Genomic DNA, 57,671 nt, shown 5'->3' on the forward strand with positions numbered 1-57,671 from the left:
AACTGGACCAGTCCAACGAACGCTTCGACGTGGGCCTGTCGGACAAGACCGACGTGCTGCAATCCCAGGCCAGCTACGACACCGCGCGGGCCAACCGGATCGTCGCGCAACGCCAGGTGGACGACGCGTTCGAAGCACTGATCGCGCTAACCAACCGTCAATACAATTCGATCCAGGGCATTGTGCATACACTGCCGGTGCTGCCGCCGCTGCCGAACGACGCCAAGGCCTGGGTCGAAACCGCCGGCCGCCAGAACCTGAACCTGCTCGCCAGCAACTACGCCGTCACCGCCGCCGAGGAAACCCTCAAGCAGCGCAAGGCCGGGCATGCGCCGACCCTGGACGCCGTGGCGCAGTATGAAAAGGGCGATAACGACGCGCTCGGCTTCAGTAACCCGAATGCCTTCGGCACGCCTTATGGCGGCGATGTCTCGCAACGCACCATTGGCCTGCGCCTGAATATCCCGCTGTACAGCGGTGGCCTGACCAGCTCGCAAGTGCGCGAATCGTACTCGCGCCTGGGCCAGACCGAGCAGCAACGCGAAGGCCTGCGCCGCCAGGTGGTGGAAAACACACGCAACCTGCACCGCGCGGTCAACACCGACGTGGAGCAGGTGCAGGCACGCCGCCAGTCGATCATCTCCAACCAGAGCGCGGTGGAAGCCACGGAAATCGGTTATCAGGTGGGTACGCGCAATATCGTCGACGTGCTTGACGCCCAGCGCCAGCTCTATGCGTCGGTGCGCAATTACAACAACAGCCGCTACGACTACATCCTCGACAACCTGCGCTTGAAGCAGGCAGCCGGCACGTTGAACCCTGGGGACCTGCAAGACCTGACGCGCTATCTCAAGGCCGACTACAACCCGGACCGCGACTTCCTGCCGCCGGACCTGGCCAAGGCCGCCGCCGAGCAGCTCAAGGCCCGCCCGGGTTATTGATCGCACCACAGAACCAATGTGGGAAGGGGCTTGCTCCCTCCCACATTTGGATCGGCATTGCGTCAGTGAGTCATCAGGCGATCAAGACCATCCAACAATCGCTTCAAAGCGCCCTGGTTGGCCTGCATCACCTTAAGCCCCGCCTGCGCCATCCGCTGGGCATCCTGCGGTAGCTCGAACAGCTGCCGCACGGCCTCGGCCAAACCTTCGGCATCATCCACCTCACGCAACGCCCCGGCGTCGCGCAGCATTGCGCTGATTTCGAGGAAGTTGAACCGGTGCGGCCCCATGATCACGGGCTTGCCCAACGCCGCCGGTTCCAGCGGGTTGTGCCCGCCGGTCGCGACCAGGCTGCCACCCACCAACGCGCTGTCGGCCAAGGCATACAAAAACAGCAACTCGCCCATGGTGTCGCCGAGCAACACGGCGGTGTGCGCGGTGACCGGCTCGCCGCTGGAGCGACGCACCGTGGCGAACCCTTGTCGCTCGCACAGCTCAAACATCGGGCCGAAGCGTTCCTGATGGCGCGGCACCAGAATCAGCAGCGCATTGGGATAGCTGGCGAGCAGTTGGCGATGGGCCGCCAGCACCACCTCATCTTCGCCTTCGTGGGTACTCGCGGCGATCCACACCGGGCGCTCGCCGGCGCCCCACTGTTCGCGCAACGCGGCCGCGCGCGCCAGCAGTTGCGGGTCGATGGTCAGGTCGAACTTGATCGAGCCGGTCACTTGCACCGTGTCCGCACGCGCACCCAGGCTGCGGAAACGCTCGGCCTCAGTCTCGGTCTGCACGGCGATCAGACTCATTTCTGCCAGCATCGGCGCCGTCAGTCTGGCAAAACGTGCGTAGCCCTTGGCCGAACGCGCCGACAAGCGTGCATTGGCCAGCGCCACCGGAATCCCGCGCTGGGCGCAGGCGTGGATGTGGTTGGGCCACAGCTCGGTCTCCATGATCACGGCCAGTTTGGGCTGGACACGGTCGAGAAAACGCTTGGCCGCGCAGGGCAAGTCATAGGGCAAGTAGCAATGCTGGACGCGCGGTTCATCGGCGAACAATGCCTGGATACGCTCGGAGCCGGTGGGCGTCATGCAGGTGACCGTCATCGGCAACTGCGGATAACGCTCCAGCAGGCCACGGATCATCGGCGCGGCGGCGATGCTTTCGCCCACCGACACCGCATGCACCCAGATCCCGCCCGGTTGCATCCGCGGCAAGCCGTAGGAAAAGCGCTCGCCCACGCGCTTGGCGTAGGCCGGCGCCTTGCGCGCGCGCAGCCATAGACGTAAAGCCACCAACGGCAGCGCCAGGTAAAACAGACAGCTGTAGAGAGTTCTATTCATGGCGGCGGAGTTTATCGGCTTTTTCAATCGATCGCCTGCAAGCACTCGGCAAAACGTTCGGCGAGAAAGCGCGCGGCAGGGCCCAGGGGTTCATCGCGGCGCCACACCAGCTCGACCACAAGCGCCGGCGGGGTCCATTCGCTGTCGAGTTCGACCATTTGGTTCTGGTACGCGGGGTATTGCACCACATGCCGGGGCAACCAGGCCCAACCCAGGCCACGGATAAGCCATTCGGCCAGCACGTAGAAGCTGTCGGCGCGCCACACCTGCGGGCTGGCGGCCTCGCTGCCGGGGTAGACGCTGGTCTGGGTCGACATCAGCAACTGGCGATACTGCGCCAACCCCTGGCAGTCCACGGTTTGCTGCGCCGCCAGCGGATGGCGGCGCCCGCACACCGTGACCATTTCCACACTGCCGACGACCCGCCGCTCCAGCGCTTCGGGGATTTGATCGTGATAGAACAACATGCCCAGGTCGGCCCTGCGCTCCACCAGTTTGCGTGCGACATCGCCCTGGGCAGCGCTGGAAAGCTGCACCTCAAGGTTGGGAAACTGGCCGGCCAGGGCGTCGAGACTGTCGAGGACCGGCTGGTACAGCATCGCTTCATCCTGGGCCAGGCGCAGGCAGGCTTCTTCGCCGCGCACCAACGACAGTGCGCGGCCATTGAGGCGTTCGCACTGGCGCAACACTTCCCGAGCCTCTTCGAGCAGCACCGTGCCGGCTTCGGTCAAGCGCGGCTGGCGGCCGCTGCTTCGTTCGAACAGGCTGACGCCCAGGTCCGCTTCCAGCAAGGCGATCCCGTTGCTGACCGCCGACTGAGCCTTGCGCTGCTGACGCGCTACCGCCGAAAAAGAACGCTGCTCGGCGACGCTGACGAACAGGCGCATCTGTTCCAGGTTCCACTGCACATTCATGGCACAACCCATCTTTAATTCGGATAGGTAATGACTTTACCCCATCTGACGAGCCTCTAAAATGCCGACCTTATCCAGCGCGCTACACACCGAGGACCGCACCATGACCCCTGCCTACTACTACCTGGCCATCGCCATCTGCTCGGAAGTCATCGCCACCGTTTCCATGAAAGCCATCAAGGGCTGGAGCACACCGATCCCACTGCTGCTGGTGATCGTCGGCTACGGCGTGGCGTTCTGGATGCTGACCCTGGTGGTGCGTACAGTGCCGGTCGGCGTGGCGTATGCCGTGTGGGCAGGGATGGGCATCGTGATGGTCAGCGTCGCGGCGCTGTTCATCTATGGGCAGAAGCTCGATCTGCCGGCAATGCTGGGGATGGGCTTGATTGTGTTGGGCGTGGTGGTGATTCAACTGTTCTCGAAAACGGCGGGGCACTGACCTCACGCGTCAATATTGATCCCGCGCAAAGATCCATTCGTTGAGTCTGTATACTTGGCACCTTGATTTGAACACTGAGGTTGCCCATGCCATCCGTTATTTCCACCGACGTTCTGATTGTCGGCGCCGGAGTTGCCGGCCTCTGGCTGAATGCGCGCCTGCGCCGCCAGGGGTTTTCCACGGTGGTGGTGGAAAACGCCACCCTGGGAGGCGGGCAAAGCGTGAAGTCCCAAGGCATCATTCATGGCGGAGCGAAATACGCGCTGCACGGTGCACTCACCGGCGCCTCCGAAGCGATTGCCGATATGCCGCGGCGCTGGCGTGAGGCCCTGGCCGGTCACGGCGAACTGGACCTGACTGGCGTGCGCCTGCTCTCCGAAGCCCATTACCTGTGGTCCCCCGGCACGCTCGCCGGCAACCTCACCAGCTTCTTCGCCAGCAAGGCCGTGCGCGGCCGCGTCGATCAGGTCAAGGGCGACGCCCTGCCGCCAGCCCTGCAGGACCGCCGCTTCAAGGGCAAGGTCTATCGCCTGTCGGAATTGGTGGTCGACGTGCCGAGCCTGATCGGACGCCTGGCGCAGTTGGCCGGCGATGGTTTGCTCGCCGGACAACACATCGAACCGCTGCGGGAAAACGACGCACTGGTCGGCCTGAAAGTCGACGGCCGCGAGATCCGCGCCCAGCGCATCGTCTTGAGCGCCGGCGGCGGCACTGCCGATCTGCTCGCCGCCCTGGGCCTGAGCGAGCCGGCCATGCAAAAGCGTGCGCTGCACATGATCATCGCCAAAGGCCCAGGCCTGAAACCGCTGTACGCCCACTGCCTGGGCGGCGGCACCAAACCGCGCCTCACCGTGACCACGCACCCGGCCGCCGATGGCAACTGGGTGTGGTACATGGGCGGCGACATCGCCGAAGCCGACGGCGTAGCACGCACGCCACAGGAACAGATCGCCACCGCGCAGCACGAGTTGGCGCTTCTGCTGCCGTGGATCGACATGAGCCACACCGAATGGGCCACCCTGCGCGTCGAACGTGCCGAGCCGCTGCAATCGGGCCTGTCTCGCCCCGACAACGCCTTCCTCGCCGAACAGGGCCGCCTGCTCGTGGGCTGGCCGACCAAGCTGGCCCTGGCGCCGGACTTCGCCGACCGGGTGCTCCACGCCCTCGAACGCGATGGCATCCAACCCGGGCCTGCCACCCCGCTGCCCGAGCTGCCCAAACCCGCCATCGGCCAACCGGCCTGGGAGCAACTGTTGCCATGAGCCTGCCCACCCTGCACGACCTGCACCGCCCGCTGGGCAGTACCGGCCTGCTGGTGTCGCCGCTGGGCCTGGGCACCGTCAAGCTCGGTCGCGACCAAGGGGTGAAATACCCCAGCGGCTTCCAGATTCCCGATGACGACGAAGCGCGCCTGCTGCTGCGCCAGGCCCGTCAATTGGGCATCAACCTGATCGATACCGCGCCGGCCTATGGCCGCAGCGAAGAACGCCTGGGGCCGCTGTTGCGGGGCCAGCGCAACGAGTGGGTGATTGTCAGCAAGGTCGGCGAAGAATTCGACAACGGCGTGTCCCGTCACGATTTCAGCGCGGCCCATACCCGGATGTCGATCGAACGCAGCCTGAAACGACTGGAAACCGACTTTATCGACCTGGTGCTGGTGCATTCCGACGGCAACGACCTGCACATTCTCAACGACTGCGAGGTGTACCAGACCCTCGCGGACTTGAAACGAGAGGGCAAAATCCGCGGTTTCGGCTTCTCCGGCAAAACCGTCGAAGGCGGCGTGAAGGCTCTGGAACAGGGCGATTGCGCAATGGTCACCTACAATCTGAACGAACAGGCCGAGAAAGCCGTCATTGATTATGCGGCCGCCCATGGCAAAGGCATCCTGGTGAAAAAAGCCCTCGCCAGCGGCCACGTCTGCCTGGAACCGGGAATGGACCCCATACGTGCCAGTTTCATGTTGTTGTTTGCGCAAACGGGTGTCGCCAGTGCTATTGTCGGGACCATTAATCCGCTGCACCTGGCTCACAACGTGGCGACCGCTGCCCAGGTCATTCGTCAACTCTGATGCCGCCGACGCGGCCGCCCCGACGTAAGAAGGAGCCGACATGTCGCGAACGCTCATAAGAAAAAACCCCAGCAACTTCAAGACTCTGCCACTGCATGTCGAAGCCACCCCCGAAGGCCTGAGCTACCAGAGCGTCGGCATGCCGCTCAACTTTGCCCAGACCCTGCAACGGCGCAAGCCGGTAGAAGTGACAGACCCGGAGCGTTTCGCCCTCGAGCTGGCCAACCTCGGCGTGTCGGTGCGTTTGACCCTGCATTGGCAAAACAAGGATTACTGGGTGCTGGTGCGCCAACGCCGCCAGGACCGTGGCGACGTGGTGCTCAAGCTGATTTCCGGCTATGTCCCCGCCCATGAGCTGAACCTGCCGCTGCACACCGCCATCCAGGAAATCGCCGAAGAGTGCCTGCTGGAGACGCCCGAAGGCTGGCTCAGCGGGCGCTTCAACGACACCTGGCTGCCGGCGCCCTACTCTGCCGCGCTGCACTACCGCGAAGCCTTGCCGTTTCGCTTGAGCCCCTTGTCCGGCGCGGCCCGCCCGGTGCGCTGCGCGACCACGCAACTGATCGAGCGCCCACGGGCCTACGTCCACTTGCCTACGGCCTCGCTGCAATTGATTTATGACTTGCGCCTGGAGGTGCCCAAGGAAGCCAAATCCTTGAGCTTGTTCCATGTGGATGAGCGACTCGAAGGCGATCAACTGGTCGCGCGCCTGGACCGCCAGCGCCCGGACCTGTACCTGATGCCCTTGAAGGACGGGCAGCCGCTCGCCGAGCTGTATACCGTCAAGAAAGATCAGCTGTACCCGGCGAGCACGCGGGGTTTGTACCTCGCGGAGAGCTTCGCCCAGCAGGACGGCTGGGTGGTGCGCGACGAGCGGATTCGTTGGAAGGATTGGCTCAGGCAGCAAGGCCTGGCCGTCCCGGAGAAAGAGTCGAAGCTCAAGCGCCTGACCGGCAAGGCGCGGCAGATGTTGCGCAAGATCGTGCCAAAGAAGGCCAGACCGTAGGCGCGAGCAGGCCCGCGCCTACGGCCGCGGGCCTTATTCGTGATTGCGGATTTTTTCCACGATCGCGGTCGTCGAGCTGTTCTCAACCAACCCCAGCACTTTGACCTTGCCGCCGTAGGCGCTGACGATGTCGGCGCCGACCACCTGGTCGACGGAATAGTCGCCGCCCTTGACCAGCACATCGGGCTTGACCTGGGCCAGCAGGTTTTCCGGGGTGGCTTCGGGGAAGCTGATCACCCAGTCCACCGCACCCAGGCCGGCCAGGACCGCCATGCGTCGGTCGACACTGTTGATCGGGCGGCCCGGACCTTTCAGGCGGCTGACCGACGCATCGTCATTGACCGCGACGATCAGGCGATCGCCTTGGGCGCGCGCCTGTTCCAGGTAGGTCACATGACCGGCATGCAGGATGTCGAAACAGCCATTGGTGAACACAATGCTTTCGTTGTGGGCGCGCGCGTCGTCAATCGCCAGCAGCAATTGCTCGAGACTCAACACCCCACGCTCGGAGCCTTCGGAACGCTGGATCGCACGGCGCAGTTCGGGCGCGCTGATCGCGGCGGTGCCGAGCTTGCCGACCACGATGCCCGCCGCCAGGTTGGCCAGGGCCACGGCGTGGGGCAATTCCTCGCCGGCCGCGATGGAGGCGGCCAGGGTGGAAATCACGGTGTCGCCGGCGCCGGTGACGTCGAACACTTCACGCGCACGCGCCGGCAGGTGCATCGCCGCATAGCCCGGGCGCAGCAAGGTCATGCCGTGCTCGCCACGGGTCACCAGCAAGGCGCCCAGGTCCAGTTCGGCCATCAGCGTCGCGCCCTTGCTCACCAGTTCGTGCTCATCGGCGCAACCGCCGACGATGGCTTCGAACTCGCTGAGGTTCGGCGTGATCAGGCTGGCGCCGCGATAAATCGAGAAGTCCTTGCCCTTGGGATCGGCCAGCACCGGAATATTGCGGGCCTTGGCGGCCTGGATCAGCATCTGGTGGTTCTTCAGCGCGCCTTTGCCGTAGTCGGACAACACCAGCACCTTGATGCCTTCGAGCAACTCATCGACCTGCGCGCTGAGGGCCAGGGCGTCGGTGGCGAAGGGTTCTTCGAAATCGATGCGCAGCAATTGCTGGTGACGGCTCATGACCCGCAGCTTGACGATGGTCGGCTGATGGGCGATGCGCTGGAACAGCGCGCGCACGCCGGCACCGCGCAGGCTGTTGGCCAGGCTGTCGGCGGCTTCGTCGTCGCCGGTCACGCCCACCAGGGAGGCAGGGGCGCCGAGGGCGGCAATATTGAGGGCAACGTTGGCAGCGCCACCTGGACGGTCTTCGATTTGCTCGACCTTGACTACCGGTACCGGAGCCTCAGGGGAAATCCGTGAGGTTCCGCCATGCCAGTAACGGTCGAGCATGACATCGCCGACCACCAAGACAGGGGCTTGATCGAATCGCGGCATGGACAACTTCATGGAGCAACCCACATACAAAATGAACAGGGGCGCGATATTAGCACAGGGTTACAGAAGGCTTGTGGGGGTGTGACAGAAGATGTTGCAGGAACGTTGGTGAGGCGGATTGCCCGCCCCACCAAGGGTATCAGGTGATATCCGCCGACACCGGGGCATCCAGGCCCATGGCATGCAGGCGGGCGTAGTAGCCGTTCTGTGCAAGCAATTGACCGTGGGTGCCGCGCTCGACAATACGCCCGTCGTCCATCACTAGGATCAGGTCGGCCTTCTCGATGGTGGACAGGCGGTGCGCGATCACCAGGGTCGTGCGGCCTTGCATGACCTTGTCCAGCGCCGCCTGAATGTGGCGCTCGGACTCGGTGTCGAGGGCCGAGGTGGCCTCGTCGAGAATCAGCAGCGGCGCATTCTTGAGCAGGGCGCGGGCAATTGCCAGGCGCTGGCGTTGACCGCCGGACAGCAGCACGCCGTTTTCGCCGACCTGGGTGTCGAAGCCTTTAGGCAACTGGTCGATGAAGTCTTTGGCGTTGGCATCCATCGCGGCGGCTTCGACGTCGGCCCGTGGTGCGCCGGCCAGGTCGCCGTAGGCGATGTTGTTGGTCACCGTGTCGCTGAACAGGGTCACGTGCTGGGTCACCTGGGCGATGTGCTTGCGCAGGTTGAGCAGTTTGTAGTCTTCGATCTCGACGCCATCGAGCAGGATTTCACCGCTTGCATGGTGGTAGAAACGCGGGATCAGGCTGGCCAGGGTCGACTTGCCGCTGCCCGAGCGCCCCACCAGGGCGATCATCTGTCCAGGCTCGGCGGTAAAGCTGATGTCCTTGAGCACAGGGCGTTCGGTGCCGGGATAGGTGAAGTTGAGGTGACGCACTTCCAGATGGCCGCTGACCTTGTCGCGCTCGATCGTGCCGTTGTCGACTTCAGCCTCTTCGTCCAGCTGTTCGAAAATGCTCTCGGCGCCCGCCACACCCTTCTGGATGGTCGAGCTGACTTCCGACAACTGACGGATCGGCTTGGGCAGCAGACCGGCCAAAGTGATGTAGGCCACCATGTCGCCGGCAGATGCGTCGCCGCGCAGGTAAAGCACCAGGAACATCAGCACGGCCATGGCGGTGTAGATCACCAGTTGCAGCGCCGGGGTGTAGATCGCCCCGGTGCGGGTCATGCGCAGTTGCTTGTTGGTGTTGCTCTGGCTGGCCTTGAGGAAGCGTTTTTCCTCGTAGACCTCGCCGCCGAAGCTGCGCACGACGCGGTAACCCTGGATGGTCTCAGACGCCACGTGGGTCACGTCGCCCATGGCCACCTGGATCTTCTTGCTCTGTTTGCGAAATTTCTTGCTGGCCGTGCTGACCATCACCGCAATCAACGGCAGGATGGCGATCATCACCAGCGTCAGGCGCCAGTTCATGAACAGCAGCGAAGCGAACAGGAAGATCACGGTCATGCCTTCGCGAATCACCACCTTGATCGCATCGGTCGCCGCCCCCGTGACCATGGTCACGTTGAAGGTGATGCGGGAAATCAGGTGCCCGGAGTTGTGATTGTCGAAGTAGCGGTTGGGCAGTGTCAGCAGGTTGTTGAACAGTTGCACCCGCAGGTCGTGGACCAGGCCCAGGGAAACCTTGGCCAGCAGGTAGTTACCGAGGAACGAACCCAGGCCCTGCCAGGCGGCGATCAGGATGATCAGCAGCGGCACGGCCTGCAGCAGCTGCAGGTCGCGCAGGAACGGCACGCTGGGGAACAACACGGCTTGCGGGTTCGAAAGGCCATCGACAAAGTACTTGAGGATGTACCCCAGCATCGGCTGGGTCGACGCGAAAATCAGAAATCCGACAATACTCAGCGCGAACAAACCCGCATAGGGCCTGACGTAACTGAGCAGGCGGAAGTATATTTTCAAGCTCGAAGGGCTTGCGCTCGGACTGGAGTCGGTCATATCACGCGGCGTTTTAAAAAAGGAGGCTGACTTTAGCACAGCTTCTCTGTTGTACTTGCACCCCACATGACCCGCGGGCCGGCGAAATCCAACCGGCGACATTATATAGCCACTACTTTAAGATGGTCGGCTTTCTATTTCTGAAATGGCTTTTACCGTATGCAGTGCAAGCGTCTTACCTATGGCTCAAATCGCGTCTTCGACTTCCTGGTCCTATGGATTTTGCCCATTGGCTTGTTGCTTCTGCTGAGTTCGCTGTTCTTCGTCACCAATCGCAACGTGCTGCACAGGTTCTACTACGTCCTGTTCAGCGCGCCGACCTTGTTGCTGTTGTGCCTGCGCCCCAGGGAATTCATGGAATTGCTGCGTGAGCCGCTGGCCATCGCATTCCTGGTCTTCTCCGCCTGGGCCCTGACCAGCCTGTTCTGGAGCCCGGAGTTTCATCCCGACACCGACCTGTTCAAGCGACCGCTGCACACGTTCATGTTGTTTGCCGGCTGCGGGCTGTTGCTGCATTACCGCAACGACCTGTTCAAGCCCGTGTTCTTCAGTGCGGCAGTGATCGCACTGGTGGCGACCCTGTGTAACTTGGTGGCCTTCGCCAAGGGGTTTGAGCCGGGCCTTGAAATACGCATGATCGGCGGCCGCGGCGCCCTCGACAACCCGCTGCTCAGTTCCCACGTGTTCGGTTTTTTCAGCGTCTACTGGTTGTATGTCTGCATGACCAGCCAGCGCTTTCAGGTGCTGTGGTTCAGCGTACCGGCCCTGGCCATCATGATCGCCGCGGTCCTGGCCACCGGTTCCCGCACACCGTTGGTGGCCCTGACCCTGGCCATCCTGTGGATGAGTTTTGTCAGCCGCAACCGCCGCTCGGCCATGATGATCGCGGGCTTGGTCCTGAGCGCCGCGGCGCTCTTGCTGTTCTACCCTGAACTGATCACCAACCGCGGCAGTTCATTCCGCTTCGAACTGTGGAGCATGACGCTGCAGCTTATCGCCGAACACCCGTGGATAGGCCACAGCTACGATTCCGAGCTGTACCTGACCCTGGCTCAGGCCAACGGCTTCCAACTGCGCGAACCCCACAGTTTTGCCCTGGGCGTGCTGTATTACGTCGGCATCATCGGCTTTATCCCGTGGGCCTTCATGCTCGGCTGGGGCTTGTATAAAAGCCTCAAAGAACGGGCGCAACCGCTGTTCATCCTCGCCTCCTCCCTGCTGGCCTACGGCATCGGCGCCGGCCTGACCGAGGGCGGCGGCATCCTGTCGCGGCCCAAGGAACACTGGTTCCTGCTGTGGATTCCTTTGGCGATCATCGCCGGCCTGAGCATCGCCCAGCGCCGCCACAGCCTGCTGCGCATGCCGGTGCAAACCCTCAAGACCGAGGCCTTCGATCAACTGTGCCACAACGCCCATGTGATTGAAGCCGACGGCCTGGGGCCGAAAGTCCTGCGCCTGGAAGACGGCAGTTTCCTCAAGGTCTTCCGCGCACGCCGCTGGTACACCTCGGGCAGCTTCAACCCTTATTCCGAGCGGTTTGCCAGCAACGCCGAACAATTGCGCAGCCTGGGCATTCCCACCCCGCAGATCCTCGGCGTGTACAGCCTGCGCGACGCTAGCAGTGCCGTCACCTACTCGCCACTGCCCGGCCTGACCCTGCGCCAGGCCCTGCAAAGCCTGGACAGCAGCCTGCGCGAATCGCTGATCGAGCGCTTCGGTCGATTCATGGCCCAATTGCATGAGCGTGGTGTGTACTTCCGCTCGCTGCACCTGGGCAACGTGCTGCTGATGGATGACGGCGAGTTCGCGCTGATCGATATCGCCGACCTGCGCATCTTCCCGTCGGCCCTGCGCAATGCCTTGCGCCAACGCAACCTGCGCCATATGCAACGTTACCCGCAGGACCGCAACTGGCTGTTCGAAGCGCACTTCGAGCAACTGGCCAAGGGTTACGCCAGCATCGCCAGCCCAAAAGCCACGGCAAAAATCCGCGAGCAGGTCCAGGGCCTGGCTAGCCCGGCCGCCTGATAAAAAAGGCGACTATCACCGCTGATAGTCGCCTTTTTCACTGCCACCGCCGCCTCAGCTTCTGAGGGGCGCCAGGTACAACCGCACCAGCCCGCGCAGGGTCTTGCGCCCCCAGAACTTCAACGGGATCTGCTTGAGGATCTCCCGCGCCAGCGGCCGGTCACGGTCGGCGGTCTTGAGGAACATCGAGTTGAGGAAGTTGTAGCGCACCGCGTCATACGATGGGTGTTCGCTGAACAATCCATAAGTCTTGAGGATGTTCTGAATCATGTAGCGATGGTTCTTGTACGTGTTGGTGGCGTGCTGGCGATAGCGCGCCATGACCATGTTCAACACGTCGATGGTGTAGCCGGCGTGGGTGATCTTCAATTCGATCAGCAAGTCTTCCAGCGGAATCAGCGGATCGAAGCCCCCCACCTGCTCCAGCGCTTCGCGGCGGATCAACAGGGTCGGTGCTGGCGGGAACGGCTTGCGGTCCAGGAACAGGTCATCGAAGTCCAGGCTGCGAAACGGCAGGTCCCGGTGCTGCTTCTTGTCGGGATAGGGCTGGCCATCGCCATCGATCAACTCGATGTTGCCCGCGCAGATGCCGACCTTGGGCTTGCCCTCCATATAGGCGACCTGGGCCGCAATGCGCTCGGGCAACATGATGTCGTCGGAACCGAACGGCGCGATCAGCGTGCCTTTGGCCCGGGCGATCGCGCCGTTGAGCGTATTGGTCAGCCCCTGGTTCTGCTGGACCTGGAAATCAAAGCCGTGCTCGGCCTGCAAGCGCCGGATGCGCTCGACACTGTCGTCCTTGGAGCCATCGTCGACCACCAACAGTTCGATGTTCGCGTAGGTCTGCCCCAGCACGCTGAGGATGCTCTGCTCGATGTACGGGCCATGGTTGTAGGACGCGATGATCACCGAGACCAGGGGTTGTGGCTGATTCATGCTCTACCTACTTCACGCAAACCGGTTTCAATCAGGGTCAGGTACTTGTGCTTGAACTCGTCCAGGGTGTGGTTGGCTACCAGGTAACGGAACACCTCCTCGCCCTTGGCACGCAATTGCTCATCGCTCAGCGCCAGGTAGGTATCCAGCGCCGCGGCCAGTTGCTCGACGTTGCCCGGATCGTGAGACAGCCCGCCCGCGCCCTGCACCAGCGGCAGCATCGCCGGGCCGTTGGAGGCGATCACCGGCAAATGCCCGCTCATGCCTTCCAGCAGCGCCAGGCCCAGGCCTTCAAACAGCGACGGCATGGTCCAGATATCGAAACCGCGCACGTACTTCATGCCGTCTTCACGGAACCCCAACAGGTGCGCGCGACCGGTCAGGCCGAGGCGCTCGATGTCGGCACGCAGGTCGGCTTCGGCGCGGCCGGAACCGATGATCCCCACCTGTGCCTGCGGGTATTTGTCCTTGAGCGTGGCGAACGCCTGCAGCAGATGCGTGTGGCCCTTGATCGGCACCAGGCGGCCCAGGGCGCCGATCATCCGCGCGTCCAGCGGCAGGCCCAGGGCCTTGCGTGCTTCATCGCGCGGCAACTGCAAGGCTTCTGCCTGCGGGATGTCGATGGCGTTGGTGACATAGGTGGTGTTTTCACGGGTGAACCCGCAATTGAGCGCCACCAGGTACTCCTGTACCGCCTCCGACACGCCGACGAAGCGCCACGCCGGGCTCACCCAGCGCTGGGTCTGACGCCGGCGGTAGCCACGGGCGTACTCGCCGAAACCATGGGAGATGCCGATGCACAGCGGGATCTTCAACCAGCGGTTGAGGGACAGCATCATGTTCACCGACTTGAAGCGGTTGCAGATGACCACATCGAACTTCTGCTCGCGGCAATACTTGTAGATCTGCCACATGGCGCCAAAGCGGATGCCCTTGAGGGACTTTTCCGGCAGTTCGAAATAGTGGGAGTGCTCGGCCACGCTCAGCGGCTGGCCCGGTAACGGGCGGCCACTGAGATACCCCGATGTCACCTCGAAGCGTTCAACCGGCAACGATTTGACGATCTGCTCACCCAGGTCGGCGAAGTCATTGGTCTTGACGTTGTAGTCCGGCTGTAACTGCAAAACCTTGAAACGAGGCTTCATAACTCTCCATGCAGCGATCTGGCTGCGGGCGCGCAGCCCGGCAAAAAATGGTGCGGCAAACGGATGCGGTCTGCCGTAAATAAGGTCTCAGTCCTGTTTCAGGACCCACAGCAATTCATGCCGACGCACAGCCTTGCGGAAGAATTCGTTCTCTCCGTATGGCGATGGGCTACGCCCGGCCAGCACCTGTTGCAACCAGCGACGCACACGGCGCTTGAACGGCGCGCGCGGTTGCAGGTCGTGCATCATGCCCAGGGCCATGGCCTTGTCCTGCTGCTGGCTCAAGGCGAGCGTGAAACTGCAGGGGACCAGTTCGTCCGCGGTGTCGAAACGCGGCGGCAGGGCCACGCCGGCGCCCGAGTCGCCCATGGGCCAGCGGTCGTTATCATGCAAGTGATTGGCGTAGCCGAGCAATGTGTCGGGCTGCCACGCCAGGCCCTCCAGGGCTTCCAGTATCGCCGCGTGAGCGCAGATATGGTCGGCGTGCGGGTCGAGCAACGGCGTCGGCAGCACGATCACCTGCGGTCGCGCCTTGAGCAGCAGCGCGCGCAGGTCGGCGATCAGGTTGTGCCAGGTCGGCGCGCCGTCCACGTCGCCGGGCAGCGCAAAGGCATTGAACTGACGAAACAGCCGCGTATCGCTCAATTGCGCCTCGCGGGAGGCTTGAGCCTGGTCCGGCGCGGCCTGCATGGCCGCCAACTGCATGCAGAAGTAGCCCAATTGCACGCACTGTGCTTCGGGAACGCCGGCCCAGCGCGGCACGGCAATGCTGTCCCAGGCCCGCAGGCGCCCTTTGAGTTGCGCCGCTTGCGCCTTGGGTAGGCCCATCCGCTGATAATGTTCGGCTTCAATTTCACCGGCGGTCAACGTGACGATCCAACTTTCGGCCGCCTGGCTGTACAGGCTGAAGGCCGCCAGTTCGGCGTCGTCGGCATGGGGCGCAATCACCATCACACGTTGCTGGCGATAATCCGGCTGGCGGAAACGCCACAGCGTCGGCTGGCCGTTGATCCGGCAAAAACGCCCGCGCACCCGCAGTTTGCCGGCGGCCAATGCGTCGGCGGCGCCGGTCAGGTTGAGGTAACGGCGCCCGCCGACGCCACGCTCGAACACTTGCCGGTCCGGCGTTTGCAGGCCCAGCAGTTCCACCGCCGGGTCAATGAAACGCCCGAGCCACGAGCTGTGCAGCTCGATGCCGACGATCAGGGTGTCGTCCGCCGCCAGCGGCGCGTCCAGCAACAGCCGCCCCGCGTCCAGGCGCAGGCCTGGCACTTCACTGCCGTGAGGGAATGCGTAGGCATAATCCTCGCTGGGCGAATAGAACAGATGATCGGCAAACCAGGCTTCATGGGCCGCCCACAGCACCACCGCCAGAATCAACGGCAGCCACCAGGCCACGAGCACACCGGCCGCGATCAGCACCAGCAAGCCAATCAGCAGCGCGATGCGCTTGGTGCGCCGATGACGCTTGAGCAGTTGCTGCTTGCGGCTCATAGGCTGAACACCGGCACCGGGTTGCACCAGCGCTCCTTGTATTCACGGTCGGCGCGCCCGAAGGAAAAGCGCAGCGGTTTATCCACGGCCCGCGCCTGTTCCCAGGCGCTTTGCGTATTGAGGAAACTCAACACGCTGCCGGGGCTGAACTCACGGGTCTGGGGGTCGACACCGCCGTTGACGTATTCGATGCTGACCCACTCGGGCGCCTCGACGCGATACACCAGTTGCACGGCAATCGGCGCATCGTTGAGAAACAGTACCGAGCCCACCAGGAACTCCTTGAGCAAGCCCAGCACCTGCGCCAGATGCTCGGCGCCGGTGGCCGGGAAGCCCCAGCGGCGCTGGAACAGGTCGCAGTAGATGGCCGCCAGCTCGCTGCTGGAAAACTCACTCACCGCCCGCACCACGCCGCCGGCTTCTTCGAGCAACCGCAATTCGCGGCGCTGGTTGTAGCGAAACTTCTTCGACAGGTCTTCCGGGGTGCGCGCCATGGCCAACTGCTCGGCCTGGGGCTTGAGGGTGCTGACGCGCCCCTCGTTCAACGCCGACAGGTAGCGCCCACGGTGGCGCACCGGCAACTGCGCGTCGGCGGCGATCGGCAGGATGATTTCGGCATTGCCCAGATCGAACACGCCTTTCTTGCCGCGCCGCTTGAGCACGTCCTTGGACAAGGCCAGGTCGCGCCCCCAAGTGGCAATCGCGCCCTTGAGCTCGCCGTCCTGCTCCCAGCCCAGGTAGCGCACCGGAATCTGCGCCAGCTCCGCCAACCGTTCGACGATCAGCGGATGCGTCGCCACGCTGCCGCCAAACCGCTGCCAGGCCTGGGCGTAGACCTCGGCCTCGACAGGTACCCAGCCGCGTTCACGCCAACCCTGGAAGCGATTCAGCATTTAAACCACAGCGTCATAAGGGTCCACGCCGTCCTTGACCACCAGGATGTCTTCCATGATCAGGTACTGCAGGTCGGAACCGAAGAACATGTTCAGCGCATCGGTCGGCGAGCAGATCATCGCTTCGCCACGACGGTTGAGCGAAGTGTTCAGGGACACGCCGTTGCCGGTCAGCACTTCGAGTTCTTTCATCATGTCGTAGTAGCGCGGGTTGTATTCGCGCTTGAGCACCTGGGCGCGGGACGTGCCGTCCTCATGGACCACTTCCGGCACGCGGGTTTTCCACTCTTCCGACACTTCAAAGGTGAAGGTCATGAACGGCGCCGGGTGATCGACCTTGATCATCAGCGGGGCCACGGTGTCGAGCATCGACGGGCAGAAAGGCCTCCAGCGCTCGCGGAACTTGATCTGATGGTTGATGCGGTCCGCCACGCCGGTAGCGCTCGGGCAGCCAATGATCGAACGACCGCCCAAGGCACGCGGGCCAAACTCCATGCGCCCCTGGAACCAGGCCACCGGGTTGCCGTCGACCATGATCTTGGCGATGCGTTTAGGCATGCTGTCGATCTTGCGCCAGTCCGGCTTGCTCGGGTGCTTGGCGCAAGCGGCGATCACGTCTTCGTTGCTGTAGGACGGGCCGAGGTAGACGTGTTCCATCTTCTCCACCGGCACACCACGGGCGTTGGACACGTAAGCGGCGGCGCCCACGGCGGTGCCGGCATCGCCGGACGCCGGTTGCACGAACAGCTCTTTCACGTCGTCACGGGCAATGATCTTCTGGTTCAGTTTGACGTTCAGCGCACAGCCACCGGCGAAGGCCAGCTTGCCGGTTTCCTTGAGGATGTCGCCCAGGTAGTAGTCGATCATCTGCAGGGACAGCTTCTCGAACAGCGCCTGCATGCTGGCCGCGTAGTGGATGTACGGCTCGTCGGCGATGTCGCCTTCGCGCTTGGGCCCCAGCCACTCGATCAGTTTGGGCGAGAAGTAGAAACCCTTGCCCTTCTCTTTATAACGACGCAGGCCGATGACGTTGGCGTAGTCGGTGTTGATCACCAGCTCGCCGTTTTCAAAGGAGGCCAGGCGCGAGAAGTCGTACTTGCTGGCATCGCCATAAGGCGCCATGCCCATGACCTTGAACTCGCCGTCGAGCATCTCGAAACCGAGAAACTCGGTGACCGCGCCGTACAGGCCGCCGAGGGAGTCCGGATCGTAGAATTCCTTGATCTTGTGGATCTTGCCGTTTTCGCCGTAGCCGAAGAACGTGGTGGCGTACTCACCCTTGCCGTCGATCCCCAGGATCGCGGTTTTCTCCTTGAAGCCGGAGCAGTGGTAGGCACTGGAGGCGTGGGCCAAGTGGTGTTCAACCGGCTCGATCTTGATTTTCTTCGGATCGAAGCCCAGCTGTTCCAGGCACCAGACGATCTTGTTGCGGTAGCGCTTGTAGCGCCGGTTGCCCATCAGGATCGCATCGAGAGCGCGGTCCGGGGCGTACCAGTAACGCTTGGCATAGTGCCAGCGCGCTTCGCCGAACAGGCTGATCGGGGCGAACGGGATCGCGACCACATCAACGTCGGAAGGCTTGATGCCGGCCTGTTCCAGGCAGAATTTCGCCGATTCGTAGGGCATGCGGTGCTTTGCATGCTTGTCGCGCACGAAGCGTTCTTCTTCGGCGGCCGCGATCAGCTTGCCGTCGATATACAGGGCTGCGGAAGGATCATGGCTAAGGGCGCCGGACAGGCCAAGAATCGTCAATGCCACAGGGGTCTAGCCTCTTTTAGTCTGCATGCAGGCGCGTTACGCCTGAAAAAAGTGTGCCTCTCGCCTGGGCGAGAAACAGCTAAAGGGCGAGATTATAGCTCAAAAGCAGGAGGAAGCTGTTAGCGGCGAGCGTCGAGGAGGTTCAGCGGAAGATCTCGATGCTGCCGTCCTTGTTCTGGCGGTAGATCGTGTAGGGCAGGACCAGGGTGTCCAGCACGCCAGAGCCGATGAACTCGATGGCGATGATCGGGAAGGCATTGTTCTCGTGGTCCGACAGGGCTCGGTCATTCAGGCTTTTTTCAGGGGCGGGCTCAGCATTGAGCGTACAAAACCCGTACATCACCCCACTGTAGATGCGCGGGATATTTTCGCAGTAGCTGCGCGACTCCTTGAGGTTCTGGCTGGCGACAGCGTCCGGGCGAAAGACGGTGTTGATGGTCCCGCAACCGGAGATTGCCAGGAGAGCAGCAAGCAACACAGGGTACATACGGATCATGAACGACACCGTTCAGCATAGAGGGTCGACCACACTAACATCGCCAGCGAAGATAGCCTACACCGACACACCGATACGTTCTGTGAGAAAGTTCCGAGAAGACAATACAGACTTAGTTGCTTCGCGCCGCAAACACACCGGAGCAAAGAGCACTGACGGGCAAATCAATACGCTTGGTTAACGTTCAAACCAACCCTTCCTTTAAACCGTACCTGCAACTATCAACATGATCAACGGCATAAAACTCATTACCCAAAAAACGCAATAGCGACGAGACGGCATGAATGCTGCGCATACCCATGCAGCAGCATTCTTTTCGACCTTATACGCCCACGGGCGCCTTAATAGTGCAGCGACCGCGGAGGCTCCGCACCATCAAAGTCAATTTGATGCCCCGCTCCAACGTTGATGCTTCCTAACCCTGGTTCACCATTACCCGGCTGCCCCCTGCCCGTACCCGGCTGATAGAAACCACCGTTACCGTCGGATTGAATCTCATGATCAATCGGCTGATTTTGCGCATCCAAATACTCAGCATCTTCCCCGGCCGCCTGATCCAGCGGATTGTTTTGCCCCTTCTCATTAAAGTTATTATTTTCGTACCTCTGATAATCAGCAGCCACGTTTGAGTTAGCATTGATAGACGACATAAAAACCTCCTATAAATAATTGAACAACCTCATCGGTTGCAGAACAAATTTATAGAACGATAAAAGAATGCTCAACCCGCAACATGCGCCACACATGTATCCGTTTAAAACAAGAAGTACAATACAACCAAACAAATACCTTGCCCCAATAAATTGCTCTAGGACAAGTCTGATATAAACCAGCACACTTCGCGCTATCCGCCGAATCCGTTTCAACTTCTAACTTACTTAAAGCCCGCAACCCGTATCAAGACAGCCTCGCAACCGGGCATTGTATAAAATGATACATAATTGCCAGATTCGAGCGGTTCGTGCAGGCCAACTGGCTGCTGGGGGACAGGCCCCTGCAAGCCCGCCCCCACACTTGACCGCGTTCTACCTGAAAAACCCGCTCGACCGTCAGCCGGCGCCGCCGACTTCCTTCGGCAAACGCTGATCGATGACCTGATACAGCGCACTGCCTTGCGGCCAATTACGCATGAAGCGTGCGCGGTCCTTGGCAAACGCCGCGGCGCAGCTGGCATCGGAGCGGTGCTGGCGCATCGCATCCAGGTCGATCAAGGCCCAACGGCCTTCGTGCCAGAACAGGTTATGGCCCTTGAAATCGCCATGGCTGATGCGCTCGCGTATCAGCTCGGCGAACAGGTGGTCCAGCGCCAGCAGTTCGTTTTCAGGCGCGTCGCCCTGCTCCACATACGGTGCGAAGCGCTCGATGATGTCCGGCCCCGGCAGGTATTCAGTGACCAGGTAAGCGCGGCTGCGCAGCCAGAAAAAGCGCTTTTCCAGCACGGCCAGCGGCTTGGGTGTGGCAATGCCGAGGAACGCCAGGCGATTGCCTTCGCGCCAGGAATGCCAGGCGCGGCTCGGGCGCCAGAAACGCTTGAGCCAATGGGCGAAGCCCTTGATGTTGTAGCGCTTGATCACCAGCGGCCGGCCGGCCACTTCGACCTTGGCCACGCTGGCCGCACCGCCGGTCTTGTACAAATGCCCCTGGTCGAGCAAGGCATCGGCCTGCTCCAGCACCGGCAGCATCGCGCGCTCCTCCTCGCGACGGATCGCCCGCAAGCCAAACGCGCCGCGCACCACGCTGAACAGCGTGCATTCGCGGCCGACCTTGTCGAGGAAGTCCTTCAGGCGCCAGGCGCTGACCTTGCGCACCTGCTTCTCCAGGGCTTCGAGCGGTAACGCATGCTCGCCGTTGCTCAGCAGGTAATACACCAGCAACTCTTCGGTAAACGGCGCGAGGTTTTTCGGCAACTGGGCGAAAAACACCCCGAGGTTTTCCAGCACCCGGTTGCGCGACAGCGGCTGGCCCGCCTGTTCCACGCAGATCCCGGCACCATCGATCAGGTACAGCTTGCCGCCCTGGCGCAGCAGGTTATCCAGGTGCAGGTCTTCCTGCCACAGGCCCTTGGCATGCATGCGGGCGATCGCGTCCAGCGCTTCGGCGAGCACAGCGGTCTGCTCATCGGCCAACGGCGGCAGGCCTTCGACCGCTTGCCAGGCATCGGCCAGGCTTTCGGCGCCGTCGATAAACTCAAACAGCAGCCAGCCGCCCTCGCCTTCCTGCAAACCGTCGGCCAGCAGCAGCGGCGTGGTCAGGCCTTGCTCGGCCAGCAGGCGCACGCCGTTGAGCTCACGCTGAAAATGCCGCGCCGCCTTGCTGCCCACCAACAACTTGGCCAACACCGCGCGACCGCGCCAGACACCGGCGCCCACATAGCGCTGGCCCGGCAACACGCGCAACAGGCTGAGCAATTGCAATTGACCAGGGCCTGCGGCGTCCGCCAGTTCGATGGTCAGCGGCAGGCTTGGGCTGCGCCCGGCCTGTTTCAGCGCGGATAAACGCATCAACGGTGCTCCTTGTGGCTGCGGCGAGCGGTCAGGCGCTGCTGCCAGGTGGCGACCAGCGGGCTGTCTTCAGGTTGTTCCAGATACGCCGCCAGCAGGTGACGCGTTTGCGCATCCGACCACTGCGGCGCACGGCGCAACAGCGGCTCCAGGTCCTTGACCCGGTCACGCCAGCCAAACAGCAACGGGCGGGTTTTCTCCAGGTCGATCAACTGCGCGGAATAACCGTCGCCGGTGGCCTGCAGGAAAATATGCTTGGGGTAAAAACACCCGTGGACCTGTCCCACGCCGTGCAGACGGCGCGCCAATTGGCCGCAGGCCAACAGGATCGCACGGTGCTGGGGGTCGCTCAGTTGCGGCCACTGTTCGAGCAACGAGTCCAGGTCATTCCAGCCGTCCAGGGCACGGGTCAACAGCATCGCGCGGTGCTCGCCAGCGACTTTGCGCTCACCGTAGAACGCCGCCTGCAAGGCCGGGATACCCAACGCGCGATAACGGCTGATGTTACGAAACTCGCGGGAAAAACTCGGTTCGCCAAACGGTCGGTGCAAGCTGCGCGTGAGGTAGTTGCTCTGGCGCTTGAGGTAGTAACCGTGGCCGTCGAGCTCCAGGCGGAACACGCTGCTCCAGCCGCCATGGCTGGTGTTCGGCTCGTCCACCGCGTCCAGTTGCTTGGCCCACAGGGCATCGAAACTGGCCAGACCGTTGCGCTCCAGCAGAGCGCGGTCTTCGGCCGCCAGGAAATCACTCATTCACGTCCCTCGAAAAACTTCACCACATGGCGAATTCGCTGTTTGTCCGACGCACTCAGGTGCGCGCGCTGGCGGTATTGCAGGTAGAAGCGCAGGCGCTGGGTGGCCGACAGGTGATACTTGGCCACCTTGTCCAGGCAGGCCAGGTCTTTGGTGATGCGGTATTTGAGCCAGAACCCGCGCCAGAAATCGCCGTTGGGGCAATCGATCAGGTACAGGGTGTGCTGGTCGTCGATCAGCAGGTTGCGCCACTTCAAGTCGTTATGGGTGAAGTGATGATCGTGCATGGTACGCGTGTATTCGGCGAGCTGGCGGCTGACCGCATCGACCCATTTGGGGTCTTTGAGGCGCACGTCGTTGCGCTCGGCCAGCACCGACAAGTCTTCGGTCTTGGGCAACTCACGGGTGATCAGCGCGCCGCGGGCGTAGGCCAGGCCATTGCGCTCCAGGCCCCAGGCGACCACGTCGGCGGTGGGAATGCCCCACTTGGCGAAACGCTTGAGGTTCTGCCACTCGGACTTCACCCGCGGCTTGCCCAGGTAGCGGCGCAGGCCCTTGCCGGCACCGACGTAGCGCTTGACGTAATAATTGACCCCGCCGCGCGCCACCCGGATCACTTCCGACAGCGGGTCGCGGGTCAGCCGCTCGCCTTGCAGGGCGAACACCGCTTCAAGGCTTCCAAAATCATCCGCGAGGCCGGCGTAAGCGGGTTCCAGGTTCCAACCCGCCATCAGAGCGCATCCCCGTAACGTTGTTTGCGCGCGTAGAGCTTGGCCGCCTTGTGCTCCAGCCACTGCAGCAGCGCGGCCTCTTCGGCGAGAATCCGGCGCAACGGCTGTTGGAAGTAGCCCTTGAGAAAACGCAGCTTGTCGCGCCGGGTCAGGCCGATATCCAGCGCCGAAAAATACAGCGCCGCCAGGTCCTTGTTGCGCCAGCGCAGCGGGATCTTCGAGCGGACCTGCGCACGGTGCAGGTCGATCACCGACAATTTAAAATCATCGGCCACCAGCGGCTTGTCCGTGTGCAGCAGGAAATGGCAGATATAGCAGTCGCGATGGTTGACCCCGGCACGGTGCATCATGCCGGTCATGCGCGCCACTTCGGCGATCAGCGCATGCTTGATGATTGGCGATGGCGGTTGCTTGAGCCAGTCCATGCTCAGGTCTTCGAGGCTGACGGTGGGCGCCAGCTCTTCGGTGACGATAAACGAATGCTGGTCGGCCGGGTTGCTGCCCTTTTCGCCATAAGCCACGGCGGTCATGGTCGGCACGCCGACTTGCTGCAAGCGCTGGATCGCCCGCCATTCCTGGCCGGCGCCCAATACCGGCAACTTCGCGGTGATCAGGTTCTTGAGGATTTCGGCCCAGCCGATACCACGGTGAATCTTCACGAAATAACCGCGGCCCTCGACCTCTGTACGCAAGGTACGACGGGCATCGAGTTCGCGGTACACCAGGCCGTCCAGCTTCTCGACTTCGGCGAACGCATCGCGTCCGGCCCAAAGGGTCTTGAACGGTTCGGCAAGCATCAACTTCATCGGTTCGGCTCCGCCAGGATCAGGTCCGCAGCGTACTGCGGCATGCTATAGAGGTCGGCCGTCTCGGCGAAGGCCAGACCATTGCGACTCATGGTCGCGCGCGCTTGTGGATCGTCGAGCATATCGACCAGGTATTGATTGAGTTGCGCCTGTTCGAACGGCTCGTCCAACACCCGGCCATTACCGGCCTTGTCGATGTAGAAGGCATAACCGCAGACCTTGCTCACCAGCACCGGCAGGCCGGCGACAACCGCCTCGATCAGCACCATGCCGGCCGCTTCGTTGTAGGCCGGGTGGATCAACAGGTCGGCCCCCAGCAGAAAGCGCGGAATATCGCTGCGCCCCTTGAAGAAATGCACTTGCTCGCCCAGGCCCAGTGCGGCGCTCTGTAATTGGAATACTTTGGGGTCGTCCTGGCCGATTACAAACAGCCGGGTACGTTTCTTCAGCGCCGACGGCAATGCGGCCACGGCCTTGAGGCTGCGGTCGACGCCCTTGGTCTTGAAGCCGGAACCGATCTGCACCAACAGCAAATCGTCCTCGGCCAGGCCGAACTCATCGCGAAACTGTGCACGGATCTGCGCGGCATTCGGCGGCGCGCGCCGGTCACGGGCGATGCCCGGCGGCAGCAAATGAAAGCGCTGCGCCTGGGTGCCGTAGTAACGCGTGAACAATTCCTGCTGATGGGCCGAGAGCACCATGATCTGGGTCTTGGCGCTCTGTTCGAAAACGGCGCGCTCGTACTCGGCAAAGTGTTTGTAGCGGCCGAACCAGCGGTACATCGGGTTGCGCAGGGTTTGCGCCTTGTCTTCAAACACGCCATCGGCGGCGAAGTACAGGTCCAGCCCGGGCATTTTATTGAACCCGACCACACGATCCACCGGGCGCTTGGCCAGGTCGGCCTGAATCCAGGCGTAGAGTTTTTCGTTGCGGCGATGGTTGAACAGCGCCTTGACCGGCGCCACCAGCACTTCGAAGCCGGGCGGCACATCACCCTCCCAGATCAGGGTGTAGACACGGATCTGATGACCGCGCTGCTGGCACTCCAGGGCGATACGCATGAAGTCGCGCTGCAAGCCACCGAACGGGAAATACTTGTACAGAACAAACGCCAGTTGCATCAGTGCATCTCCTCGGCCAGTAACAACGTGCTCAGCCGGCTCGCCACACGCTCAGGGTTCAGCCGCGTGAAGCACAGGGGCGATTCGCGCTTGATGTCGAACCGACGCAGATCGTCGGCCGTGGGTTGATAGGTACACTGTTTCAGCAGGCAGGGCGCACACGGGAAGTCGCTGGCCAGGTGAATCTGGCTCTTGCCGTAGGCGCCGGTCAGGCCGGGGTTGGTGGGGCCGAACAGCGAAATGGTCGGCACGTCCAGGGCTGCAGCCAGGTGCCCGAGGCCGGTGTCCACCGCAACGCAGGCGCGGGCGCCGGCGAGCACGCGGGCGACCCCGGCCAGGTTCAGTTTGGGCAGCACCTCGGCGTTGTCCAGGCCCTGGGCCAGGCGTTCGGCGCGGGCCTTTTCGGCGGCATTGCCCCATGGCAACTTCACGTCCACGCCCAGGCGGCCCATGCGCTCGGCCAGCTCGCGCCAGTAGGCTTCGGGCCAGTGCTTGGTGTCCCAGGTGGTGCCGTGCAGCAACAACACAAACGGCTTTTTCGGCGGCAGGCCGAGCAGCTTGTCGACGCTCAGGCCGTAGTCGCCCAGGGCCTTGGGCAAGTCATAACCGAGGGCCACGGCGAACAGCTGGCGCAGGCGCTCCACCGCGTGCTGCCCGCGGGCCACGGCCAGGCGCCGCGAATAAAAGCGCGCCGCGATCGGTTCACGCGCCGAGTTTTTGTCAAACCCGGCCACCGGGGCGCGCACGTAGCGGGTCAGCCAGGCGCTTTTGAGCAGGCCCTGGGCGTCGATCACCAGGTCGTATTTGGTTGACTGGATACGCTGCTTGAAGCGCCGCCATTCGCCACTTTTGAAGGTTTGCCAGAGGTTCTTGCGCCAGCGGCGAATCGCCACCGGGATCACCTTGTCCACCGCCGGGTGCCAGGTGGGGATCTCGGCAAAGCCTTCTTCCACCACCCAGTCGAATCGAATGCCCGGGATCGCCCGCGCCGCATCGGTCAGTGCCGGCAACGCATGGATCACGTCGCCCAGGGATGAGGTCTTGATTACCAGTACCCGCAACTCAGTGAACCTCGACCACAGTGCCCTGCAACCGCTGCAAGGCTTCGTTGACCGGTTGCGGCAATAACTGGCGCAGGCAGTTGTAGTGGCCGAAACGGCAGGTGCGGTCAAAACACGGGCTGCATTCCAGGCCCAGGCGCACCACTTCGACCTTGTCGGCCAACGGCGGGGTAAACCCTGGGGAGGTCGAGCCGTACACCGCGACCAGCGGGCGGTTCAGCGCCGCCGCGACGTGCATCAGCCCGGAGTCGTTGGACACCACCGCATCCGCGCAGGACAGCAAGTCGATGGCCTCGGCCAGCGAGGTGTCGCCACTGAGGTTCACCGCTTCTTCGCGCAGGCCGGGGATCAGGCGCTGGCGGATGTCTTCACCCACCGCATGGTCGTTCTTCGAACCGAACAGCCACACCTGCCAGCCTTCGCGGATCTTCGTCTCCGCGACTTTGGCGTAATGCTCCGACGGCCAGCGCTTGGACTCGCCAAACTCGGCACCGGGGCACAGCGCGAGTACCGGACGGTCGAGGGCCAGGTCGAACTTGGCCAGGGCCGCGTCGCGGGTGATCGGGTCGATCTGCAGGCTCGGGCGCGGATACGGCGTCGGCAACTCGGCACCCGGCGCGTAGGCCAGGGCCATGAAGCGTTCGATCATCAGCGGGTAGCGCGCCTTGTCGAGCTTGCGCACGTCGTTGAGCAGACCGTAGCGAAACTCGCCACGCCAGCCGGTGCGCTTGGGAATGCCGGCGAAAAACGGCACCAGCGCCGATTTCATCGAGTTGGGCAGCAAGATCGCCTGGTCGTACTGCCCGGCCAGGGATTTGCCGATGCGACGGCGGGTCGCCAGTTCGAGGGCGCCATGGCCGAGCGGGAAGCTCAAGGCCTGGCGCACTTGCGGCATGCGCTCAAGGATCGGCCGGCTCCACTCAGGGGCGAGCACGTCGATTTGGCAGTCGGGATGACGTTGTTTGAGGCACTGGAACAGTGTCTGCGCCATCACCATGTCACCGACCCAGCTGGGCCCAACGATCAGAATATTCATGTAGTTTCCACAAACGATGCGGGGAGGCTTACGCCTCCCCGCCTCGATGATTACTGTAGATCGCACTTTGTGTGGCAGCGGGCTCGCTCGCGATAGCATCACCGCGGTCCGCTAGACAGACCGCAGCGCCTGCATCACGAGCAAGCCTGCTCCCACATGAAGCCGGTTTCCACATTAGATTGGCGTCGCTCATTTAATCGAGTGTCAGCTTAACCCCAGCGCCTGCCAGATTCGCATCACCTGGCGCCGTTCGTCGGCGAACTGATCCCCGGCCACCGTACCGGCTTCGTTCTGCAAAGCCTGGCGGTGCGCCGCGGAACGGTAGGCCTTATATACCTCGCGCAGTAAATGGGCATCGGCGGCGGGCATCAGCCCGACCTGCTCCAGGCCCTCCAGAATGCGGATATTGTCGGTGTAGCGCAGCAACGATGGATGTTGCGCAGACCATGCCAAAGCGGCGTATTGCACCATAAATTCAATATCGACGATACCTCCGGCGTCCTGCTTGAGGTCGAACGCCACCGTCGGTTCGAAGGCATTCGCGCCGGTACCGGCCGCCGTGGCCCGGGTCCCGAGGTTATCGCGCATCTTGGCGCGCATCTCGCTGACCTCCTGGCGCAGCTTCGTCAAGTCGCGTTCACGGCCCAACACCTTGGCCCGCACCTGTTCGAAGGCGCGGCCCACGTCCTGGCTGCCCACCAACACCCGCGCGCGGATCAGCGCCTGATGTTCCCAGGTCCAGGCTTCGTTTTCCTGATAGCGCGCAAAGGCGCCGAGGGAACTCACCAGCAAACCGGATGCGCCCGACGGCCGCAGGCGCATGTCCACTTCATACAATTGCCCCGAGTTGGTCTGGGTAGTCAGCAAGTGGATGATCCGCTGGCCCAGGCGCGTGAAGAACTGCGCGCCGTCGATCGGCTTGGCGCCATCGGTTTCGGCCTGCGGGTCGCCGTCATGGATAAACACCAGGTCCAGGTCCGAACCATGCCCCAATTCGATGCCGCCGACTTTCCCATAACCGACAATGATGAATCCAGGATCGCACACGCTGCCATCCAACCGCTGCGGCGCGCCGTGGCGGGCGACGGTCTGGCGCCAGGCCAGGGCCAGCACTTGTTCGAGGATGGCTTCGGCGAGCCAGGTCAGGTAGTCGCTGACTTTCATCAGCGGCAGGCTGCCGGCGATTTCCGAGGCAGCCACCCGCAAGCGGTGAGCCAGCTTGAAGTGCCGCAGCGCTTCCATCTGCTGCTCAAGGTCGTCTTCGGGGATACGCGTGAGCCGTTCGCGCAGTTCGGCGGCGAGTTCCGGCGCCAACGGCGGTTTGAACAAGCGGCCTTCGTTAAGCAATTCGTCGAGCAGCAGCGGGAAGCGGGTGATCTGTTCGGCGATCCACGGGCTGGCGGCGCACAAGGTCAACAGGCGCCGCAGGGCGTCGGGGTTTTCCGTGAGCAACACCAGGTAGGCTGACCGCCGGGCGACGGCTTCCACCAGCGGCAAGACGCGCTCCAGCACCAGGTCCGGGTTGGCGTGCTCGACGGCCTGCGCCAGCAGACGTGGGATAAACGCATCCAGACGCTCGCGACCGAGGCGCTGCATGGCGCGCAATTGCGGGCTGCCGCGCAGGCCGGCCAAGGCTTTGAGCGCTTTGGGCGCGTCAGTGAAGCCACCTTCGGCCAGTTGGCGGCAGGCCGCGTCTTCGTCCTGGGACTCTTCCCACAGTGGCAACCATTCCCCACCGACGACCAATTCGCTTTCTTCGCCGTCTTCTTCATCCGGATCGGCGATCACCTGGCGGAAGTGCCAGTCCACCCGCCCACGCCAGTACATCAGGCGCTCATGGAACGCGGCCCAATCGGCGAAGCCAAGCATAAAGGCAATGCGCGCCTGGTCTTCGGGGCTGTCCGGCAACATCTGGGTCTGGCGGTCGGCAATCGCCTGGATCGCATGCTCGGTGTAACGCAGGAATTCGTAGCCATCGCGCAACTCGGCGATCACCGCCGGCGGCAGGTAGCCCTGGCCTTCCAGGGTGCCCAGCACCTTGAGCAACGGCCGTTGCTGCAGGCTGAGGTCGCGCCCGCCATGGATCAACTGGAACGCCTGGGCGATAAATTCCACTTCGCGGATGCCGCCCGAACCGAGCTTGATGTTGTCGGCCATGCCCTTGCGCCGCACTTCCTGCTGGATCAACTGCTTCATGGTGCGCAGCGCTTCGATGGCGGAGAAGTCCAAATAGCGGCGGTAGACGAACGGTCGCAGCATGTCGAGCAGTTGCGCACCGGCCACCTGATCGCCGGCCACCACGCGCGCCTTGATCATGGCGTAGCGCTCCCAGTCGCGGCCCTGGTCCTGGTAATACTGTTCCAACGCATTGAAGCTGAGCACCAGCGCGCCCGCCGAACCGTAAGGCCGCAGGCGCATGTCGACACGGAAGACAAAACCGTCGACGGTCATCGGGTCGAGGGCCTTGATCAGTTTTTGCCCCAGGCGAATGAAGAACTCCTGGTTATCCAGGGCGCGCTTCACCCCCACCGTCTCGCCGCCTTCGGGGTAGGCGAAGATCAAGTCGATGTCGGATGACAGGTTCAGCTCCACCGCGCCGAGCTTGCCCATGCCGAGGATCACCATCTGCTGCGGCTCACCGCTGCGGCGCCCGGTCGGCGTGCCGAACTGCGCGCAATGGCGCTGGTACAGCCACTGGTAGGCCTGGTCGATGCTGGCGTCGGCCATGTCGGAGAGGTCGCGACAGGTTTGCACCAGATCCGCCTGGCGGGTCAGGTCGCGCCAGATGATGCGGACTTGCTGGCGGGTACGCTGGCGGCGCAGCACGCGGCCCAACTCATCTTCTGTTTCAGCCTGTTGCACGGCACTGGCGATCTGCCCGCACAGCTCGCCCGGCGCAAAACCACGGTCCAACTCGCCCCAGGCGACCAGTTCGAGCAACATCAACGGGTCACGAACACTCTGTTCAATCACGAAATCACTGGCCGCGCACACCCGCGCGAAATCGGCCCAGCGTTGCGGCGTCCATTCAGAAAGGCCATGATCGTCGTCCAGCGCGGCCACTGCGTCACGGAATGACTGTTCGGCCCGAATGGCGAACGGCAAGAGAACGGCCGGCAGCTCGGCCAGCGTTGGAAGGCTCATGGTCTATCCTTGAACGGCGCGTAAAGGGCTTGTTGCGGTGAACGCAGGAGGCAGGCGCGATGAATGACTGTCGAACAAAAGTTAGAAATAGCTGAAAATTCATAAATTTTGGCAGGTAACATTAAATTTCTACCTTTTCTTCTTCGCAAAAGATCAACAATAACGATTATGCTCACCTAACGGACCGAGCAATCCGCTCAGTCTTGTGTAGTTTTACTACTCGTATATACATTCGAAAGGCTGAAATGGCCGACGATTTGTAGTAAAACTACAGGACGCCGGAGCAACCTCCGGCCATCCAAGAATTTATGTCGTCTGCCCACAAGGCCAGTCGCAAACTTCAGGCAACCGATTCTGGTAGCCTTTCCGCCCTGGAGCAAGCCATGCAAGACCTCGATCCCGTCGAAACCCAGGAATGGCTGGACGCCCTGGAATCGGTTCTCGACAAAGAAGGCGAAGACCGTGCTCACTATCTGATGACCCGTATGGGCGAACTCGCGACCCGCAGCGGCTCGCAACTGCCCTACGCCATCACCACGCCATATCGCAATACCATCCCTGTTACCCACGAAGCACGCATGCCTGGCGACCTGTTCATGGAACGCCGCATTCGCTCGCTGGTACGTTGGAACGCCATGGCGATGGTAATGCGTACGAACTTGAAAGATTCTGACCTGGGCGGTCACATCTCCAGCTTCGCTTCCAGCGCAACGCTCTATGACATCGGCTTCAACTACTTCTTCCAGGCCCCGACCGACGAACACGGCGGCGACCTGATCTACTTCCAGGGCCACACCTCGCCAGGCGTCTACGCCCGTGCGTTCATGGAAGGTCGCATCAGCGAAGAACAGATGAACAACTTCCGCCAGGAAGTCGACGGCCAGGGCCTGTCGTCCTACCCGCACCCTTGGCTGATGCCTGATTTCTGGCAGTTCCCGACCGTTTCCATGGGTCTGGGCCCGATCCAGGCGATCTACCAGGCGCGCTTCATGAAGTACATGGAAGCCCGTGGTTTCATCCCCGAAGGCAAGCAGAAAGTCTGGTGCTTCCTGGGCGACGGCGAGTGCGACGAGCCGGAATCCCTGGGTGCCATCTCCCTGGCCGGCCGCGAGAAGCTGGACAACCTGATCTTCGTCATCAACTGCAACCTGCAGCGCCTCGACGGCCCGGTTCGCGGCAACGGCAAGATCATCCAGGAACTCGAAGGCGTGTTCCGCGGTGCTCAGTGGAACGTGACCAAAGTCATCTGGGGCCGTTTCTGGGACCCACTGCTGGCCAAGGACGTCGACGGTATCCTGCAACGTCGCATGGACGAAGTCATCGACGGCGAGTACCAGAACTACAAGGCCAAAGACGGCGCGTTCGTGCGTGAACACTTCTTCAACACGCCTGAACTCAAGGCGATGGTTGCCGACCTGTCCGACGACGAGATCTGGAAACTCAACCGTGGCGGCCACGACCCGTACAAGGTCTACGCGGCGTACCACGAAGCGGTCAACCACAAAGAACAACCGACCGTCATCCTGGCCAAGACCATCAAGGGTTATGGCACCGGTGCCGGCGAAGCGAAGAACACTGCGCACAACACCAAGAAAGTCGATGTCGGCAGCCTGAAGCTGTTCCGCGACCGCTTCGACATCCCGGTCAAGGACGAAGAGCTGGAAAACCTGCCGTTCTTCAAGCCAGAGCCGAACAGCGCCGAAGCCCGCTACCTGAGCGAGCGTCGTGCCGCACTGGGCGGTTTCGTGCCACAACGCCGTGCCAAGAGCGTCAACATCCCAACACCGGCGCTGGATACCCTCAAGGCCATCCTCGACGGCTCGGGCGACCGTGAAATCTCCACCACCATGGCCTTCGTGCGAATCCTCGCGCAGTTGGTCAAGGACAAGGAAGTCGGTTCGCGCATCGTGCCGATCATCCCGGACGAAGCCCGTACCTTCGGTATGGAAGGCATGTTCCGTCAGTTGGGCATCTACTCCTCCGTCGGCCAGCTCTACGAGCCAGTCGATAAAGACCAGGTGATGTTCTACAAGGAAGACAAGAAGGGCCAGATCCTCGAAGAAGGCATCAACGAAGCGGGCGCCATGAGTTCCTTCATCGCGGCCGGTACGTCGTACTCCTGCCACAACCAGCCGATGCTGCCGTTCTACATCTTCTACTCGATGTTCGGCTTCCAGCGTATCGGCGACCTGGCCTGGGCAGCAGGCGACAGCCGTACCCGTGGCTTCCTGATCGGCGGCACCGCCGGCCGCACCACGCTGAACGGCGAAGGCCTGCAACACGAAGACGGTCACAGCCACATCCTGGCGGCCACCATTCCGAACTGCCGCACCTTTGATCCAACCTACGGCTATGAGCTGGCGGTGATCATCCAGGACGGCATGAAGAAGATGACCCAGGAGCAGCAGGACGTTTTCTACTACATCACCGTGATGAACGAGTCCTACCAGCAACCTGCCATGCCGGCCGGTGTCGAGGAAGGCATCATCAAGGGCATGTACCTGCTCGAAGAAGACACCAAGGAAGCAGCGCATCACGTGCAACTGATGGGCTCCGGCACCATCCTGCGCGAAGTGCGTGAAGCGGCGAAGATCCTGCGTGACGAATTCAACGTCGGCGCCGACGTGTGGAGCGTGACCAGCTTCAACGAACTGCGTCGCGACGGCCTGGCCGTAGAACGCAACAACCGCCTGCACCCAGGTCAGAAGCCTGAAGTGAGCTACGTCGAAGAATGCCTGACTGGCCGTAAAGGTCCGGTGATCGCATCCACCGACTACATGAAACTGTTTGCTGAACAAATTCGCCAGTGGGTCCCGTCCAAGGAATTCAAAGTCCTGGGCACCGACGGTTTCGGCCGCAGTGACAGCCGCAAGAAGCTGCGTCACTTCTTCGAAGTCGACCGTCACTTCGTGGTGTTGGCAGCCCTGGAAGCCTTGGCTGACCGCGGTGAGATCGAACCCAAGGTGGTGGCTGACGCCATCGTCAAGTTCGGGATCAACCCGGAAAAACGCAACCCACTGGACTGCTGAGGAGACTTTTTGTGAGCGAACTCATTCGCGTACCTGACATCGGCAGCGGTGAAGGTGAAGTAATCGAGCTGTTTGTGAAGGTCGGCGACACCGTCGAAGCCGACCAGAGCATCCTGACCCTGGAATCGGACAAGGCGAGCATGGAAATCCCTGCTCCCAAGGCCGGCGTGGTCAAGAGCCTGAAAGTGAAGCTGGGCGATCGCCTGAAAGAAGGCGACGAACTGCTGGAGCTGGAAATCGAGGGCGCCGCCGCTGCGGCCCCTGCTCCAGCTGCCGCGGCTGCACCGGCGCCGGCTGAAAAGCCTGCTGCCGCTGCCGAGGCCCCTGCGGCCCCGGCTGCCGCACCGGCCGCAGCCACCATCCAGGACATTCATGTCCCGGACATCGGCTCGTCGGGCAAGGCCAAGATCATCGAACTGCTGGTCAAGGTCGGCGACACCGTCGAAGCCGACCAGTCGCTGATCACCCTGGAGTCCGACAAGGCCTCCATGGAAATCCCTTCGCCGGCTGCCGGCGTGGTGGAAAGCATCGCGGTCAAGCTGGAAGACGAAGTCGGCACTGGCGACTTCATCCTCAAGCTGAAAGTCCAAGGCGCTGCGTCGGCTGCTGCCCCGGCACCGGCCGCTGCGCCGGCTGCCAAGGCTGAAGCCGCACCGGCCGCCGCGGCTCCAGCTCCAGCGCCTGCCGCAAAAGCCGAGGCCGCACCGGCCCCGGCGGCGGCACCGGCACGAAGCGGTGCCAAGGTTCACGCCGGCCCTGCCGTGCGCCAACTGGCCCGCGAGTTCGGCGTCGAGCTGAACGCCGTCACGGCCACCGGCCCGCACGGTCGCGTGCTCAAGGAAGACGTGCAGGTTTACGTCAAATCCATGATGCAGAAAGCCAAGGAAGCCCCGGCTGCCGGCAATGCTACCGGTGGTGCGGGCATTCCGCCGATCCCGGTCGTGGACTTCAGCCGCTTCGGTGAAACCGAAGAAGTGCAGATGACCCGCCTGATGCAAATCGGCGCGTCGAGCCTGCACCGCAGCTGGCTGAACATCCCGCACGTGACCCAGTTCGACCAGGCCGACATCACCGACCTGGAAGCTTTCCGCGTTGCGCAGAAAGCCGTGGCCGAGAAGGCCGGCGTGAAACTGACCGTGCTGCCACTGTTGCTCAAGGCCTGCGCGCACCTGCTCAAGGAGCTGCCGGACTTCAACAGTTCGCTGGCGCCAAGCGGCAAGGCGATCATTCGCAAGAAGTACGTTCACATCGGCTTTGCCGTCGACACCCCGGATGGCCTGCTGGTACCGGTCATCAAGAACGTCGACCAGAAGAGCCTGCTGCAACTGGCTGCCGAAGCCGCTGCGCTGGCTGCCAAGGCCCGCGACAAGAAGCTCACTGCGGACGACATGCAGGGCGCATGCTTCACCATCTCCAGCCTCGGCCACATTGGCGGCACTGGCTTCACGCCAATCGTCAATGCGCCGGAAGTGGCGATCCTGGGCGTTTCCAAGGCGACCATCCAGCCGGTATGGGACGGTAAAGCCTTCCAGCCGAAGCTGATGTTGCCACTGTCGCTGTCCTACGATCACCGCGTGATCAACGGCGCCGCGGCGGCACGTTTCACCCAGCGCCTGAGCCAACTGCTGAACGACATCCGCACCATCTTGCTGTAAGCCGCGACGGGCCTCCCTTGCACGAGGGAGGCCCGATTGCATCGATTTCCGAGCGCCACGCTCGTACCTCAACCCCGCCACTTGGCGGGGCTTTTTTTGCGCGTTTCTTGGACAGTAAAAACAGGGTTGTACACCTCCTATCACCCCGATTGCAGAAATCGACCGCGCAGCCGATATAACCCTTATAGCACTTAGCCTTCATCCTCTCTTGTCAGCCTGGGCTGCATGATGCAACCTTGCTGCAGGCAACAGTAAAGAGGGCGTGAGCCCGGCGCCGAGTGCATTTTTTCAAGTGAGCTTCCCCATGAAAAGCCAACCCGATGTCGCCCGGACGGCGGCCGAGGTAGTGACGCAATTACCGGTGCCTTCGCGCCTCGGTATGCTGCGTTTCGAGCGGCTGAATGAGGCAAGCTGGGCCCTGCTCTACCTCGACCCCAATTGCGAGCGCCAATTCGGCCTGCCGGCGGTTGAACTGTGCGCGCTGATCGGCTCGCCCTACGCCAGCCTGATGGAGCCACAGGCGCGCTATCAACTGCACGATGCCATCCAGCAGCAACTGGCCGAGAGCCCTCATTACCTGGTGCGCTACACCCTGCACACCAACGACGGCCCTCTAAGCCTGCTGGAACTGGGCGAAGCCTACAAACAACACAATCGCCACCTGCTGCGGGGCTACCTGATGGTGGTCGACGGCCTGTTCAGCGAGATCCCGTCGACGGCGCCGACAGCAGACCTGGAAAACCAGAACAGCCGCCTGCAGATCGCCCTGGAACTCAACCAGCGCGCGCAACAGGAACAGTTGCTGCACCTGGAACGGGTACGCGCCCAGCAAGAGCTGATCCTGCTGCTCGCACGCCAGCGCTACACCACGAATAATTCGCTGCAGGAAGCCGCCGAGCTGATCACCCGCAGCGCCTGCGATATCTACCAGATCGATTGCGCCAGCATCTGGAACCTCGAAGGCCAGCGCCTGGTACCGATCTCGGCGTACCAGCGCGCCGATCAGCGCCACCACTTGCCCGAGCCGATTGATGCCAGTGGCTTTCCGGACTACCTCGAAGCCCTGCAGACCAGCCGGGCGATCGATGCTACCAACGTCATGCGCGACCCACGCACCCGCGAAATGGCCGAATCGCTGCAGGCCAACGACGTGCATGCGATGCTCGACGCGAGTATCCGTGTCGATGGCCAGGTCGTTGGCGTGTTGTGCCTGGAACAAAACGGCTGCACGCGCGCCTGGCAGTCCGACGAGATCGCCTTTGCCGGCGAGCTGGCGGATCAGTTCGCGCAAGTGATCAACAATCACAACCGTCGTACCGCCACCAGCGCCCTGCACCTGTTTCAGCGCGCGGTGGAACAAAGCGCCAACGCCTTCCTGCTGGTCAATTGCGATGGCGTGGTGGAGTACGTCAACCCCAGTTTTACCGCGATCACCCAGTACAGTACCGAAGAGGTCCACGGCCATCGCCTGGCGCAATTGCCCGCGCTGGAAAACCTCAGCGAATTGCTGTTCGACGCGCCGTCGAGTCTGGCCAAGAGCAACAGCTGGCAGGGCGAGTTCAAGAGCCGACGCAAGAACCTGGAACCCTATTGGGGCCAGCTGTCGATCTCCAAGGTCTATGGCGACAATCGCGAGCTGACCCACTATATCGGCATCTACGAAGACATCACCCAGACCAAGCTGGCCCAACAGCGCATTGAGCGCCTGGCCTACACCGACAACCTGACCAACCTGGGCAACCGTCCGGCGTTTATCCGCAACCTCGACGAACGCTTTGCCCGCGACAGCGACAGCCCGATCTGCCTGTTGCTGGTGGACATCGACAACTTCAAGCGGATCAACGACAGCCTCGGCCACCAGACCGGCGACAAGCTGCTGATCAGCCTGGCCCGGCGCCTGCGCAACAGCCTCAGCGCCGGCGGCAGCCTGGCGCGCTTTGCCAGTAACGAATTTGCGGTATTGCTCGACGACACCGACCTGGAGAGCGGCCAGCTCGTTGCCAGCCAACTGTTGGCGACCCTCGACAAGCCGATGTTCGTCGACAACCAATTGATCAGCGTCACCGGCTCCGTGGGCCTGGCCTGCGCGCCGCTGCATGGCCGCGACCCGCAAACCCTGATGCGCAACGCCGGCTTGGCCCTGCACAAGGCCAAAGCCAACGGCAAACACCAGGTACAAGTGTTTACCGAAGCGTTGAACGCCGAGGCCAGCTACAAACTGTTCGTGGAAAACAACCTGCGCCGCGCCCTGACCCAGAACGAGCTGGACGTGTTCTACCAGCCCAAGCTGTGCCTGCGCAGTGGCCGCTTGCTGGGCATGGAGGCGCTGCTGCGCTGGAACCACCCGGAAAAGGGCATGATCCGCCCCGACCAGTTCATCAGCGTGGCCGAAGAAACCGGCCTGATCATCCCCATCGGCAAATGGATCGCCCGCCAGGCCTGCCGCATGAGCAAGCAACTGAGCGCCGCCGGCCTGGGCAACCTGCAGGTGGCGATCAACCTGTCGCCCAAACAGTTCTCCGACCCGGACCTGGTGGCCTCGATTGCCTCGATCCTCAAGGAAGAAGAACTGCCGGCCAACCTGCTCGAACTTGAGTTGACCGAAGGCCTGCTGCTGGAGGCCACCGAGGACACCCGTCTGCAACTGGACCAGTTGAAAAGCCTGGGCCTGACCCTGGCCATGGACGACTTCGGCACCGGTTACTCGTCGCTGAGCTACTTGAAAAAATTCCCGATCGACATCATCAAGATCGATCGCAGCTTTATCCACGAAATCCCGGACAACCAGGACGACATGGAAATCACCTCCGCCGTGATCGCCATGGCCCACAACCTCAAGCTCAAGGTCGTGGCCGAAGGCATCGAGACCGCCGAGCAGTTGGCGTTCCTGCGTCGGCACCGTTGCGACGTCGGCCAGGGCTATCTGTTCGACCGGCCCATCCCCGGTTCAGAGCTGCTCGAGAAGCTTAAACGCTACCCTCGCGGGCCAATCGCCTGACAGCGCTGTAACACTCGGGCACACTGGCTGTCTGATTCTTTACTGTTAACTCAACCTGACGAGAGGACTGCTCATGGTCTTGCGCTCGGAAATTCTGGTGAACAAAAACGTGCTTCCTACTGCAGAACAAGCTTTGCCTGGCCGCGAAACCCCGATGACGCTGCCGGAGACGCACTTCGTCAACGGCAACCCGCTGCTCGGCCCGTTCCTCGACGACGTCGGCTTCGCGATCTTCGGCCTGGGCTGCTTCTGGGGCGCAGAACGCAAATTCTGGCAGCGCGATGGCGTGGTCAGCACCGTGGTCGGTTATGCCGGCGGCTACACGCCGAACCCGACCTACGAAGAAGTCTGCTCGGGCCTGACCGGCCATAGCGAAGTGGTGCTGGTGGTGTATGACCAGGCCAAGGTGAAATACGAAGACTTGCTGAAGATGTTCTGGGAACTGCACAACCCGACCCAGGGCATGCGCCAGGGCAACGACATCGGCAGCCAGTACCGTTCAGTGATCTACGCCACCACGCCGGAGCAATTGGCGGCGGCGCAGGCCAGTGCGCAGGCGTATCAGCAAGAGCTGACCAAGGCTGGCCTGGGCCCCATCACCACGGAAATCGACGAGGCCCCGACGGTGTACTTCGCCGAGGCGTATCACCAGCAGTACCTGGCGAAGAATCCGCAGGGCTATTGCGGGATCGGCGGTACAGGCGTGACCTGCCCGATCTAAAAAAATGTGGGAGGGGCGGTGCGACGGTTCGACTTGCCCCCGATAGCAATGTATCAGGTACAGATGTATGGACTGACACACCGTTATCGGGGGCAAGCCCCCTCCCACATGGGCCTGCGCCAGACTCGGTTACTCAGCAATCAGCCAATCCATCTGCCACCCGCCCTGGGTCTGGCCCAGTTGCTTGGACAGCCACGGCAGCAGCTCACGCAATTCCTCCTCCAAGCCCCACGGCGGGTTGGCAATCGCCAGGCCCGAGCCGGTCAGGGTGTTGGGCGTGTCCAACGGATGCACCAGCAATTCGACGCGCAGCAGCTTCGGCGCACCGGTGCCGGCCAGGTCCTGGTAGAAACGGCGCAACATGCGCTGGTCCTTCACCGGGTACCAGATCGCCGCGACCGTCTGGCGCATGCGGCCGACCGCCTCTTTGAGCGACGCCGCGCAGCGCTGCATTTCGTCAAGCTGTTCAAACGGCGGGTCGATCAGCATCAGCGCACGCTTTTCCGGCACCGGCAGCAACGCGCGTGGCACATGCCAGCCTTCGCCCAGGTGAACCTTGACCCGACGATCGCCCTTCATGTTGTCCTTGAGCAGCACGCCGTCTTCCGGGTGCTTTTCATTGAGCAGCACGCGGTCCTGGGGGCGGGTCAGGCGGCGTGCCAGTTCCGGCGAACCGGGGTAGTAGCGCAACTGGCCATCCGGGTTCATCTCGTGCAGCACGCGCATGTAGTCGGCGGTCAATGGCGGCAGATCGCTCTTGCCCCACAGACGGGCGATGCCTTCCAGGTATTCACCGGTGCGGTTGGCCTGATCGCCCTGCAGGTCGTACAGACCGATACCGGCATGGGTATCGAGGTAGGCGAACGGCTGCTCCTTGCGCGACATCAAGGCGATGAGGCGGGTCAAGGTCAGGTGTTTGAAGACATCGGCGTGGTTGCCGGCGTGAAAGGCGTGACGATAATTCATGGTTGCTCCTGCGCAGGGGGCGAAGTTTACCTGCTACACGGGCAAAGGTGCAGGGCCGCATGCCGGGCGGTGCTTATGCCGCATAGACAGGCGTCCTTGTGAAAACAATCTAATCCTTACAGCATGTGCGGGCTTGCCCGCGACACAAGCGACGCGGTATTACCTGCACACCGCGATGATGCCATCGCAGCCAAGCCGCCTCCCACCCTGCCCGGGGGCGCCCTTAAAAACCAAGGAGGTCAACAATAACCATGAAAGACGCCACCATCGCCCTGCACCACGGCTTCAAGTCCGACCCGACCACCAAAGCCGTCGCGGTGCCGATCTACCAGAACGTCGCCTTCGAATTCGATAACGCCCAGCACGGTGCCGACCTGTTCAACCTGGACGTACCCGGCAATATCTACACGCGGATCATGAACCCGACCAACGATGTGCTGGAGCAACGCATGGCCGCGCTCGAAGGCGGTATCGCCGCGCTGGCCGTGTCCGCCGGCAGCGCAGCGATCCACTATGCGATCCAGACCCTGACCCGCGCCGGTGACAACATCGTCACCACGCCGCAGCTCTATGGCGGCACCTACACCCTGTTCGCCCACCTGCTGCCGAGCTTTGGCGTCGATGTGCGCTTCGCCCGCGACGATTCCGCCGCCGCCATCGCCGAACTGATCGACGACAACACCAAACTGGTCTACTGCGAGAGCATCGGCAACCCGGCGGGCAACATCATCGACCTGCAAGCCCTCGCCGACGTGGCCCACGCCCGTGGCGTACCGCTGATGGTGGACAACACCGTGGCCACGCCGATCCTGTGCAAACCGATCCAGTTCGGTGCCGATATCGTGGTGCATTCGGTGACCAAATACGTCGGCGGCCATGGCAACTCCCTGGGCGGCGTGATTGTCGACAGCGGCACGTTCCCATGGGCGAAATACGCGGAAAAATTCCCCGGCCTCAACCAGCCCGAACCGGCTTACCACGGCGTGGTCTACACCGAAAAATTCGGCCCCGCCGCCTTCATCGCACGCGCCCGCACCGTACCGCTGCGCAACACCGGCGCAGCGCTGGCGCCGATGAACGCCTTCCTGCTGCTGCAAGGCCTGGAAACCCTGGCCCTGCGCATGGAACGCCACACCGAGAATGCTTTGAAGGTCGCGCAGTTCCTGCAAGATCACGCCGAAGTCGAATGGGTCAGCTACGCCGGGCTGCCCGATCATCCGCACCACGCGCTGGCGCAGAAATACATGCAGGGCAAACCGTCGGCGATCCTGTCGTTTGGTCTGAAGGGCGGTTACGAAGCCGGTGTACGCTTCTACGACGCCCTGCAAATCTTCAAACGCCTGGTGAACATCGGCGACGCCAAATCCCTGGCCTGCCACCCGGCGTCCACCACCCATCGGCAGATGAACGAGCAGGAACAGGCCAAGGCCGGCGTGAAGCCGGAGATGATTCGCCTGTCGGTGGGGATCGAGGCGATTGAAGATTTGATCGAAGATCTGCAACAGGCGCTGGCTGCAACGCACGCCTGAGGCCAGATAAGCGACCCGCGCGCCATGGCTAACATCTGCATGGCGCGTGAAGCAGGCGACCTTGTGCCGCAAGGTCGTCGGCGTAAAGGCAGTGAAAATTCACGCCTCTGTCGGAAACCTGGCGCAACTCAGTAGCCCTTTTCCCAAAAGCAAAAAACCACCGAAAAATCCCCCGCCAAAACCACGACACCGCTCGAACCGCTCTTTAAATTGCGCAGCCATGCTCATTCAAAAAGGACTGTTTCCATGGCAAGCAATGACCGCCCTTCGAACCGATCACCATGGTTGGGGAGTCGCTAATGCCTCAGCCCTATGCCTTCATCAATGACCGCCAACAAACCTCGGTGGAGCTCAAGGCAAGTTTGCGCTTGAACCCATACGCCGAAGCCAAGTTCGACACCCTCAATACCCACATCCGCAATGTTGTCGTACTGCCGGGACAGTTAGTGATCATCGGTGACGAAACCACTGCGATCTGCACCCCGCAAGAGTCACACTTGATGCGAGCCGCCTGGGATATTCGGCATAGCGTGATGGCCGAAGGCGGGGATGCTTTTGCACTGCACAACTATGACTTGCTGAAAAAGTTGCTGGGCTACGCTTCGCTGGGGATAGGCACGGCGGGTGATGCCTGGAGTCGACACTTGCAAAACATTGCAAAGACCCTCGAAGAAATTGATGCACTGCACAAACAATTCCTGCGCCGGGGTGGCGGTGCTGCGCGAGATGAGTTCCTCGCTCGACGCCAAACCCTGTTTGCCAAACTGGACGCGCAAATGCGTAGTTTTGCGCGTTATGGCACAGGGCTACGCAATGAAGGTTCGATCAAAAAAATGCTGGGAATCTCGACCAAGAGCTATTTGCACAGCGGAGAGATAAAGAGGTACAGCGAAACGATTGCGCGAGTTTCGAAGACAGCAAAACTGCTGAAAAAGGGCACGCCGCTGGGCATTGCGTTGAGTACGACTGCAACGGCGTTGGAGATCAAGGAGGCGTGTTCTACCGGAAGGGAAGAACAATGCAGAAGAGCAAAATATGTGGAGCTTGGGAAACTGACGTTAGGTGTGTCAGGCGGCGTGGTGGGCGGCGCTGCCGGATCACTCCTATGCTTTGCCATATTGGCCCCCACCACTGGTCCGGTATCCTTAGCTTGCATGCTATTCGCCGGGGGAGCCGGAGGTGCGGCCGGTGGGTACTTAGGTGGGGAAGGCGGCGAGAAGGTAGGAGAGCTTTTGTATGAGTATTGATGACTTCTTGAATCTCCCTGCTACTTCCTTGATTGCCATCAGCTCTGCATCCGCAGTCATCATCACCACCATCATCGGGCTCTTCTTGTGTTACCGAAAACTTGAACCCATGGAAGCGCTCTTGAACAAGTGCCGCCTAGTCGCCTTCCACAGCAGCTACTGGGGAAACTCACCGCGCGAAAGGATGATGAGGCTTTGCGCAGTGTATGTGGCCGTCGCACTACCCAGGCTAAATGCAAGACGGGGAGTCATTGACCTCCCGCAGGTACAAGCCTTTCCGCGCAGCACAAAGCTCATGCTTCATGGCACGGCGCTTATTGGAGCAGCCGGATTGATAGGTCTGATCGTCATTTACTTTGACTGACCAGTTGAGGAAAAAAACGGCCCGCTATCCAAAAGATAGCGAGCCGTTTTCTTCAACACATCGGGCGCATAACGCCCGAGGCTTTATTTGTTGAGGTTGTAGTCTTTCTCCGCAGCATCAAAGCGCTCAACCATACCCGCAGTCGGCGCGCCCAGCTTGCTGACGATGTAGATCGCCAGGCTGGCGAAGATGAAGCCTGGGATGATTTCGTACAGACCCAGCAATTCGAAATGCTTCCACACGATCACGGTGATCGCGCCGACCAGAATGCCAGCCAGTGCGCCGTTGCGGGTCATCTGCTTCCAGATCACCGAGATCAGTACCACAGGGCCGAACGCGGCGCCGAAACCGGCCCAGGCGTAGCTCACCAGGCCCAACACGCGGTTATTCGGGTTGGCGGCCATAGCGATGGCGATCAACGCCACCAGCAGCACCATGACACGACCGACCCACACCAGCTCAACCTGGGAAGCGTTCTTGCGCAGGAAGGTCTTGTAGAAGTCCTCGGTCAGGGCGCTGGAGCACACCAGCAATTGGCAGCTCAAGGTGCTCATGACCGCCGCCAGAATCGCCGACAGCAGAACGCCAGCAATCCATGGGTTGAACAGCAGCTTGGCCAGCTCGATAAACACGCGCTCGTGGTTCTCGGTCACGGGGCCGGCCACTTCCGGGTGCGCCGAGAAGTAGGCGATGCCGAAGAAGCCCACGGCCACGGTGCCGCCCAGGCACAGGATCATCCAGGTCATGGAGATGCGACGCGCCTTGGCGATCGACTTCACCGAATCCGCCGCCATGAAGCGCGCGAGGATGTGCGGCTGGCCGAAGTAACCCAGGCCCCAGCCCATCAGCGAGATGATGCCGATGAAGCTGGTGTTTTTCAGCATGTTGAAGTTGTCGGGGTTCTTCGCTTCGATCGCCAGGAACGTGGTATCGATACCGCCGGTGGCCAGCAACACGATGATTGGCGTCAGGATCAGCGCGAAGATCATCAGGGTGGCTTGTACGGTGTCGGTCCAGCTCACGGCCAGGAAACCACCGACAAAGGTGTAGGCAATCGTCGCCGCCGCGCCGGCCCACAGCGCAGTCTCGTAGGACATGCCGAAGGTGCTTTCGAACAGGCGGGCACCGGCCACGATGCCGGAAGCGCAATAGATGGTGAAGAACACCAGGATCACTACTGCGGAGATGATCCGCAGCAGGCCGCTTTTATCTTCGAAACGGCTGGAAAAGTAATCCGGCAGCGTCAGGGCGTCACCGTTGTGCTCGGTCTGCACGCGCAGGCGACCGGCCACGAACAGCCAGTTGAGGTACGCACCGACGATCAGGCCGACGGCGATCCAGCTTTCCGACAGGCCGGACATGTAGATCGCGCCCGGCAGGCCCATCAACAACCAGCCGCTCATGTCAGAAGCACCGGCTGACAAGGCAGTCACCACGCTACCGAGGCTGCGACCGCCCAGGATGTAATCGGAAAGGTTGTTGGTGGAGCGATAGGCCATGAAGCCGATCAGCACCATTGCTGCGATGTAGATCACGAACGTGATCAGGGTTGGATTACTAACGCTCATAGAAGTGACGCCCTGGCTTTGTTTTTATGTAGCGGCGGTCTGTCAGACGGCCACCCACTGATCCAGTGAGTAAACGTAGCTGCATCACGCGCATTTATGACTGACGTTTCCCCAGGAAAGCCGTCAGCCGATGAACCACACCATGCGGGTGGTTGCACCTTGGCTGCGAATGCTATTCAACAAAGCAAATAAGGTGCAACCAGTTTCTCGCGAATAAGTTGCACCTTGATGTATTTTGCTCAAAACACCCCGTTTTTGCTCCTTTTCGGAGCAAGAACAGCCGAACTCAGAAGCAAATGCACCAACTAGAAGCAGAATCGGTCGAGGCCGGGATTTTTTCCGATTGAACCTCGAAAATTTCATGCATAAAAAGGGTTGCACCCGGTTGCACCTCTTCCAGACCGAAGCTAATCTTGCCGCCAACTGATGCCACTCGGTAGTGGCACCCATGAGGATAAGAAAATGGCTACAACCACCCTTGGGGTCAAACTCGACGACCCGACCCGCGAGCGCCTGAAGGCGGCCGCGACCTCCATTGATCGCACGCCGCACTGGCTGATCAAGCAGGCGATTTTCAATTACCTGGAGAAACTCGAGGGTGGTGCAACCCTGACCGAGCTCAATGGCTTGAGCAGCAAGGAGGCCGACGACGCCGGCGAGGTCCAGGCCGACCACGCCCATCAGTGCTTCCTTGAGTTCGCCGAGAGCATCCTGCCGCAATCCGTACTGCGCGCCTCGATCACCGCCGCTTACCGCCGCCCGGAGCCGGAAGTGGTGCCGATGCTGATCGAACAGGCTCGCCTGCCGGCCCAGATGGCCGAAGCCACGAATAAGCTGGCCGCGTCGATTGCAGAAAAACTGCGCAATCAGAAGAGCGCCGGCGGCCGTGCCGGCATCGTCCAGGGTTTGCTGCAGGAATTCTCCCTGTCATCCCAGGAAGGCGTGGCACTGATGTGCCTGGCCGAAGCGCTGCTGCGCATCCCCGACAAAGGCACCCGCGACGCACTGATCCGCGACAAGATCAGCACCGGCAACTGGCAACCGCACCTGGGCAACAGCCCGTCGCTGTTCGTCAACGCGGCCACCTGGGGCCTGCTGCTGACCGGCAAACTGGTCGCCACCCACAACGAAGCAGGCCTGACCTCATCCCTGAGCCGCATCATCGGCAAGAGCGGCGAGCCGATGATCCGCAAGGGCGTCGACATGGCCATGCGCCTGATGGGCGAGCAGTTCGTCACCGGCGAAACCATCGCCGAAGCCCTGGCCAATGCGAGCAAGTTCGAAGCCAAGGGTTTCCGCTATTCCTACGACATGCTCGGTGAAGCCGCACTCACCGAACACGATGCACAGAAGTACCTCGCCTCTTACGAACAAGCCATTCATTCCATCGGCAAAGCCTCGAACGGCCGTGGGATTTATGAAGGCCCGGGCATTTCCATCAAGCTGTCGGCCCTGCACCCACGTTACAGCCGTGCCCAGTACGAACGGGTGATGGACGAGTTGTACCCGCGCTTGCTGTCCCTGACCCTGCTGGCCAAGCAATACGACATCGGCCTGAACATCGATGCCGAAGAAGCCGACCGCCTGGAACTGTCCCTGGATCTGCTCGAACGCCTGTGCTTCGAGCCGCAACTGAGCGGCTGGAACGGCATCGGTTTCGTGATCCAGGCCTACCAGAAGCGCTGCCCGTATGTGATCGACTACGTCATCGACCTGGCGCGCCGCAGCCGCCACCGCCTGATGATCCGCCTGGTAAAAGGCGCGTACTGGGACAGCGAAATCAAGCGCGCTCAGGTCGAAGGCCTGGAAGGCTACCCGGTCTATACCCGCAAGGTGTACACCGACGTGTCCTACATCGCCTGCGCACGCAAACTGCTGTCGGTGCCGGAAGTCATCTACCCGCAGTTCGCTACGCATAACGCCCACACCCTGTCGGCTATCTACCATATCGCCGGTCAGAACTATTACCCCGGCCAGTACGAGTTCCAGTGCCTGCACGGCATGGGCGAACCGCTCTACGAACAGGTCGTCGGCAAAGTGGCCGAGGGCAAGCTGAACCGTCCGTGCCGCGTGTACGCCCCGGTCGGCACCCACGAAACCCTGTTGGCCTACCTGGTACGTCGCCTGTTGGAAAACGGCGCCAACACCTCGTTCGTCAACCGTATCGCCGACCAGTCCATCTCGATCCAGGAGCTGGTGGCCGATCCAGTGGCCAGCATCGAGCAAATGGCGACGCTGGAAGGCGGCTTCGGCCTGCCGCACCCGCGTATTCCATTGCCACGCGATCTGTACGGCAGCGACCGCGCCAACTCGGCCGGTATCGACCTGGCCAACGAACACCGTTTGGCGTCGCTGTCCTGCGCCCTGCTGGCCACCGCGCACAATCACTGGAAAGCCGCGCCGATGTTGGGTTGCGCCGCCAGTAATGAAGCTGCGACGCCGGTGCTGAACCCGTCCGACCTGCGTGATGTGGTCGGCCACGTACAGGAAGCCACCGTCGATGACGTCGACAACGCGATCCAGTGCGCCATCAACGCCGGCCCGATCTGGCAGGCGACCCCGCCCGCCGAGCGCGCCGCGATCCTTGAACGCGCCGCCGACCTGATGGAAGGCGAGATCCAGCCGCTGATGGGCCTGCTGGCCCGCGAAGCCGGCAAGACCTTCGCCAATGCCATCGCCGAAGTGCGCGAAGCCGTGGACTTCCTGCGTTACTACGCGGTGCAGGCGCGTCACGATTTCACCAACGACGCCCACCGCCCATTGGGCCCGGTGGTCTGCATCAGCCCGTGGAACTTCCCGCTGGCGATTTTCAGTGGGCAAGTCGCCGCCGCACTGGCCGCCGGCAACCCGGTATTGGCCAAGCCTGCGGAGCAAACCCCGCTGGTGGCCGCACAAGCGGTACGTATCCTGCTCGAAGCCGGTATTCCGGAAGGCGTGCTGCAACTGCTGCCGGGCCAGGGCGAAACCGTTGGTGCGCGCCTGGTCGGCGATGATCGCGTCAAAGGCGTGATGTTCACCGGCTCCACCGAAGTCGCGCGCCTGCTGCAACGCAATGTCGCCGGGCGCCTGGATGCCCAGGGCCGACCGATCCCGCTGATCGCCGAAACCGGTGGCCAGAACGCGATGATCGTCGACTCCTCGGCCCTGACCGAACAAGTGGTCATCGACGTGGTGTCGTCGGCCTTCGACAGCGCCGGCCAGCGTTGCTCGGCCCTGCGTGTGCTGTGCCTGCAGGAAGATTCTGCAGACCGCGTCATCGAAATGCTCAAGGGCGCCATGGCTGAATGCCGTTTGGGCAACCCGGAGCGCCTGTCGGTGGATATCGGCCCGGTGATCGACGCCGAAGCCAAGGCCGGCATCGAGAAACACATCCAGGCCATGCGCGACAAAGGCCGCGCGGTGTACCAAGTGGCGATCGCCGACGGCGAAGAGATCAAGCGCGGCACCTTCGTGATGCCCACCCTGATCGAACTGGAAAGCTTCGACGAGCTGCAACGGGAGATCTTCGGCCCGGTGCTGCACGTGGTGCGCTACAAGCGCAAGGAGATCGACCAGTTGATCGGCCAGATCAACGCTTCCGGCTACGGCCTGACCCTGGGCGTACACACGCGCATCGACGAGACCATCGCCAAGGTGATCGACAACGTTCATGCCGGCAACGTCTACGTCAACCGCAACATTGTCGGGGCGGTGGTCGGCGTGCAGCCGTTTGGCGGCGAAGGTTTGTCGGGCACCGGCCCGAAAGCCGGTGGTCCGCTGTACCTGTACCGCCTGCTGTCGACGCGTCCTACCGATGCGATCGAGCAGTCCTTCGTTCGCGGCGATGCATTGTCCGCACCGGACGTGCGCCTACGCGACGCCATGAGCCAACCGCTGACCACCTTGAAAGCCTGGGCCGACAGCCACACGCTCAGCGACCTGAGCGCCCTGTGCAGCCGGTTCGCCACGCAATCGCAAAGCGGTATCACCCGCCTGTTGGCCGGCCCGACCGGCGAGCGCAACAGCTACGCCATCCTGCCCCGCGAGCACGTACTGTGCCTGGCAGAAGTAGAAGGTGACCTGCTGACCCAACTGGCGGCGGTATTAGCCGTCGGCGGTTCGGCGGTATGGCCGGAAACCGAGCTGACCAAAGCCTTGTTCCCACGCCTGCCGAAGGAGATTCAGGCGAAGATCAAGCGCGTGGCCGACTGGACCAAGGACGATGTGCTGTTCGACGCAGTCCTGCACCACGGCGATTCCGATCAACTGCGCGCGGTTTGCCAGCAAGTGGCCCAGCGTGGCGGGGCGATTGTCGGGGTACATGGTTTGTCCCAAGGCGAGACAGCAATTGCCCTGGAGCGTTTGGTGATCGAGCGTGCGCTGAGCGTCAACACCGCAGCGGCGGGCGGTAACGCCAGCCTGATGACCATCGGCTAACTGCCGAAACGCGGTAAACATGTGGGAGGGGGCTTGCCCCTCCCACATTTGGCTGTATTTCAATTCCTCGTCCGCGTTCTGCCCCTCCATCACCCAGATCAATCTTGCTATCCAGCCTCTATTCGCGCACTTAGACTCAGGCTCCTTCCCACACAGGTAAGCCGCCATGTCCGAGACGCTCCTCAGTTCCCGCAATCTGGCTTTCGAGCTGTACGAAGTCCTCGATGCCGAGGGCCTGACCCAGCGCGAGCGGTTTGCCGAACATAATCGCGAAACCTTCGACGCGGCCATCAGTACCGCCCGCACCATTGCCGAAAAGTACTTCGCACCGCATAACCGCAAAAACGACGAAAACGAACCGCGCTACGAAGACGGCAAGGCCATCCTGATCCCGGAAGTCAAACCGGCCGTGGACGCCTTCCTCGAAGCCGGTTTCCTCAATGCTGCGCGCAGTTTCGAAGCCGGCGGCATGCAGTTGCCGACATTGCTGTCCCAGGCCTGCTTCGCGCACTTCCAGGCGGCCAACGCGGCGTCAACGTCCTACCCGTTCCTGACCATGGGCGCCGCCAACCTGATCGAAAGTTTCGGCACCGAGGAGCAGAAGCAACGCTTCCTGCAGCCGATGATCGAGGGGCGCTTCTTCGGCACCATGGCCCTGACCGAGCCGCATGCCGGCTCGTCGCTGTCGGACATTCGTACCCGCGCAGAGCCTGCACCGGATGGCAGCTATCGGCTCAAGGGCAACAAGATCTTTATCTCCGGCGGCGACCACCCGCTGTCGGAAAACATCGTGCATATGGTGCTGGCCAAGCTGCCGGACGCGCCGGCCGGGGTGAAGGGCATTTCGCTGTTTATCGTGCCCAAATTCCTGGTCAACGACGATGGCAGCCTGGGTGAGCGCAACGATGTGTTGCTGGCCGGGCTGTTTCACAAGATGGGTTGGCGCGGCACCACGTCCACGGCGCTGAATTTCGGCGATAACGGGCACTGTGTCGGCTATCTGGTGGGCAAACCGCATCAGGGCCTGAGCTGCATGTTCCAGATGATGAACGAAGCGCGCATCGGCGTCGGCATGGGCGCGGTGATGCTCGGTTACGCCGGCTACCTGTATTCCCTGGAATACGCCCGCGAACGCCCGCAAGGCCGCCTGCCGGACAGCAAAGACCCGAGTACCGCGCCGGTGTCGATCATCCAGCACGCCGATATCAAGCGCATGTTGCTGACCCAGAAAGCCTACGTCGAAGGCGCCTTCGACCTCGGCCTGTTTGCCGCGCGCCTGTTCGACGACACCACCACCCTGGCAACCGACGTCGAACGCAAGCACGCTCACGAACTGCTCGACCTGCTGACGCCAATCGTCAAATCCTGGCCCTCGGAGTTCTGCCTCAAGGCCAACGAGCTGGCGATCCAGATCCTCGGCGGCCACGGCTACCCCCGCGAATCCCCGGTGGAACAGTATTACCGCGACAACCGCCTCAACCCGATCCATGAAGGCACCCACGGTATCCAGTCCCTCGACCTGCTGGGGCGCAAGCTCGCGCAGAACGGCGGCGCGGGCCTGAAGCAACTGATTCGGTTGATCGCCGAAACAGGCGCACGGGCGCAGCAATATCCATCGCTGAAGGCCATGAGAGAACCGCTGGAACAGTTGGTGGCGCGCCTGCAAAGCGTGACGATCGGCCTGCTGACGGATCTCGCCCAAGGCAAGGTCAACAGCAGCCTGGCGAATTCGGCGCTGTACCTGAAGGTATTCGGGCACACGGTGATTGGCTGGCGCTGGCTGGAACAGGCGATTCGCGCCGAAGAAGGCCTGGCCAAGGGCAATGCGGCGGACACCGCGTTCTATAAAGGCAAGCTCCAGGCGGCCCGCTACTTCCTGACCTGGGAAGTACCGGGCTGCCATCATGAACTGGCAATACTGGAGGCCCGGGACGATACGTGCCTCGGCATGCAGGATGAGTGGTTCTAAGGCTGTCCGATAGCCTTGGAAATCACCTCGACCGTGGCGCTGACTTGCTCTTGGTAACGGTCGAGTTCCTGCTGGTGACGCTGTTGCATTTCGATCTGCTCGGCGCACAGGTTCAGCGCGGCCAGTACCAATAGCTTGTCACCGATCAGGGTCGGGTACTTTTTCTTGGTGGTGGCCAGGGAGGCCTTGAGCAGGGTCACGGCGTGCATCAGGGTTTGATCTTCCCCGGCCGGAGCCTTGATCGAGTAATCCTCTCCGAGAATCGAAACGACCTTTATCCCTTCGTTCATGCGCTGACAGGCCCTGCGCTCACACGCTCAACCAACGCCTGGATACGCGCAGCGGTGGCGCCGTTCTTTTCTTCCTGTTCCATCAGGTTCAATTGCAGGCTGTCATTCTCATCCTTGGCGCGGGCCAATTGCGCCTTGAGGGATTCATTGGTGCCCAACAGGTCTTGATTCTGCTGTACCAGGTCGCTGACCAGTTGTTCCAGTTGGCTGAGGGATGCTTCTAACATTTTGATTTCCTGGGCTTTTTAAAAGGGCGGTGACGATAAAGAAAATTCACCTCGGATGCCAGGGTTATCCCCGGCGCGCAGCCCGATTGTTAAGGGCCGGGCCGCACTTTCGAGCCTTAGTGACTGCATTTCCCCCATCTGGTTCCTGAATCGGCCCGGCCCCTCGTCCGATGCGATAAAAACACACGCCACTATAGACTTTAGTCGTACTGCCGATAGGTAATACTCACCCTGTCTCATCGCCGCATGGATCGCGCTTCTCCCCAGGACTCCCGCATGTCTCTTCGTAATATGAATATCGCGCCGCGCGCGTTCCTAGGCTTCGCGATGATTGGCGCACTCATGTTGTTTCTCGGTGTGTTCGCCCTGAACCAAATGAGCAAAATCCGCGCGGCGGCAGAAGACATCACGCTGTCCAGCGTCCCGAGTATTCGCGCCCTCGATGAGTTCACCCAGCTGACATTGCGCCTGCGGGTGCTGTCATACCGCTTGCTGACCAACCGCAGGCCGGACGCGCAGCAAAAAACCCTGGAAACCATCGAACAGCGCAACCAGCAGATTCGGACCGCCCAGGGCATCTACGAAAAACTCATCGACAGCAGCGAAGAACGCGCGGCCTACGACGAATACGTGCGCCTGCTAGCCCAGTACCATCAGATCGAAGAGCGCATGAAGAGCATGTCGCGGGCCAATCAGGTCGACGAGCTGCGCGAGTTGCTCAACAGCGAGTTGCTGAGCAACGCCGAGCAGATCAACGCCGTGCTGGCGCGCCTGGCGGACATCAATAACAAGATGGCCCTGGCCACCAATCAGCAGGCCAAAGACCAATACAACCTGGCCTTCGACCTGGTGGTTGGGCTGCTGGTCATCGCCACGACGCTGACCCTGTTGTTCGCCTGGCTGCTGACCCGCAGCATCACCCTGCCGATCGCCCAGGCCCTGGACGCGGCTGAAGAAATCGCCGAAGGCAACCTGACACGCCCGATCAAGGTCGATGGCGACGACGAAGCCGGCCGCCTGCTGGCCGCCATGGCCAAGATGCAGGACAAGCTGCGCGACACCCTGCAACGCATCGCCGGCTCGGCCACTCAGTTGGCTTCTGCCGCCGAAGAGCTCAACGCCGTGACCGACGAAAGCGCCCGTGGCCTGACCCAACAAAACAACGAAATCGAACAGGCCGCCACCGCGGTCAACGAGATGACCAGCGCCGTCGAGGAAGTCGCGCGCAATGCGGTGAGCACCTCCGAGGCCTCGCGCAACGCCACCACCTCCGCCGGTGACGGCCGCGACCTGGTGCAGGAAACCGTCAGCGCCATCGAGCGCATGAGCGGCGACGTGCAAGCCACCGCGACGCTGATCGGCGACCTGGCCAATGAGTCGCGCGACATCGGCAAGGTGCTCGACGTGATTCGCGGCCTCGCCGACCAGACCAACCTGCTGGCCCTGAACGCGGCGATTGAAGCGGCGCGTGCCGGGGAAGCCGGCCGTGGCTTTGCCGTAGTGGCCGACGAAGTGCGTGCGCTGGCCCATCGCACCCAGCAGTCGACCAGCGAGATCGAACGGATGATCGGCAGTATCCAGGCCGGCACCGAGCATGCCGTGGATTCGATGCGCAACAGCACCGAGCGCGCGGAATCGACGCTGAACATCGCCAAAGGCGCGGGGATGTCGCTGGATACGATCAACACGGCGATTGTCGAGATCAATGAACGCAACCTGGTGATCGCCAGCGCGGCGGAGGAACAAGCGCAGGTGGCACGGGAAGTGGACCGCAACCTGGTGAACATTCGTGATCTGTCGGTGCAATCGGCAACCGGCGCCGGCCAGACCAGTGCCGCGAGCAGCGAGTTGTCGCGCCTGGCGGTGGACTTGAACGGGATGGTCGGGCGGTTTCGCCTCTAAGAATGTGGGAGGGGCGGTGCGACGATTCGACTTGCCCCCGATTGCGATTTGTCAGCTAGCTTATCTACAGCTGACCCACCGCAATCGGGGGCAAGCCCCCTCCCACATTTAGATCGGCGCCCGTCGCTAAAACCTTTTTGACAGCGCGGCAATTCAACAGGTTAGAATCGCTGGCACGCAGACTGCATGGTCAGAATGCGTCCGTCTTATTTTGCCCATGGAGTACTGCCTTTGAATGCGACCACCATCAACAGCCTGTTCTTGATCGGCGCGTTGCTGGTGAGTGCGAGCATTCTGGTGAGCTCTCTTTCGTCCCGCCTGGGCATTCCGATCCTGGTGATCATCCTGGCCGTGGGCATGGTCGCCGGCGTCGACGGCGGCGGCATCATCTTCGATAACTACCCGACCGCCTACCTGGTGGGTAACCTCGCCCTGGCCGTGATCCTGCTCGACGGCGGCTTGCGCACCCGGGTGGCGAGTTTTCGCGTGGCACTCTGGCCGGCGTTGTCGCTGGCCACGGTGGGGGTGTTGATTACCACCGGCCTCACTGGCATGGCCGCGGCCTGGCTGTTTGACCTCAACATCATTCAAGGCTTGCTGATCGGCGCGATTGTCGGCTCCACCGACGCCGCCGCGGTGTTCTCGCTGCTCGGCGGCAAAGGGCTCAACGAACGGGTCTCCGCCAGCCTGGAAATCGAATCCGGCAGCAACGACCCGATGGCGGTGTTCCTCACCGTCACCCTGATCGACATGCTCGCCAGCGGCCAGACCGGCCTGCACTGGAACCTGCTGTTGCACCTGGTGCGCGAGTTCGGCATCGGCGGCCTTATCGGCCTCGGCGGCGGCTGGCTGATGCTGCAGATGGTCAACCGCATCAACCTGGCCAACGGCCTGTACCCGATCCTGGTGATCGCCGGCGGCCTGTTCGTCTTCGCCCTGACCAACGCCCTGCACGGCAGCGGCTTCCTCGCCGTGTACCTGTGCGGGCTGGTGATCGGCAACCGCCCGGTGCGCAGCCGTCATGGCATTTTGCATATGCTCGACGGCATGGCCTGGCTCGCCCAGATCGGCATGTTCCTGGTGCTCGGCCTGCTGGTCACGCCCCACGACCTGCTGCCGATTGCGCTGCCCGCCCTGGGCCTGGCGCTGTGGATGATCCTGTTTGCGCGGCCGCTGTCGGTGATGGTCGGCCTGCTGCCGTTCAAGGCGTTCCACGGCCGCGAAAAAGCCTTTATCGCCTGGGTCGGCCTGCGCGGCGCGGTGCCGATCATTCTTGCGGTGTTCCCGCTGATGGCCGGCCTGCCCCATGCACAGCTGTACTTCAACCTGGCGTTCTTTATCGTGCTGGTCTCGCTGCTGGTGCAAGGCACCAGCCTGCCGTGGGTGGCCAAGCTGCTGAAAGTGACCGTGCCACCGGAGCCGGCACCGATTTCCCGCGCAGCCCTGGAAGTTCACGTCACCAGTGAGTGGGAACTGTTCGTCTACCGCCTGGGAGCGGAAAAATGGTGCATCGGCGCAGCCCTGCGCGAGCTGAAAATGCCCGAAGGCACGCGTATCGCGGCGCTGTTCCGTGGCCAGCAACTGCTCCATCCGTCGGGTAGTACGGTGCTGGAAGCCGACGATCTGCTCTGCGTGATCGGTCACGAACACAACCTGCCGGCCCTGGGCAAACTGTTCAGCCAGGCGCCGCAACGCGGTTTGGATTTGCGCTTCTTCGGCGACTTCGTCCTCGAAGGCGACGCCCAGCTGGGCGCGGTCTCGGCGCTGTACGGCCTGCAGCTCGAAGGCATCGACCCGGACATGCCATTGAGCCACTTCATCACCCAGAAAGTCGGCGGCGCGCCGGTGGTCGGCGACCAGGTGGAGTGGAACAACACGATCTGGACCGTCGCAGTCATGGACGGGAACAAGATTGGCAAAGTCGGCGTCAGATTCCCCGAAGGAAGTCGCCCGGGCCCCGGACTCTTCCTCTAAACTGCGGGGCAATACTGCCCCGATTCTTCACCTTGCTCGACCGGTCTCTATGCCAACCCTGCGCACTTTTCTCGCCACTGCCCTGCTGGGCCTGACCCTTTGTGTCGGCAGCGTATACGCCGCCGACCCGCCCAGCGCCGACGCTATCCAGCAAACCCTGGACAAGCTGCCCGACCGCAAGCTGCCCGACGCCGACATGAAGGCGCTGCAGGCGATCCTGCAGCAGACGCTGACCCACCTGGGCAACAAGCAGGATTACGAGCAGCGCCTGGCCGATCTCAAGCGCCAGTTGCAAGACGCCCCACGCCAGACCAGCGAAAACCAGCGCGAACTGACCCGGCTCAAGGCCACCAAAGTCGTCCCGGTGGCCCAGCGCTACGCCACGTTGCCGGTGCCGCAACTGGAACAACTGCTGGTGCAGCGCACCACCCAGCAAGGCGACCTGCAAAAAGACCTGGCCGACGCCAACAGCCTGACCATCGCCGCCCAGACCCGCCCCGAACGCGCGCAGACCGAAATCAGCAGCAGCCAGACGCGCATCCAGCAGATCAACGCGACCCTCAAGGCCGGCAAGGACAATGGCAAAACCCTCAGCGCAGACCAGCGCAACCAGTTGAACGCCGAACTGGCGTCGCTGAATGCACTGATCCCACTGCGCCGCCAGGAACTGGCCGGCAACAGCCAACTGCAAGACCTGGGCAACAGCCAGCATGACCTAGTGGTGGAAAAAACCGCGCGCCTGGAACAAGAGATCCAGGACCTGCAAACCCTGATCAACCAGAAACGCCTGGCCCAGTCCCAGCAGACGGTGACCCAACAGTCCATCGAAGCGCAGAAAGCCGGCAGCAGCAGCCTGTTGGCCACGGAAAGCGCAGCCAACCTGAAGCTGTCCGACTACCTGCTCAAAAGCACCGACCGCCTCAACGACCTGACCCAGAAGAACCTGCAGACCAAGCAGCAACTGGACACCGTGACCCAGAGCGACTCGGCGCTGGACGAGCAGATCAACGTGCTCAAGGGCAGCCTGCTGCTGTCGAAGATTCTGTACAAACAGAAACAGGCCTTGCCGCGCCTCACGGTCGACCGCAACCTCGCCGACGACATCGCCAACATTCGCCTGTACCAGTTCGAGGTCAACCAGCAGCGCGAACTGATCAGCTCGCCCAGCACCTATGTGGATAACCTGCTGGCCAACCAGCCGCCGGATGAGGTCACCCCGCAATTGCGGCGCACTCTGCTGGAACTGGCGATCACCCGCAGCGACCTGCTCGAGCGCCTGAGCCGCGAGCTGAGCGCGCTGCTCAATGAATCGATCACCCTGCAACTGAACCAGAAACAACTGCTGAGCACCGCCACCACCCTGCGTGCGACCCTCGATGAGCAGATGTTCTGGATTCCCAGCAACAAGCCGCTGGACACCGAGTGGCTGGAAACCGTCCCGGACCACCTGAGCAAGCAAGTCACCTCCCTGCCCTGGGCCTCCAGCGTCAGCGAACTGTACGACGGCCTGACCCAGCGCCCGCTGCTGTTCTTGCCGTTGCTGCTGTTGATCGGCGCACTGTTGTGGCGGCGCAATGCCTTGTACGCGCGGCTGAAAAAGGTTCACATGGACATCGGCCACTTCAAGCGTGACAGCCAATGGCACACGCCCCAGGCGATCCTGGTGAATATCCTGCTGGCCATGCCCGTGGCCTTGGGCCTGGCGTTATGCGGTTATGCGTTGCAGATCGACGCCCGCGGGCAAAACGCCAACCTGGGTGCCGCGCTGTTGCAGATCGCCCAGGCGTGGTTGGTGTTCTACACCGCCTACCGAATCCTCGCGCCAGGCGGCGTCGCCGAATTGCACTTCCGCTGGGAACGACCGCAGGTCGCATTCCTGCAAGGTTGGGTACGCAAGCTCGGGCTGGTGGTGCTGGCGCTGGTGGCCGTGGTGGCCATTGCCGAGCACCAGCCGGCAGCCCTGGCCGACGACGTGCTGGGCATCGGCGTGGTGCTGACCTGCTATGCGCTGATGGCCTGGCTGCTGGGTCGCCTGCTGTTGCACAGCACAACCCACGAGAAAGCCTCACTGTTCCGCAAAACCGCGGGCCTGTTGTTTACCGCGCTGCCCATCGCACTGTTTATCGCCGTGTGCTTCGGCTATTACTACACCGCGCTGAAGCTCAGCGACCGGTTGATCAACACCCTGTACCTGTTGATGTTCTGGCTGGTGATCGAAGCCACATTCGCCCGCGGCCTGGGCGTCGCCGCCCGGCGCCTGGCCTATTCGCGGGCATTGGCAAAACGCCAGGCCGCCAAGGAAGCCGGCGAAGGCGAAGCGGTGATCGAAGAGCCGACCCTGGACATCGAACAGGTCAACGAACAATCCATGCGCCTGATCCGCCTGGCCCTGCTCGGCGGCTTCATCGCGGCGCTGTACTGGGTGTGGTCGGACCTGATCTCGGTGTTCTCCTACCTCGACAACGTCACCCTCTACGAATACACCAGCGGCACCGGGGCCAATATCAGCATGGTGCCGATCAGCATCGGCGACATGCTCGGCGCGCTGATCATCATCGGCATCACCTTCGCCCTGGCGCGCAACCTGCCCGGCTTGCTGGAAGTGCTGGTGCTGTCCAAGCTGGACCTGGCTCAGGGCAGCGCCTACGCCACCACCACGTTGCTGTCCTACGTGATTGCCGGCGTGGGGTTTGTGGCGACCCTATCGACCCTCGGCGTGAGCTGGGACAAGTTGCAATGGCTGGTGGCGGCGCTGTCGGTGGGCCTGGGCTTCGGTATGCAGGAGATCTTCGCCAACTTTATCTCCGGCATC

The 57,671-nt window shown here is 62.2% G+C and carries 40 protein-coding genes and 2 pseudogenes (2 of these 42 cut by a window edge); 19 read left to right on the forward strand and 23 right to left on the reverse strand.

Annotated features, from left to right (window positions below; genetic code table 11):
- A protein-coding gene (locus tag INT12_RS05410; protein WP_057003665.1) for a TolC family outer membrane protein crosses the window boundary here: on the forward strand, positions 1-941 show its 3' portion. It extends 499 nt beyond the left edge of the window; the window shows 941 of its 1,440 coding nt (coding positions 500-1,440); the start codon falls outside the window, past its left edge; the stop codon is at positions 939-941.
- 62 nt (positions 942-1,003) lie between these two features.
- On the opposite strand, the gene waaA is transcribed toward INT12_RS05410, so the two are convergent.
- Both waaA and INT12_RS05420 read right to left on the reverse strand, forming a co-directional pair.
- Positions 1,004-2,281, reverse strand: coding sequence for a lipid IV(A) 3-deoxy-D-manno-octulosonic acid transferase (gene waaA / locus INT12_RS05415; RefSeq protein ID WP_193039484.1), 1,278 nt, complete (start codon positions 2,279-2,281; stop codon positions 1,004-1,006).
- A gap of 23 nt (positions 2,282-2,304) precedes the next feature.
- Positions 2,305-3,195 carry a LysR family transcriptional regulator gene (locus INT12_RS05420; protein WP_017849785.1) on the reverse strand — a complete coding sequence of 297 codons (891 nt, stop codon included), beginning with the start codon at positions 3,193-3,195 and terminating at the stop codon, positions 2,305-2,307.
- 103 nt (positions 3,196-3,298) lie between these two features.
- Here INT12_RS05420 and INT12_RS05425 point away from each other — a divergent pair, with 103 nt between their 5' ends.
- The 4 genes from INT12_RS05425 (at position 3,299) to INT12_RS05440 (ending at position 6,711) form a co-directional block, all read left to right on the forward strand.
- Positions 3,299-3,634, forward strand: a complete 336-nt coding sequence (locus INT12_RS05425) for a DMT family transporter (protein WP_026140385.1) — start codon at positions 3,299-3,301, stop codon at positions 3,632-3,634.
- 86 nt (positions 3,635-3,720) lie between these two features.
- The gene (locus tag INT12_RS05430; RefSeq protein WP_193039485.1) at positions 3,721-4,896 is read left to right on the forward strand and encodes an NAD(P)/FAD-dependent oxidoreductase; all 1,176 of its coding nucleotides are present in this window, start codon (positions 3,721-3,723) and stop codon (positions 4,894-4,896) included.
- Positions 4,893-5,705, forward strand: a complete 813-nt coding sequence (locus INT12_RS05435) for an aldo/keto reductase (protein WP_017849788.1) — start codon at positions 4,893-4,895, stop codon at positions 5,703-5,705. Before INT12_RS05430 ends, INT12_RS05435 begins: the two co-directional genes overlap by 4 nt.
- 40 nt (positions 5,706-5,745) lie before the next feature.
- Entirely contained in the window at positions 5,746-6,711 is a 966-nt protein-coding gene (locus tag INT12_RS05440; protein ID WP_017849789.1) for a hypothetical protein, read from the forward strand.
- Positions 6,712-6,744: 33 nt separating this feature from the next.
- Here the strand turns inward: INT12_RS05440 and hldE are convergent, their stop codons facing one another.
- Together hldE and msbA are read right to left on the reverse strand one after the other, a co-directional pair.
- Positions 6,745-8,169, reverse strand: a complete 1,425-nt coding sequence (gene hldE, locus INT12_RS05445) for a bifunctional D-glycero-beta-D-manno-heptose-7-phosphate kinase/D-glycero-beta-D-manno-heptose 1-phosphate adenylyltransferase HldE (protein ID WP_026140386.1) — start codon at positions 8,167-8,169, stop codon at positions 6,745-6,747.
- Positions 8,170-8,296: 127 nt separating this feature from the next.
- Positions 8,297-10,102 carry a lipid A export permease/ATP-binding protein MsbA gene (gene msbA / locus INT12_RS05450; protein ID WP_026140387.1) on the reverse strand — a complete coding sequence of 602 codons (1,806 nt, stop codon included), beginning with the start codon at positions 10,100-10,102 and terminating at the stop codon, positions 8,297-8,299.
- Between the two features lie 159 nt (positions 10,103-10,261).
- Here msbA and INT12_RS05455 point away from each other — a divergent pair, with 159 nt between their 5' ends.
- A complete protein-coding gene (locus INT12_RS05455) occupies positions 10,262-12,130 on the forward strand; it encodes a bifunctional O-antigen ligase/aminoglycoside phosphotransferase family protein (RefSeq protein ID WP_193039486.1) in 1,869 nt (622 codons plus the stop codon).
- 54 nt (positions 12,131-12,184) lie between these two features.
- Here the strand turns inward: INT12_RS05455 and INT12_RS05460 are convergent, their stop codons facing one another.
- The 15 genes from INT12_RS05460 to glnE form a co-directional block, all read right to left on the reverse strand.
- Positions 12,185-13,066 carry a glycosyltransferase gene (locus INT12_RS05460; protein ID WP_017849793.1) on the reverse strand — a complete coding sequence of 294 codons (882 nt, stop codon included), beginning with the start codon at positions 13,064-13,066 and terminating at the stop codon, positions 12,185-12,187.
- On the reverse strand, positions 13,063-14,211 hold the full coding sequence (locus INT12_RS05465; RefSeq protein WP_017849794.1) for a glycosyltransferase family 4 protein: 1,149 nt from the start codon (positions 14,209-14,211) through the stop codon (positions 13,063-13,065). Before INT12_RS05465 ends, INT12_RS05460 begins: the two co-directional genes overlap by 4 nt.
- Before the next feature lie 87 nt (positions 14,212-14,298).
- Positions 14,299-15,705 (reverse strand): PIG-L deacetylase family protein, encoded by a 1,407-nt coding sequence (locus tag INT12_RS05470; RefSeq protein WP_193039487.1) that lies wholly within the window; start codon positions 15,703-15,705, stop codon positions 14,299-14,301.
- Entirely contained in the window at positions 15,702-16,598 is an 897-nt protein-coding gene (locus INT12_RS05475; RefSeq protein ID WP_193039488.1) for an antimicrobial resistance protein Mig-14, read from the reverse strand. Before INT12_RS05475 ends, INT12_RS05470 begins: the two co-directional genes overlap by 4 nt.
- Positions 16,599-18,356 (reverse strand): carbamoyltransferase, encoded by a 1,758-nt coding sequence (locus INT12_RS05480; protein ID WP_017849797.1) that lies wholly within the window; start codon positions 18,354-18,356, stop codon positions 16,599-16,601. It abuts the gene before it with no gap.
- A 142-nt stretch (positions 18,357-18,498) separates the two neighbouring features.
- Positions 18,499-18,852, reverse strand: a complete 354-nt coding sequence (locus INT12_RS05485; protein ID WP_193039490.1) for a YceK/YidQ family lipoprotein — start codon at positions 18,850-18,852, stop codon at positions 18,499-18,501.
- A 341-nt stretch (positions 18,853-19,193) separates the two neighbouring features.
- Positions 19,194-19,502, reverse strand: coding sequence for a hypothetical protein (locus tag INT12_RS05490; RefSeq protein ID WP_017849799.1), 309 nt, complete (start codon positions 19,500-19,502; stop codon positions 19,194-19,196).
- 399 nt (positions 19,503-19,901) lie between these two features.
- A complete protein-coding gene (locus INT12_RS05495; protein WP_193058779.1) occupies positions 19,902-21,353 on the reverse strand; it encodes a lipopolysaccharide kinase InaA family protein in 1,452 nt (483 codons plus the stop codon).
- The gene (locus INT12_RS05500; RefSeq protein WP_126585364.1) at positions 21,353-22,105 is read right to left on the reverse strand and encodes a lipopolysaccharide kinase InaA family protein; all 753 of its coding nucleotides are present in this window, start codon (positions 22,103-22,105) and stop codon (positions 21,353-21,355) included. The genes INT12_RS05495 and INT12_RS05500 overlap by 1 nt, the downstream gene beginning before the upstream one ends.
- Entirely contained in the window at positions 22,102-22,836 is a 735-nt protein-coding gene (locus tag INT12_RS05505) for a lipopolysaccharide kinase InaA family protein (RefSeq protein ID WP_017849802.1), read from the reverse strand. Before INT12_RS05505 ends, INT12_RS05500 begins: the two co-directional genes overlap by 4 nt.
- Positions 22,836-23,642, reverse strand: coding sequence for a lipopolysaccharide core heptose(I) kinase RfaP (gene rfaP / locus INT12_RS05510; RefSeq protein WP_193039492.1), 807 nt, complete (start codon positions 23,640-23,642; stop codon positions 22,836-22,838). Before rfaP ends, INT12_RS05505 begins: the two co-directional genes overlap by 1 nt.
- Positions 23,639-24,763, reverse strand: coding sequence for a glycosyltransferase family 4 protein (locus tag INT12_RS05515; RefSeq protein WP_046384935.1), 1,125 nt, complete (start codon positions 24,761-24,763; stop codon positions 23,639-23,641). The genes rfaP and INT12_RS05515 overlap by 4 nt, the downstream gene beginning before the upstream one ends.
- A complete protein-coding gene (gene waaC / locus INT12_RS05520) occupies positions 24,763-25,824 on the reverse strand; it encodes a lipopolysaccharide heptosyltransferase I (RefSeq protein WP_046384936.1) in 1,062 nt (353 codons plus the stop codon). Before waaC ends, INT12_RS05515 begins: the two co-directional genes overlap by 1 nt.
- A 1-nt stretch (position 25,825) precedes the next feature.
- Entirely contained in the window at positions 25,826-26,860 is a 1,035-nt protein-coding gene (gene waaF, locus INT12_RS05525; protein ID WP_046384937.1) for a lipopolysaccharide heptosyltransferase II, read from the reverse strand.
- Between the two features lie 204 nt (positions 26,861-27,064).
- Positions 27,065-30,004, reverse strand: a complete 2,940-nt coding sequence (glnE, locus tag INT12_RS05530) for a bifunctional [glutamate--ammonia ligase]-adenylyl-L-tyrosine phosphorylase/[glutamate--ammonia-ligase] adenylyltransferase (RefSeq protein WP_193039495.1) — start codon at positions 30,002-30,004, stop codon at positions 27,065-27,067.
- 383 nt (positions 30,005-30,387) lie between these two features.
- On the opposite strand from glnE, the gene aceE reads away from it, so the two are divergent.
- From aceE to msrA, 4 genes are all read left to right on the forward strand, one after another.
- Complete coding sequence (gene aceE / locus INT12_RS05535; protein ID WP_017849808.1) at positions 30,388-33,033, forward strand: pyruvate dehydrogenase (acetyl-transferring), homodimeric type; 2,646 nt, start codon at positions 30,388-30,390, stop codon at positions 33,031-33,033.
- An 11-nt stretch (positions 33,034-33,044) separates the two neighbouring features.
- Positions 33,045-34,688, forward strand: coding sequence for a dihydrolipoyllysine-residue acetyltransferase (gene aceF / locus INT12_RS05540; protein WP_193039496.1), 1,644 nt, complete (start codon positions 33,045-33,047; stop codon positions 34,686-34,688).
- Positions 34,689-34,992: 304 nt separating this feature from the next.
- Positions 34,993-37,686 (forward strand): putative bifunctional diguanylate cyclase/phosphodiesterase, encoded by a 2,694-nt coding sequence (locus INT12_RS05545; protein ID WP_046490774.1) that lies wholly within the window; start codon positions 34,993-34,995, stop codon positions 37,684-37,686.
- A 73-nt stretch (positions 37,687-37,759) separates the two neighbouring features.
- Entirely contained in the window at positions 37,760-38,407 is a 648-nt protein-coding gene (gene msrA / locus INT12_RS05550; protein ID WP_017849811.1) for a peptide-methionine (S)-S-oxide reductase MsrA, read from the forward strand.
- 129 nt (positions 38,408-38,536) lie between these two features.
- On the opposite strand, the gene INT12_RS05555 is transcribed toward msrA, so the two are convergent.
- Positions 38,537-39,373 carry a 23S rRNA (adenine(2030)-N(6))-methyltransferase RlmJ gene (locus INT12_RS05555; RefSeq protein ID WP_017849812.1) on the reverse strand — a complete coding sequence of 279 codons (837 nt, stop codon included), beginning with the start codon at positions 39,371-39,373 and terminating at the stop codon, positions 38,537-38,539.
- Positions 39,374-39,624: 251 nt separating this feature from the next.
- Here INT12_RS05555 and INT12_RS05560 point away from each other — a divergent pair, with 251 nt between their 5' ends.
- From INT12_RS05560 to INT12_RS05570, 3 genes are all read left to right on the forward strand, one after another.
- Positions 39,625-40,902 (forward strand): O-acetylhomoserine aminocarboxypropyltransferase/cysteine synthase family protein, encoded by a 1,278-nt coding sequence (locus INT12_RS05560; RefSeq protein WP_017849813.1) that lies wholly within the window; start codon positions 39,625-39,627, stop codon positions 40,900-40,902.
- Between the two features lie 299 nt (positions 40,903-41,201).
- Positions 41,202-42,149 (forward strand): hypothetical protein, encoded by a 948-nt coding sequence (locus INT12_RS05565; protein ID WP_169884403.1) that lies wholly within the window; start codon positions 41,202-41,204, stop codon positions 42,147-42,149.
- A complete protein-coding gene (locus INT12_RS05570; RefSeq protein WP_126585360.1) occupies positions 42,139-42,513 on the forward strand; it encodes a hypothetical protein in 375 nt (124 codons plus the stop codon). Before INT12_RS05565 ends, INT12_RS05570 begins: the two co-directional genes overlap by 11 nt.
- Before the next feature lie 83 nt (positions 42,514-42,596).
- Here INT12_RS05570 and putP read toward each other — a convergent pair whose 3' ends face one another.
- Positions 42,597-44,081 carry a sodium/proline symporter PutP gene (gene putP, locus INT12_RS05575; RefSeq protein WP_017849816.1) on the reverse strand — a complete coding sequence of 495 codons (1,485 nt, stop codon included), beginning with the start codon at positions 44,079-44,081 and terminating at the stop codon, positions 42,597-42,599.
- 462 nt (positions 44,082-44,543) lie between these two features.
- Between putP and putA the strand changes: the two genes are divergently transcribed.
- Together putA and INT12_RS05585 are read left to right on the forward strand one after the other, a co-directional pair.
- Positions 44,544-48,497 carry a trifunctional transcriptional regulator/proline dehydrogenase/L-glutamate gamma-semialdehyde dehydrogenase gene (gene putA, locus INT12_RS05580; protein WP_193039497.1) on the forward strand — a complete coding sequence of 1,318 codons (3,954 nt, stop codon included), beginning with the start codon at positions 44,544-44,546 and terminating at the stop codon, positions 48,495-48,497.
- A gap of 166 nt (positions 48,498-48,663) precedes the next feature.
- Entirely contained in the window at positions 48,664-50,466 is a 1,803-nt protein-coding gene (locus INT12_RS05585; RefSeq protein WP_193058780.1) for an acyl-CoA dehydrogenase, read from the forward strand.
- Here INT12_RS05585 and INT12_RS05590 read toward each other — a convergent pair.
- Together INT12_RS05590 and INT12_RS05595 are read right to left on the reverse strand one after the other, a co-directional pair.
- Positions 50,463-50,756, reverse strand: a complete 294-nt coding sequence (locus INT12_RS05590; RefSeq protein ID WP_017849820.1) for a cell division protein ZapA — start codon at positions 50,754-50,756, stop codon at positions 50,463-50,465. The two genes, INT12_RS05585 and INT12_RS05590, sit on opposite strands and share 4 nt — an antisense overlap.
- Positions 50,753-50,983: a hypothetical protein gene (locus INT12_RS05595; protein ID WP_017849821.1), complete on the reverse strand. Its 231-nt coding sequence runs from the start codon at positions 50,981-50,983 to the stop codon at positions 50,753-50,755. Before INT12_RS05595 ends, INT12_RS05590 begins: the two co-directional genes overlap by 4 nt.
- Before the next feature lie 342 nt (positions 50,984-51,325).
- Between INT12_RS05595 and INT12_RS31860 the strand changes: the two are divergent.
- The 4 genes and pseudogenes from INT12_RS31860 to mscK form a co-directional block, all read left to right on the forward strand.
- A pseudogene (locus INT12_RS31860) lies at positions 51,326-51,982 on the forward strand (MCP four helix bundle domain-containing protein); the annotation flags it as partial.
- Between the two features lie 303 nt (positions 51,983-52,285).
- Positions 52,286-52,885 (forward strand): annotated as a pseudogene (locus INT12_RS31865) (methyl-accepting chemotaxis protein); the annotation flags it as partial.
- 231 nt (positions 52,886-53,116) lie between these two features.
- Positions 53,117-54,859: a potassium/proton antiporter gene (locus INT12_RS05605; protein ID WP_017849823.1), complete on the forward strand. Its 1,743-nt coding sequence runs from the start codon at positions 53,117-53,119 to the stop codon at positions 54,857-54,859.
- A 49-nt stretch (positions 54,860-54,908) separates the two neighbouring features.
- Positions 54,909-57,671, forward strand: partial view of a mechanosensitive channel MscK gene (mscK, locus tag INT12_RS05610; protein WP_193058781.1) — the 5' portion only. Its footprint extends 621 nt past the window's final position; 2,763 of the gene's 3,384 nt are visible here — the first part of the coding sequence; its start codon is at positions 54,909-54,911; the stop codon falls past the right edge of the window.

It is taken from the genome of Pseudomonas sp. K8, assembly GCF_014889455.1.
GTDB classification, from domain to species: Bacteria; Pseudomonadota; Gammaproteobacteria; order Pseudomonadales; family Pseudomonadaceae; genus Aquipseudomonas; species Aquipseudomonas veronii.

Coding starts and splice junctions, on each gene's coding strand:
- waaA (WP_193039484.1), bottom strand. CDS start 2,281: ATGAATAGAACTCTCTACAGCTGTCTGTTTTACCTGGCGCTGCCGTTG.
- INT12_RS05420 (WP_017849785.1), bottom strand. CDS start 3,195: ATGAATGTGCAGTGGAACCTGGAACAGATGCGCCTGTTCGTCAGCGTC.
- INT12_RS05425 (WP_026140385.1), top strand. CDS start 3,299: ATGACCCCTGCCTACTACTACCTGGCCATCGCCATCTGCTCGGAAGTC.
- INT12_RS05430 (WP_193039485.1), top strand. CDS start 3,721: ATGCCATCCGTTATTTCCACCGACGTTCTGATTGTCGGCGCCGGAGTT.
- INT12_RS05435 (WP_017849788.1), top strand. CDS start 4,893: ATGAGCCTGCCCACCCTGCACGACCTGCACCGCCCGCTGGGCAGTACC.
- INT12_RS05440 (WP_017849789.1), top strand. CDS start 5,746: ATGTCGCGAACGCTCATAAGAAAAAACCCCAGCAACTTCAAGACTCTG.
- hldE (WP_026140386.1), bottom strand. CDS start 8,169: ATGAAGTTGTCCATGCCGCGATTCGATCAAGCCCCTGTCTTGGTGGTC.
- msbA (WP_026140387.1), bottom strand. CDS start 10,102: ATGACCGACTCCAGTCCGAGCGCAAGCCCTTCGAGCTTGAAAATATAC.
- INT12_RS05455 (WP_193039486.1), top strand. CDS start 10,262: ATGCAGTGCAAGCGTCTTACCTATGGCTCAAATCGCGTCTTCGACTTC.
- INT12_RS05460 (WP_017849793.1), bottom strand. CDS start 13,066: ATGAATCAGCCACAACCCCTGGTCTCGGTGATCATCGCGTCCTACAAC.
- INT12_RS05465 (WP_017849794.1), bottom strand. CDS start 14,211: ATGAAGCCTCGTTTCAAGGTTTTGCAGTTACAGCCGGACTACAACGTC.
- INT12_RS05470 (WP_193039487.1), bottom strand. CDS start 15,705: ATGAGCCGCAAGCAGCAACTGCTCAAGCGTCATCGGCGCACCAAGCGC.
- INT12_RS05475 (WP_193039488.1), bottom strand. CDS start 16,598: ATGCTGAATCGCTTCCAGGGTTGGCGTGAACGCGGCTGGGTACCTGTC.
- INT12_RS05485 (WP_193039490.1), bottom strand. CDS start 18,852: ATGATCCGTATGTACCCTGTGTTGCTTGCTGCTCTCCTGGCAATCTCC.
- INT12_RS05490 (WP_017849799.1), bottom strand. CDS start 19,502: ATGTCGTCTATCAATGCTAACTCAAACGTGGCTGCTGATTATCAGAGG.
- INT12_RS05495 (WP_193058779.1), bottom strand. CDS start 21,353: ATGCGTTTATCCGCGCTGAAACAGGCCGGGCGCAGCCCAAGCCTGCCG.
- INT12_RS05500 (WP_126585364.1), bottom strand. CDS start 22,105: ATGAGTGATTTCCTGGCGGCCGAAGACCGCGCTCTGCTGGAGCGCAAC.
- INT12_RS05505 (WP_017849802.1), bottom strand. CDS start 22,836: ATGGCGGGTTGGAACCTGGAACCCGCTTACGCCGGCCTCGCGGATGAT.
- rfaP (WP_193039492.1), bottom strand. CDS start 23,642: ATGAAGTTGATGCTTGCCGAACCGTTCAAGACCCTTTGGGCCGGACGC.
- INT12_RS05515 (WP_046384935.1), bottom strand. CDS start 24,763: ATGCAACTGGCGTTTGTTCTGTACAAGTATTTCCCGTTCGGTGGCTTG.
- waaF (WP_046384937.1), bottom strand. CDS start 26,860: ATGAATATTCTGATCGTTGGGCCCAGCTGGGTCGGTGACATGGTGATG.
- glnE (WP_193039495.1), bottom strand. CDS start 30,004: ATGAGCCTTCCAACGCTGGCCGAGCTGCCGGCCGTTCTCTTGCCGTTC.
- aceE (WP_017849808.1), top strand. CDS start 30,388: ATGCAAGACCTCGATCCCGTCGAAACCCAGGAATGGCTGGACGCCCTG.
- INT12_RS05545 (WP_046490774.1), top strand. CDS start 34,993: ATGAAAAGCCAACCCGATGTCGCCCGGACGGCGGCCGAGGTAGTGACG.
- msrA (WP_017849811.1), top strand. CDS start 37,760: ATGGTCTTGCGCTCGGAAATTCTGGTGAACAAAAACGTGCTTCCTACT.
- INT12_RS05555 (WP_017849812.1), bottom strand. CDS start 39,373: ATGAATTATCGTCACGCCTTTCACGCCGGCAACCACGCCGATGTCTTC.
- INT12_RS05560 (WP_017849813.1), top strand. CDS start 39,625: ATGAAAGACGCCACCATCGCCCTGCACCACGGCTTCAAGTCCGACCCG.
- INT12_RS05565 (WP_169884403.1), top strand. CDS start 41,202: ATGCCTCAGCCCTATGCCTTCATCAATGACCGCCAACAAACCTCGGTG.
- INT12_RS05570 (WP_126585360.1), top strand. CDS start 42,139: ATGAGTATTGATGACTTCTTGAATCTCCCTGCTACTTCCTTGATTGCC.
- putP (WP_017849816.1), bottom strand. CDS start 44,081: ATGAGCGTTAGTAATCCAACCCTGATCACGTTCGTGATCTACATCGCA.
- putA (WP_193039497.1), top strand. CDS start 44,544: ATGGCTACAACCACCCTTGGGGTCAAACTCGACGACCCGACCCGCGAG.
- INT12_RS05585 (WP_193058780.1), top strand. CDS start 48,664: ATGTCCGAGACGCTCCTCAGTTCCCGCAATCTGGCTTTCGAGCTGTAC.
- INT12_RS05590 (WP_017849820.1), bottom strand. CDS start 50,756: ATGAACGAAGGGATAAAGGTCGTTTCGATTCTCGGAGAGGATTACTCG.
- INT12_RS05595 (WP_017849821.1), bottom strand. CDS start 50,983: ATGTTAGAAGCATCCCTCAGCCAACTGGAACAACTGGTCAGCGACCTG.